The sequence below is a fragment of the Metabacillus niabensis genome, assembly GCF_020524345.1.
Classification (GTDB): domain Bacteria; phylum Bacillota; class Bacilli; order Bacillales; family Bacillaceae; genus Metabacillus; species Metabacillus niabensis_B.
This window is the reverse complement of sequence record NZ_JAIVLH010000014.1, coordinates 115,344-173,014: the sequence shown is the minus strand read 5'-3', so window position 1 is coordinate 173,014 and position 57,671 is coordinate 115,344. Positions and strand designations below refer to the sequence as shown.

The 57,671-nt window shown below is 35.3% G+C and carries 60 protein-coding genes (1 of these 60 only partly in view); 19 read left to right on the top strand and 41 right to left on the bottom strand.

The window, feature by feature from the left end:
* The 4 genes from LC095_RS16540 to LC095_RS16525 form a co-directional block, all read right to left on the bottom strand.
* On the bottom strand, positions 1 to 1,723 hold the 5' portion of the coding sequence (locus LC095_RS16540) for an MMPL family transporter (protein ID WP_226529178.1). 1,400 nt of this gene lie to the left of the window's left edge; only the first 1,723 of its 3,123 coding nucleotides appear in the window; it begins with the start codon at positions 1,721 to 1,723; its stop codon lies beyond the left edge, outside the window.
* Between the two features lie 2 nt (positions 1,724 to 1,725).
* On the bottom strand, positions 1,726 to 2,187 hold the full coding sequence (locus LC095_RS16535; protein ID WP_226529177.1) for a MarR family winged helix-turn-helix transcriptional regulator: 462 nt from the start codon (positions 2,185 to 2,187) through the stop codon (positions 1,726 to 1,728).
* A 167-nt stretch (positions 2,188 to 2,354) separates the two neighbouring features.
* Positions 2,355 to 2,723 (bottom strand): hypothetical protein, encoded by a 369-nt coding sequence (locus LC095_RS16530; RefSeq protein ID WP_226529176.1) that lies wholly within the window; start codon positions 2,721 to 2,723, stop codon positions 2,355 to 2,357.
* Positions 2,720 to 3,025, bottom strand: coding sequence for an antibiotic biosynthesis monooxygenase family protein (locus tag LC095_RS16525; RefSeq protein ID WP_226529175.1), 306 nt, complete (start codon positions 3,023 to 3,025; stop codon positions 2,720 to 2,722). The genes LC095_RS16530 and LC095_RS16525 overlap by 4 nt, the downstream gene beginning before the upstream one ends.
* 163 nt (positions 3,026 to 3,188) lie before the next feature.
* Here LC095_RS16525 and LC095_RS16520 point away from each other — a divergent pair, with 163 nt between their 5' ends.
* Both LC095_RS16520 and LC095_RS16515 read left to right on the top strand, forming a co-directional pair.
* Positions 3,189 to 4,010 carry an MBL fold metallo-hydrolase gene (locus LC095_RS16520; protein WP_226529183.1) on the top strand — a complete coding sequence of 274 codons (822 nt, stop codon included), beginning with the start codon at positions 3,189 to 3,191 and terminating at the stop codon, positions 4,008 to 4,010.
* 97 nt (positions 4,011 to 4,107) lie between these two features.
* On the top strand, positions 4,108 to 4,926 hold the full coding sequence (locus LC095_RS16515; protein ID WP_226529174.1) for a protein-glutamine gamma-glutamyltransferase: 819 nt from the start codon (positions 4,108 to 4,110) through the stop codon (positions 4,924 to 4,926).
* 54 nt (positions 4,927 to 4,980) lie between these two features.
* Here the strand turns inward: LC095_RS16515 and LC095_RS27280 are convergent, their stop codons facing one another.
* From LC095_RS27280 to LC095_RS16470, 9 genes are all read right to left on the bottom strand, one after another.
* Positions 4,981 to 5,220 (bottom strand): DUF2651 family protein, encoded by a 240-nt coding sequence (locus LC095_RS27280; protein WP_078432939.1) that lies wholly within the window; start codon positions 5,218 to 5,220, stop codon positions 4,981 to 4,983.
* A gap of 126 nt (positions 5,221 to 5,346) precedes the next feature.
* On the bottom strand, positions 5,347 to 5,742 hold the full coding sequence (locus LC095_RS16505; protein WP_226529173.1) for a secondary thiamine-phosphate synthase enzyme YjbQ: 396 nt from the start codon (positions 5,740 to 5,742) through the stop codon (positions 5,347 to 5,349).
* Positions 5,743 to 5,837: 95 nt separating this feature from the next.
* Positions 5,838 to 8,735 (bottom strand): ATP-binding protein, encoded by a 2,898-nt coding sequence (locus tag LC095_RS16500; RefSeq protein WP_226529172.1) that lies wholly within the window; start codon positions 8,733 to 8,735, stop codon positions 5,838 to 5,840.
* On the bottom strand, positions 8,722 to 9,087 hold the full coding sequence (locus LC095_RS16495) for a response regulator transcription factor (RefSeq protein ID WP_226529171.1): 366 nt from the start codon (positions 9,085 to 9,087) through the stop codon (positions 8,722 to 8,724). The genes LC095_RS16500 and LC095_RS16495 overlap by 14 nt, the downstream gene beginning before the upstream one ends.
* Before the next feature lie 75 nt (positions 9,088 to 9,162).
* Positions 9,163 to 12,420 carry a hypothetical protein gene (locus tag LC095_RS16490; protein ID WP_226529170.1) on the bottom strand — a complete coding sequence of 1,086 codons (3,258 nt, stop codon included), beginning with the start codon at positions 12,418 to 12,420 and terminating at the stop codon, positions 9,163 to 9,165.
* Positions 12,413 to 13,765, bottom strand: a complete 1,353-nt coding sequence (locus tag LC095_RS16485) for a glycosyltransferase family 2 protein (protein ID WP_413467499.1) — start codon at positions 13,763 to 13,765, stop codon at positions 12,413 to 12,415. The genes LC095_RS16490 and LC095_RS16485 overlap by 8 nt, the downstream gene beginning before the upstream one ends.
* 46 nt (positions 13,766 to 13,811) lie before the next feature.
* Positions 13,812 to 14,861 carry a HEAT repeat domain-containing protein gene (locus LC095_RS16480; protein ID WP_226529168.1) on the bottom strand — a complete coding sequence of 350 codons (1,050 nt, stop codon included), beginning with the start codon at positions 14,859 to 14,861 and terminating at the stop codon, positions 13,812 to 13,814.
* Position 14,862: 1 nt separating this feature from the next.
* Positions 14,863 to 16,476: a diguanylate cyclase gene (locus LC095_RS16475; protein WP_226529167.1), complete on the bottom strand. Its 1,614-nt coding sequence runs from the start codon at positions 16,474 to 16,476 to the stop codon at positions 14,863 to 14,865.
* A 149-nt stretch (positions 16,477 to 16,625) separates the two neighbouring features.
* The gene (locus LC095_RS16470; RefSeq protein WP_226529166.1) at positions 16,626 to 17,309 is read right to left on the bottom strand and encodes a zinc metallopeptidase; all 684 of its coding nucleotides are present in this window, start codon (positions 17,307 to 17,309) and stop codon (positions 16,626 to 16,628) included.
* Between the two features lie 166 nt (positions 17,310 to 17,475).
* On the opposite strand from LC095_RS16470, the gene LC095_RS16465 reads away from it, so the two are divergent.
* Both LC095_RS16465 and LC095_RS16460 read left to right on the top strand, forming a co-directional pair.
* On the top strand, positions 17,476 to 17,727 hold the full coding sequence (locus tag LC095_RS16465; RefSeq protein ID WP_226529165.1) for an atypical membrane-integrating protein (Mistic protein): 252 nt from the start codon (positions 17,476 to 17,478) through the stop codon (positions 17,725 to 17,727).
* A complete protein-coding gene (locus tag LC095_RS16460; protein ID WP_226529164.1) occupies positions 17,727 to 18,722 on the top strand; it encodes a potassium channel family protein in 996 nt (331 codons plus the stop codon). The genes LC095_RS16465 and LC095_RS16460 overlap by 1 nt, the downstream gene beginning before the upstream one ends.
* On the opposite strand, the gene LC095_RS16455 is transcribed toward LC095_RS16460, so the two are convergent.
* From LC095_RS16455 to LC095_RS16445, 3 genes are all read right to left on the bottom strand, one after another.
* Positions 18,719 to 19,123 carry a YugN-like family protein gene (locus tag LC095_RS16455; protein ID WP_226529163.1) on the bottom strand — a complete coding sequence of 135 codons (405 nt, stop codon included), beginning with the start codon at positions 19,121 to 19,123 and terminating at the stop codon, positions 18,719 to 18,721. The genes LC095_RS16460 and LC095_RS16455 overlap by 4 nt on opposite strands.
* A gap of 112 nt (positions 19,124 to 19,235) precedes the next feature.
* Complete coding sequence (locus LC095_RS16450; protein WP_078432928.1) at positions 19,236 to 20,588, bottom strand: glucose-6-phosphate isomerase; 1,353 nt, start codon at positions 20,586 to 20,588, stop codon at positions 19,236 to 19,238.
* A gap of 237 nt (positions 20,589 to 20,825) precedes the next feature.
* The gene (locus LC095_RS16445; RefSeq protein WP_226529162.1) at positions 20,826 to 21,989 is read right to left on the bottom strand and encodes an iron-containing alcohol dehydrogenase; all 1,164 of its coding nucleotides are present in this window, start codon (positions 21,987 to 21,989) and stop codon (positions 20,826 to 20,828) included.
* Between the two features lie 139 nt (positions 21,990 to 22,128).
* Here LC095_RS16445 and LC095_RS16440 point away from each other — a divergent pair, with 139 nt between their 5' ends.
* On the top strand, positions 22,129 to 22,359 hold the full coding sequence (locus LC095_RS16440) for a DUF378 domain-containing protein (protein WP_078432926.1): 231 nt from the start codon (positions 22,129 to 22,131) through the stop codon (positions 22,357 to 22,359).
* 97 nt (positions 22,360 to 22,456) lie between these two features.
* Here LC095_RS16440 and yugI read toward each other — a convergent pair whose 3' ends face one another.
* The 5 genes from yugI to LC095_RS16415 all read right to left on the bottom strand — a co-directional run bounded on the left by yugI (position 22,457) and on the right by LC095_RS16415 (position 27,099).
* Positions 22,457 to 22,855, bottom strand: coding sequence for a S1 domain-containing post-transcriptional regulator GSP13 (yugI, locus tag LC095_RS16435; protein WP_026558972.1), 399 nt, complete (start codon positions 22,853 to 22,855; stop codon positions 22,457 to 22,459).
* 146 nt (positions 22,856 to 23,001) lie between these two features.
* Positions 23,002 to 24,675 carry a hypothetical protein gene (locus LC095_RS16430; RefSeq protein ID WP_226529161.1) on the bottom strand — a complete coding sequence of 558 codons (1,674 nt, stop codon included), beginning with the start codon at positions 24,673 to 24,675 and terminating at the stop codon, positions 23,002 to 23,004.
* Positions 24,668 to 25,228, bottom strand: a complete 561-nt coding sequence (locus LC095_RS16425) for an RNA polymerase sigma factor (protein ID WP_226529160.1) — start codon at positions 25,226 to 25,228, stop codon at positions 24,668 to 24,670. The genes LC095_RS16430 and LC095_RS16425 overlap by 8 nt, the downstream gene beginning before the upstream one ends.
* A 204-nt stretch (positions 25,229 to 25,432) precedes the next feature.
* Entirely contained in the window at positions 25,433 to 26,602 is a 1,170-nt protein-coding gene (locus tag LC095_RS16420) for an aminotransferase (RefSeq protein ID WP_226529159.1), read from the bottom strand.
* Positions 26,599 to 27,099 (bottom strand): Lrp/AsnC family transcriptional regulator, encoded by a 501-nt coding sequence (locus LC095_RS16415; RefSeq protein ID WP_226529158.1) that lies wholly within the window; start codon positions 27,097 to 27,099, stop codon positions 26,599 to 26,601. Before LC095_RS16415 ends, LC095_RS16420 begins: the two co-directional genes overlap by 4 nt.
* A gap of 210 nt (positions 27,100 to 27,309) precedes the next feature.
* Between LC095_RS16415 and LC095_RS16410 the strand changes: the two genes are divergently transcribed.
* The gene (locus LC095_RS16410) at positions 27,310 to 28,137 is read left to right on the top strand and encodes an alpha/beta fold hydrolase (protein ID WP_226529157.1); all 828 of its coding nucleotides are present in this window, start codon (positions 27,310 to 27,312) and stop codon (positions 28,135 to 28,137) included.
* A gap of 43 nt (positions 28,138 to 28,180) precedes the next feature.
* Here LC095_RS16410 and LC095_RS16405 read toward each other — a convergent pair whose 3' ends face one another.
* Positions 28,181 to 28,450 carry a DUF1871 family protein gene (locus LC095_RS16405; protein WP_319005808.1) on the bottom strand — a complete coding sequence of 90 codons (270 nt, stop codon included), beginning with the start codon at positions 28,448 to 28,450 and terminating at the stop codon, positions 28,181 to 28,183.
* 97 nt (positions 28,451 to 28,547) lie between these two features.
* On the opposite strand from LC095_RS16405, the gene LC095_RS16400 reads away from it, so the two are divergent.
* Together LC095_RS16400 and LC095_RS16395 are read left to right on the top strand one after the other, a co-directional pair.
* The gene (locus LC095_RS16400; protein ID WP_226529156.1) at positions 28,548 to 29,720 is read left to right on the top strand and encodes a MalY/PatB family protein; all 1,173 of its coding nucleotides are present in this window, start codon (positions 28,548 to 28,550) and stop codon (positions 29,718 to 29,720) included.
* A 247-nt stretch (positions 29,721 to 29,967) separates the two neighbouring features.
* On the top strand, positions 29,968 to 31,287 hold the full coding sequence (locus LC095_RS16395; protein WP_226529155.1) for a sensor histidine kinase: 1,320 nt from the start codon (positions 29,968 to 29,970) through the stop codon (positions 31,285 to 31,287).
* Positions 31,288 to 31,365: 78 nt separating this feature from the next.
* Here LC095_RS16395 and LC095_RS16390 read toward each other — a convergent pair whose 3' ends face one another.
* The gene (locus LC095_RS16390) at positions 31,366 to 31,935 is read right to left on the bottom strand and encodes a superoxide dismutase family protein (RefSeq protein WP_413467494.1); all 570 of its coding nucleotides are present in this window, start codon (positions 31,933 to 31,935) and stop codon (positions 31,366 to 31,368) included.
* A 110-nt stretch (positions 31,936 to 32,045) separates the two neighbouring features.
* Positions 32,046 to 32,246, bottom strand: a complete 201-nt coding sequence (locus LC095_RS16385) for a hypothetical protein (RefSeq protein ID WP_226529153.1) — start codon at positions 32,244 to 32,246, stop codon at positions 32,046 to 32,048.
* A 179-nt stretch (positions 32,247 to 32,425) separates the two neighbouring features.
* Here LC095_RS16385 and LC095_RS16380 point away from each other — a divergent pair, with 179 nt between their 5' ends.
* Positions 32,426 to 32,809: a kinase-associated lipoprotein B gene (locus tag LC095_RS16380; RefSeq protein ID WP_226529152.1), complete on the top strand. Its 384-nt coding sequence runs from the start codon at positions 32,426 to 32,428 to the stop codon at positions 32,807 to 32,809.
* A 92-nt stretch (positions 32,810 to 32,901) separates the two neighbouring features.
* Here LC095_RS16380 and kapD read toward each other — a convergent pair whose 3' ends face one another.
* Positions 32,902 to 33,480: a 3'-5' exonuclease KapD gene (gene kapD / locus LC095_RS16375; protein ID WP_413467498.1), complete on the bottom strand. Its 579-nt coding sequence runs from the start codon at positions 33,478 to 33,480 to the stop codon at positions 32,902 to 32,904.
* Between the two features lie 336 nt (positions 33,481 to 33,816).
* On the opposite strand from kapD, the gene LC095_RS16370 reads away from it, so the two are divergent.
* A complete protein-coding gene (locus LC095_RS16370) occupies positions 33,817 to 35,667 on the top strand; it encodes a transglycosylase domain-containing protein (protein WP_226529150.1) in 1,851 nt (616 codons plus the stop codon).
* 30 nt (positions 35,668 to 35,697) lie between these two features.
* Positions 35,698 to 36,108 carry a thiol-disulfide oxidoreductase DCC family protein gene (locus LC095_RS16365; protein WP_226529149.1) on the top strand — a complete coding sequence of 137 codons (411 nt, stop codon included), beginning with the start codon at positions 35,698 to 35,700 and terminating at the stop codon, positions 36,106 to 36,108.
* A gap of 38 nt (positions 36,109 to 36,146) precedes the next feature.
* Here the strand turns inward: LC095_RS16365 and LC095_RS16360 are convergent, their stop codons facing one another.
* Positions 36,147 to 36,704 carry a DUF5366 family protein gene (locus LC095_RS16360; RefSeq protein WP_226529148.1) on the bottom strand — a complete coding sequence of 186 codons (558 nt, stop codon included), beginning with the start codon at positions 36,702 to 36,704 and terminating at the stop codon, positions 36,147 to 36,149.
* Between the two features lie 142 nt (positions 36,705 to 36,846).
* The gene (locus tag LC095_RS16355; RefSeq protein WP_226529147.1) at positions 36,847 to 37,008 is read right to left on the bottom strand and encodes a hypothetical protein; all 162 of its coding nucleotides are present in this window, start codon (positions 37,006 to 37,008) and stop codon (positions 36,847 to 36,849) included.
* Between the two features lie 467 nt (positions 37,009 to 37,475).
* Here LC095_RS16355 and LC095_RS16350 point away from each other — a divergent pair, with 467 nt between their 5' ends.
* The 7 genes from LC095_RS16350 to mnhG are packed head-to-tail and all read left to right on the top strand — an operon-like array spanning position 37,476 to position 43,232.
* Positions 37,476 to 39,881, top strand: a complete 2,406-nt coding sequence (locus LC095_RS16350; RefSeq protein WP_226529146.1) for a Na+/H+ antiporter subunit A — start codon at positions 37,476 to 37,478, stop codon at positions 39,879 to 39,881.
* A gap of 8 nt (positions 39,882 to 39,889) precedes the next feature.
* Positions 39,890 to 40,312, top strand: a complete 423-nt coding sequence (locus tag LC095_RS16345; RefSeq protein WP_078433420.1) for a Na(+)/H(+) antiporter subunit B — start codon at positions 39,890 to 39,892, stop codon at positions 40,310 to 40,312.
* Complete coding sequence (locus tag LC095_RS16340) at positions 40,312 to 40,653, top strand: Na(+)/H(+) antiporter subunit C (protein WP_026558990.1); 342 nt, start codon at positions 40,312 to 40,314, stop codon at positions 40,651 to 40,653. The genes LC095_RS16345 and LC095_RS16340 overlap by 1 nt, the downstream gene beginning before the upstream one ends.
* The gene (locus LC095_RS16335) at positions 40,646 to 42,124 is read left to right on the top strand and encodes a Na+/H+ antiporter subunit D (protein WP_226529145.1); all 1,479 of its coding nucleotides are present in this window, start codon (positions 40,646 to 40,648) and stop codon (positions 42,122 to 42,124) included. The genes LC095_RS16340 and LC095_RS16335 overlap by 8 nt, the downstream gene beginning before the upstream one ends.
* Positions 42,125 to 42,129: 5 nt before the next feature.
* On the top strand, positions 42,130 to 42,606 hold the full coding sequence (locus tag LC095_RS16330; RefSeq protein ID WP_226529144.1) for a Na+/H+ antiporter subunit E: 477 nt from the start codon (positions 42,130 to 42,132) through the stop codon (positions 42,604 to 42,606).
* Between the two features lies 1 nt (position 42,607).
* The gene (locus tag LC095_RS16325; RefSeq protein ID WP_026558993.1) at positions 42,608 to 42,892 is read left to right on the top strand and encodes a Na(+)/H(+) antiporter subunit F1; all 285 of its coding nucleotides are present in this window, start codon (positions 42,608 to 42,610) and stop codon (positions 42,890 to 42,892) included.
* Positions 42,876 to 43,232, top strand: coding sequence for a monovalent cation/H(+) antiporter subunit G (gene mnhG, locus LC095_RS16320; RefSeq protein ID WP_216776455.1), 357 nt, complete (start codon positions 42,876 to 42,878; stop codon positions 43,230 to 43,232). The genes LC095_RS16325 and mnhG overlap by 17 nt, the downstream gene beginning before the upstream one ends.
* 48 nt (positions 43,233 to 43,280) lie before the next feature.
* On the opposite strand, the gene LC095_RS16315 is transcribed toward mnhG, so the two are convergent.
* The 8 genes from LC095_RS16315 to LC095_RS16280 all read right to left on the bottom strand — a co-directional run bounded on the left by LC095_RS16315 (position 43,281) and on the right by LC095_RS16280 (position 50,519).
* Positions 43,281 to 43,661: a hotdog fold thioesterase gene (locus LC095_RS16315; protein ID WP_226529143.1), complete on the bottom strand. Its 381-nt coding sequence runs from the start codon at positions 43,659 to 43,661 to the stop codon at positions 43,281 to 43,283.
* Positions 43,662 to 43,982: 321 nt separating this feature from the next.
* Positions 43,983 to 44,624, bottom strand: a complete 642-nt coding sequence (locus LC095_RS16310) for a response regulator transcription factor (RefSeq protein WP_078431262.1) — start codon at positions 44,622 to 44,624, stop codon at positions 43,983 to 43,985.
* A 127-nt stretch (positions 44,625 to 44,751) separates the two neighbouring features.
* Positions 44,752 to 46,998 (bottom strand): histidine kinase, encoded by a 2,247-nt coding sequence (locus LC095_RS16305; protein ID WP_226529142.1) that lies wholly within the window; start codon positions 46,996 to 46,998, stop codon positions 44,752 to 44,754.
* Between the two features lie 69 nt (positions 46,999 to 47,067).
* Positions 47,068 to 47,226, bottom strand: coding sequence for a competence pheromone ComX (gene comX, locus LC095_RS16300; protein WP_084042907.1), 159 nt, complete (start codon positions 47,224 to 47,226; stop codon positions 47,068 to 47,070).
* A gap of 2 nt (positions 47,227 to 47,228) precedes the next feature.
* Positions 47,229 to 48,167 (bottom strand): polyprenyl synthetase family protein, encoded by a 939-nt coding sequence (locus LC095_RS16295; RefSeq protein WP_226529141.1) that lies wholly within the window; start codon positions 48,165 to 48,167, stop codon positions 47,229 to 47,231.
* 136 nt (positions 48,168 to 48,303) lie between these two features.
* On the bottom strand, positions 48,304 to 48,444 hold the full coding sequence (locus LC095_RS16290) for a DegQ family regulator (protein WP_026558999.1): 141 nt from the start codon (positions 48,442 to 48,444) through the stop codon (positions 48,304 to 48,306).
* Between the two features lie 316 nt (positions 48,445 to 48,760).
* Positions 48,761 to 48,985 carry a hypothetical protein gene (locus LC095_RS16285; RefSeq protein WP_078431266.1) on the bottom strand — a complete coding sequence of 75 codons (225 nt, stop codon included), beginning with the start codon at positions 48,983 to 48,985 and terminating at the stop codon, positions 48,761 to 48,763.
* Between the two features lie 313 nt (positions 48,986 to 49,298).
* On the bottom strand, positions 49,299 to 50,519 hold the full coding sequence (locus tag LC095_RS16280) for an EAL and HDOD domain-containing protein (protein ID WP_226529140.1): 1,221 nt from the start codon (positions 50,517 to 50,519) through the stop codon (positions 49,299 to 49,301).
* Between the two features lie 509 nt (positions 50,520 to 51,028).
* Between LC095_RS16280 and hpaB the strand changes: the two genes are divergently transcribed.
* Positions 51,029 to 52,480 carry a 4-hydroxyphenylacetate 3-monooxygenase, oxygenase component gene (gene hpaB, locus LC095_RS16275; protein ID WP_226529139.1) on the top strand — a complete coding sequence of 484 codons (1,452 nt, stop codon included), beginning with the start codon at positions 51,029 to 51,031 and terminating at the stop codon, positions 52,478 to 52,480.
* Positions 52,481 to 52,505: 25 nt separating this feature from the next.
* Here the strand turns inward: hpaB and LC095_RS16270 are convergent, their stop codons facing one another.
* The 6 genes from LC095_RS16270 to LC095_RS16245 form a co-directional block, all read right to left on the bottom strand.
* Positions 52,506 to 52,754 carry a YueH family protein gene (locus tag LC095_RS16270; protein WP_226529138.1) on the bottom strand — a complete coding sequence of 83 codons (249 nt, stop codon included), beginning with the start codon at positions 52,752 to 52,754 and terminating at the stop codon, positions 52,506 to 52,508.
* 135 nt (positions 52,755 to 52,889) lie between these two features.
* Positions 52,890 to 53,111 carry a spore germination protein gene (locus tag LC095_RS16265; protein WP_226529137.1) on the bottom strand — a complete coding sequence of 74 codons (222 nt, stop codon included), beginning with the start codon at positions 53,109 to 53,111 and terminating at the stop codon, positions 52,890 to 52,892.
* Positions 53,112 to 53,191: 80 nt separating this feature from the next.
* Positions 53,192 to 54,307 carry an AI-2E family transporter gene (locus LC095_RS16260; RefSeq protein ID WP_226529136.1) on the bottom strand — a complete coding sequence of 372 codons (1,116 nt, stop codon included), beginning with the start codon at positions 54,305 to 54,307 and terminating at the stop codon, positions 53,192 to 53,194.
* A gap of 287 nt (positions 54,308 to 54,594) precedes the next feature.
* Complete coding sequence (locus LC095_RS16255) at positions 54,595 to 55,125, bottom strand: HD domain-containing protein (RefSeq protein ID WP_026559006.1); 531 nt, start codon at positions 55,123 to 55,125, stop codon at positions 54,595 to 54,597.
* 260 nt (positions 55,126 to 55,385) lie between these two features.
* Complete coding sequence (locus LC095_RS16250) at positions 55,386 to 56,384, bottom strand: sensor histidine kinase (protein WP_226529135.1); 999 nt, start codon at positions 56,382 to 56,384, stop codon at positions 55,386 to 55,388.
* Between the two features lie 379 nt (positions 56,385 to 56,763).
* Positions 56,764 to 57,516 carry a (S)-benzoin forming benzil reductase gene (locus LC095_RS16245; RefSeq protein ID WP_226529134.1) on the bottom strand — a complete coding sequence of 251 codons (753 nt, stop codon included), beginning with the start codon at positions 57,514 to 57,516 and terminating at the stop codon, positions 56,764 to 56,766.
* Positions 57,517 to 57,671: the final 155 nt, after the last annotated feature.

Sequence of the window (57,671 nt, the reverse complement as noted above, 5' to 3'; positions counted from 1 at the left end):
GTTGAGCACTTCCTGCTTGAAGCTCTTCTGCTCCTGCCTTTGCTTCTTCTAACCCTTTTTTAATTTCTGTTGAACCAGCTGATCCTTGACGAATACCATCTTCAATTTTTGCAAGGTTTGTTTGAATTTCAGACATTCCTGAATTGATTTTCGTCGTCCCTGTGATCAGCTCGTTAATTCCGTCTGTTGCATCTTTCAATTGTGGTGAAGAGTTTGACAACTCACTTTCAGCTTCAGCAAGTCCTTCACTTATTTTCCCGATCCCCTCGTTTCCTTCTCCAAGACCTTCTTCAAGTGTTTCTACTTGTTTTGAAACATAGAAATCTTCTATTTTCTCTCCAGTTGGCCTCGTCACAGAACGAACGGAATCAACAAGATCAACCTTTTCCAGCTCAGTGCTAATCGTTTCTGCCAAAGCAATGTATTCAGTTGAATTCATTTCTTCATCATTTTTTAATACAACTTGTGTTGGCATAGATTCACCAGGACCAAAGCTGTCAGAAATTGCGTTAAATGCTTTAATAGAATTCACATCAGAACCGATTTCTTCTAAAGAGTTGTAAGATAATTCTCCATCATAGGTGATTAAAAACGGCACACATACTGCTGCTACGACTAACAAAGCAATGAGTGGTCTTGTTAATGAAAACCTGCCTACAATTTCCCAGAATTTACTATCCTTATGCTCTAATGTGCCTTTTGAAGGCCAGAAAATTTTGTTACCTAATACAGCCATAAAAAACGGTACAACCGTAAACAATGCAATGAGTAAAATAGCTACCCCCACCGCTACAGCTGATGCTGATTGGTAAAGCTTAAATTGTGAAAATCCGATTGCTGCAAAACCAATCATAACGGCTACACCGCTAAAAAACACTGTTCTTCCAGCATTACGATAGGTTTCAATGATTGCGTCTACAGTGCTCTCTCGATGGGAGAGCTCTTCTTTAAACCGACTAAGAAGAAGAATACAATAATCTGTTCCAATTCCAAACAATACGGCTACCAAGAAAATTTGTGTAAAGTTAGAAATTGGAAAATTAACTACATCAACAAGAATCGAAACAATGGATTGTGAAGCCAAATACGTAAGTCCAACTGTAATTAAAGGAATAATAGGTGCTATCACGGATCTAAATACTAATAATAAAACACCAAGAATAAAAACAACTGTTATTCCCTCCGTTTTCTTTAAACCCTCTTGTGAACTAGTCATCACATCCTGATCAATCATCCATCCGCTTGTGTAGTAATGTTCAACATTTACATCTTCAATTATCTCATACAATAATTCTGAGATTTCACTACCTTCACGATCATTTCGGTTTATACTAATCGATGCTAGTATCGTCTTACCATCATCAGAAACAAGCTGTTCCTCCAATGCTTCTTCATTAAAGTGAGTGAGGATATTCTCTACATCTAATTCTTTATTTTCCTCCAGAAGGCGAATGGCTTTCTCTGCCTCTTTCATTTCTTCATTTGTTAGCTTTTCCTTATTATGAAAGACAAGGGCAGCTGTTATTTCATCACCAACACTATCTTGTTCTTGAACTTCATTTAAGATCTCTTCAGCTAAAGATGAAGAGTAGCCTTCGGGAACACTAATTTGTCCCTTTTCACTAACGAGGTCACCCATATTAGGCGCTATTAATAACAGACCAACAACAACTGCAATCCAGCCAATAATAACGAACCATTTTCCTTTAATTATTGCACTCACAGTTATTCCTCCATTTTACAATCTTTTAAATTATCTAATTGCTCATTTAACTTTTCATATGTCTCAATAAACGATTCAATTTCTTTTTCATCAAAGCTTGTGATAAAGGATTCCACAAGCTTATGAATTTTTTCTTCTGTTTTTTCAAATAATACTTTACCTTTATCAGTTAAGGTTAGATAAATAACACGACGATCGCTCTCATCACGTGTTCGCTTAATCAATTCTTTTTCTGTTAAACGATTAACAATAGCGGTAATTGCACTTTTCTTCACATCAAAAACCTCAGCAAGCTCAGTAGATGTACATGTACCGGCTTTATGTATATAACGAAGTGTGTAATGCTGGTCATTCGTAATTGTGTCACCTATGCTCTCTTTAATAAGATTTTCTGCTTTTTTTGTCACTGCAAAACTAACATTGACATACCGATTTATTAAATCTTGTATCAAAATTTCATTCATTGGATATCAATCCTCCAAAAAGTAATTAAACAATTTAACTATTAACGCGTTTAACTATAAAACGACTTAACCTGCTTGTCAATACATAATCATATTCAACGAGAAACAAAAAATTCTCTATCTCTGATTCTGTTTCAGGTCTCTGAGGACACGAAAAAAAGAAGGAGTTATATCTCCTTCTCGGCTTTCACATGTTCAATTGTTTCTATTGCGGATTGCAAATATTGCTTATATTTAATTGCTTCATCTGATTGATGTGTATGTAGTGCCTGTTTTATTCTATTAAAATTATCTATTAGATGATCTTCTTTCATCCCCCGGGATGTTAACACATTATTCAGCCAAAGAGCATAGTCAGTAAAAATCTTTACCTCATTAAGAGAAAAGGCTGTGTCGAGATGGTTAAAATGATGATGATTATCTTCCCTACATTTATTTTTGCCAACTTCTCCATATTTTTCAACTAACATTGGAAAAGCCTCATAAATCCCCTCAACTACTTCATCAATAATAGTTTCTCTAATTTCCTTTTTCATTCCGCCACCACATTAAACCTTTGTACAATTGGCTTAATCGCAGCCAACTCTTGATCAGGATAATTCTTTTCCAATTCATGTACTTTTTTATATGCATCACTTGTTACCCAATTTACATAGTCTTGCTTCGTTTCCCATATAATTTGTACAGTTAATTCACCTGGCTTGACTTCATTTTGTAAGAGTTGAAATGATGTAAAACCATCATATTCATCGACTAATTTAGATCTTGTCTGATAAATCTGAATAACCTCTTCCACCTTCTTTGGCGGAACATGGAATGTTGAATGAACGATGTACATGTGAAAATCTCCCTGTCTTTAAATTATTTTGTCTACTTTTCATTATAGATCAAGATACGATAGGAGAAAACCGATATCCTTTCCTCTTAAACACATCATACTCTGCGAATTTTAAGAAATACTAACACTACTATAGAAAATGGAGGTTATTATAGTGGAAAAAATGCCCTTAACTTCAATAACAAGTGGAATGGGTTTTGAGGTTTTACCAGATGTTTATTGTTTTACTGTTCAAATTGTTAATATCATTTTTATCGGGAACCCTAGAGAATCTAATGAATTTATTTTAATAGACGCAGGTATGCCCGGTTCAGAAGGGGTTATTTTAGCAGAGGCAAAAAAAAGATTCGGTGAAAACTGCCGTCTCTTGGGAATTATCCTGACTCATGGGCATTTCGATCATGTTGGTGCATTGAACGAATTACTGAGAATATGGGATGTTCCTGTATATGCTCACCCTCTCGAACAACCGTACTTAACAGGAAAAAGTGATTATCCACCGCCAAATACAAAAGCAGAAGGTCTTGTTGCAAAAATGTCCCCGTTATTTCCAAGGCATAGCATAGATATAAGCTCTCATTTAAGGTTATTCAATGGTGATGGAAGCATACCATGTTTACCAAACTGGCGTTTTATTCACACTCCTGGTCATACACCTGGGCATGTTTCCTTATTTAGAGACAATGACAAGGTCTTAATTGCCGGAGATGCGATAACTACCGTGGAGCAGGAATCTTTATATGAGGTTATCACACAAAAACAGGAAATGCATGGACCACCGGCATACTTCACCCTTGATTGGGAAGCAGCCGAGCAATCAGTGAAAAAAATTGAGACCCTTCATCCCGAAATCGCTATTACCGGACACGGTCTGCCTATGACCGGAAATGAACTACAAAGCAATTTACGCATTCTAACAGACAACTTTGTACTCACGGAAATTCCTGAAAACATTAAACAATCAGGTGATATTACGTTATTGTAGGAAAAATACATTTAAAAGTAAGAATTCACCATTTTGTTTCTATCTTTGATTGCACCACCATACAATATGATATGACAAATTCCTTAGGAGGGTCATCATGATTGTTATTGGTAACCGTGTGGTGGATGCAAACATATTAAAATCCTCCGGTTTTCCACCCGAAAAAAATGAAATGATCGACAAAATGAGCCGTTATCAAGAAAATTATTCTTTTTTAAATAGTCAGCATTTTGAATTCACCCTGAACCTCCGATACAGCATCATACAAGCCGCTCGTCATTTATTAGCTAGTAAAGCAAAGTTCGCAACCTTTGAAAGAGCTAGATGTAATGAACAGTATTGGCATTTAACAGAGCAAGGTGGATTTAAACTAAGAGCAGGGATAAACCCTTCCGTTGCCATATCAGATATTTTTCACAATGGACGAGAATATGCATTTGAATGTGCGACTAGTATTATCATTATCTTTTATAAGGCTGTACTCGACTCGATTGACGTTTCCCAATTTAATCGTATTTATCAAGGCATATATCTGCGTGACTGGCAAACTGATAATGACTTGCCGATTTTTACCCGACGCGGAAATGATTATATTCCGGGGGATTGTTTATACTTTGATAATCCACAATTTAATCCCCAAACCCCCCAATGGCAAGGTGAAAATGTTATCGATTTGGGAAACGATCTTTACTTTGGTCACGGTATTGGAATAAAAACTTCTGATGGAATTATTGAATCCTTAAATAAACGTCGAAAGCCATACCCGACAGAATCTGCTTTTCTTCTATCACAAGTTACAAGACTCGATGATCAATATCTCTACCGTTTTTCACTTTCAAGGGAAAATCTGATTACTCAATTTATTGATACAAGAACAATTGTTGGAAGGATTGGTTCGCAAAAGTATTATATCTAGAGTTACGCTAAAAAGCACCAGTTTTAACACCGGTGCTTTTCGTCATTGATGTTGCTATTTTTCTTTTCTGCTTTTAAATAATAAAAACATGATGAATGTTATGAAAAGGGAGAAACAGGTATATATGATGACCCATATAAAAAATGTTTCATTAAAATAGAGTAACATCAAAAAGGAGAAGAGGACAAAGATAAGCGCTGGTGGTACATATATTTTCCTAGTAATGATATACCCAACAATGGAAGTTATGAAGACAACCCCAGCGAAAATAAAAAGGAGAGTATACAATTCCATATGTCACCTCATAAGCGTACTGCTCTTACATTCCTCTCATTTTACCATAAAAAAAGTATTGCACCCATTCATCTAAGCCAATTCACCTATTTGTCATAAACTTTACTTATTTAGACCAGCAGCTCTTTAACATCCTTTGAGATAGAAATTTCGTTGTCTCGGTCCATCAAATTCACAGAAATAAATACCTTGCCATGTTCCTAGCAAAAGATTCCCTCCTGAAACGATAACCGATTGGGATGCTCCAACCGTACTTGCCTTCATATGAGCTGCTGTATTTCCTTCCGCGTGAAGATCCTTCACAACTTTCCACGGGAACATTTCATCAAATCGTCTTATCATATCCGTCTTAACATCCGGATCCGCATTTTCATTAATTGTTATTCCTGCAGTCGTATGCGGACAATATACAAGTACTTGGCCATCTTTCATTTGCTGCTCATTAACAAAAGCTTGGACTATATGAGTTATTTCGATCATTTGGTCGCGTTGATGAGTCTCAATCGTATACTTCTTTAACATCTAGACCACACCTCTCATTGGAAATCTATCCCTAGTATATACCATTAAAATTGGGATTTAAAACATATTCCGTAATTGGCTTAAGTCATTTTATGTTACTTGTTATCATCACTTTCTTCTTCACTTGGAATGAGGATTTGTCCACTCCAATCCTTTTTCAATAATGTTTGAAGAATGAGTTTCGAGAGCTTACTTGGCTGATAAGGTTTAATTAAATACTCATTCGCGCCTAAGGCTAAACCTTTCTCCTTTTCATCCAGTGCAGTAGATATAAAAATCGGGATCGATTTTACTTCTTCAATACCTTTTAACTGTTTAATCATTTCCCAGCCATCAATCCCTTTTTCTTCCAATAGGATATCAAGAACAATCGCATCAGGCCGCTCTATTTTTATTGCTTCTAAAGCAGACTCTCCATTACTATAGGCTTTAACATGTAAATGACTTTCTTCAAGTTCTGTTTGTAGTAAACTAGACAGGCTGCTGTCATCTTCAACAATAATGACATTCACCTTTCCTTTCTTCGATGGAACATCTTGGTTATTTTTTGAATGCTCTCTATTTCCCATAACTAACGGAAAACTGACTGTAAAGGTACTTCCCTTTTTAAGTGCAGATTGAACAAATACATCCCCATCATGGGCCTTCATGATTTCTTTAACAATTGCAAGACCTAAGCCTGTTCCACCAATCCTTCTCCGATCAGAATTATCCACTCTAAAAAACTTGGTGAATAATTTATCAATCGCTTCTTCTGGTATGCCCAACCCTTCGTCTTTTATCGATATGTTTAAATTTGCACCTTCTTCATAAACTGTAATCAGTATGTTTCCTCCATTTGGAGAATACTTAATTGCATTACTTATTAAATTCGTAAAAACTTGGAAAATTTTATCTTTATCACCTAAAACACAAGTATTAGAAGTTTGTACATCGTACTGGATTGAATGACTTGGATGATTCACTTGATGTGTTTCAACGATATGGGAAATAAGAGGAACAATATCATCAAACTTTTTATCATAGGTTTGTTTACCGGCTTCCATTCGTTGAACGTCTAAGAAGTCATTAATAAGTACAGTCAAGCGTTTTGCTTCTTGGTAAATTGTTGTTAAATATTTCTTTTGCCGATCAGGTTTTAACTCTCTATTCAACATTAATTCTGTAAAACCAAGAACACTTGCTAATGGTGTTCGTAATTCATGGCTAACTGTACTTACAAACTCAGATTTCATAACATCGACTTCATATTCTTTTGTAATATCACGATGGACAACGACCGTTCCGAATTTCTCCCCGTCTCGTGCAAGTGGTTCACAGTATAGCTGAATGACTCGATTAGTTGGGCTATGTTGATGGTAAACAAACGATTGACGCTCTATTTTACCTTGAATCAAGATTTGGTCAAAAAACTGTTTTAGTTCATGGTGATTTTCCACTTTTTCCAATATCATGTTCAACCAATTTTTATAGGAGCTCTGAATCATCATTTCTCTTTGGCAATCAATCATGTTACACATCTTTGTATTAACCTGTAGGACAGTACCATTTACATCAATTAACTGAATACCCTCATTAATTGTATCCAGAATATCCTGAGTCAATTGACGTTCCCCTTCAGATACTTCAAAAATTTGAATTTTATCTAATGAAATCGCAATTTGTTTACTTAAGCCATTCAATTCTCCTAATTCATCATCAGTGAAATCTTGATCTAATCTCGAATACACCATAACAGCTTCCATGAGTCCAGAAGAGGATAAAACAGGCATATAAATGTCATAGCAATAAGATGCTTGAGTATGAAACCCTTTTTCTTCCTTTTCACATTTTCGTTTAATGATAAAAGGCTCTCTTTTCTCCTCTAGCCTGATCATTAAGCCTGAATCCAGGTGTGTAATAAATTGTTTTACCCCTTCTTCTGATACTCCAAAGCTTGAATGTGGCAGACCACGGCTCAACAGGACTATTAAGCCTTTATCTGCCCCAATTACTTCACACATTGTTTCAACTATACTCTTTAATACTTTCTCTTTATCAAGTGAGTTTGCTAGTCCATTAACTAAATCATTACGGCGTTTAAGGTCAAGCTCTCGTTTTTGAGTTGTCTCTAAAGCTTCTTCTAGCTCAGTTTGTTGTGCTTGTAACTCATCCTGCTGAGCATGCAACTCCTCATTTTGTGCGCTTAAATCCTGTTCTTTGTCCTGAATGCTTTTTGTCATTTTTTCAAAGGCTATAGAAAGCAGACCAAGTTCATCTTGACGGTTTGTGGTGTCAGTGAAAATTATTGGGTTACCTTCCGTAATTTCACCAGCAGCGACCGTTAATTTTTCAAGTGGATCTCTTATACTTACAAGCATTCTTCTCGTGAAAGTAGCCATACTAAAGATTAATAAAAAAAGCAAAATTCCAAATACGACCTGGCTTATGAATATTTTATTATTGTGAGTATCATGAAGACTCGAAAGCTGCTTCTCTAGACTCTCAGTGTAATCCTTGAAGTTTGCTTGATATAACCTAATTGTATCTGAAGCATTTTGATCTATTGCTATTTTATAAACTTCTTCATATTGTTTATTATCATAGAGCTCTTTTGATTTTGGCATAACGTCTTTAAAATAATACTCAAGAAACCCGTTAGTTTGTTGCAAAAACAGTTCGTCTTCTTCATTTTCAATTACATCTTTTAACTGTGATATACTTTCCTCTACTTTTGTTTGTTGTTCAAGGACCTTATTGTAATATGTTTCCTTACCATTGTATGCAAAATAACCCCGCATTTCGGATATGGCTAGGTTGAACGAATAATCCAACTCTGATGCAATATAATCCTTTTGTTCCAAGCTATCATTTACATTTTCAAAGTTTTCATTAATGGCTGCTTGGTAGATCATTAATCCTGTCATCAATAAAGTAAAAGCTAAAATAATCGAAATCGTCAACAAACTAAATTGCCTTGCTAAACTTGTTTGTAAATATTTATTCAGCTTCACCTAAAATCTCCTCGATTCTTTCAACAAGCTGAATGGGGCTAAATGGTTTTGACATAAAAAAGTCAGCACCAGCTTCCAACACCTTTTGTTGATCTGCTGTTTGACTTTTTGCACTTAGCATCATAATTTTTGTTTGGATTTGATCTTTTCGAATCATTTCGATTAATTCCAAGCCTGTGTATACAGGCATCATATAGTCAAGAAGAATAAGATCATAGTCATTTTGTCTGATCAGCTCGTAAGCCTCTTCCCCATCACAAGCTTCATCAATGAGATACCCTTCATCTTCAAGTGTATCTACTACAAGCATGCGTAGCACTTCTTCATCCTCTGCAAGTAATATCCTTTGCATCTTAAGTCTCTCCTTTGTTAAAAATCTCAGACTCGAGTATTGCTCATATCGAGTCTGAGATTTTCTGCATTACTGTCATTTTATCCTTCCAAATGCTTCTTGTAGGTAATCATAGGATTTTTTTAGTCGTTCGTGGTAGATTGGTTGGTCCCAATTATCCCATGTATACTCAATCCAGTCACCTTTTGCAGATGGAATTTGCTGTACAGCTTCATTGTTTTTGCTTGAAACCACTATTTTGGCAAAAATAGAGTCAATTGTTTCCGAGTTCTCTTCTAAGGGTTTCCCCGACCACAAATCACCTGTAATTTCTTTCTGACTAGGGTCTTTTACATTCAACATTAGCCATGGCAAGCGGAGTTCAAGTGTTCCATCTTTAATATAGAAATCCGCTAAAGAATTAGAATTTTCCATTTCCGGATTGCCAATACCATATGTTAGTTTCCCCGTTTCATAGTCTGAAAAAGGAATAGTAAGTTGTCCCTCTTCTTTCTTTATCGTCAATTGCTTATTAAGTGTTAAGCGAATTGGGTGATACACACCATTATTTTTTTTGTTTGCATAATCCTTCATCGGGATCATTTCGAGTAAATTTCCATAGTGATAATAAAACGTGTCGTAATAGCTATCAATTAATACTCTTGAAGTTTTTTCACCCTTAAGCTCTACGACAAAATCAATTCCATCTTCCTTTACATCTTCTGCACTTGGAATAGTCGACTGACCTTGTTCGTTTATTGTGTCTAACAGGATAGACGTATTAAATGTCTCAGCGTCCCACTCGTTTTCATCATAGTCAATACGGATAAACAATCCTTGTTCATCACCAGACATAAATACATTTTTAATGAGATCCTGCTCTTTAACCTCTAAAACCGGTTGTTCATTTCGTTTCTCCCAATCTGAGGTTTTTCCATCAATAAGAAGTTGCTTTTCTTCTGTATCAGGGTCAAAACTCAACAAACCAAAATGTTGTTCATTCGTTTGAATATTGTCCCAGAATGGTCTGCGGTTTGGATTATCATAATCCATTGTGTTCCACGTTCGTTTGAACCACTCATCCTGCCATGCAAACACAAGTCCTCCGGCCATTCCTTCTTCAACAATATCTTCATATAAAGAAACGAGATATTGACCCTGCTCTTGTTCTGAATGATGACCCTGGTCATATCCATAAACATTTTCATGTGTTAACCCTCTGGATGCCGGCATGCCATACTCAGCTACTACTACCGGCATTTCGTGATGTTTTTTCATATCATGCAGATACCCTGCATAGTTGTTCTTATCACCGCGATGATCAACATAGTTCACGTACTTTTCTTCATAATTTAAGAAATCCGGGTAGTACGGATAAATATGATAAGACGCAAACATACCTGGATAGAAGGTTTCCTTCGCCTTAATATGGTTTGGATTTACCGATACCATATCTTCCTCTTCACTAGGTTCAGCAGGATGCTCTAATAAGTCTGTTGTTACCCAGTTTGTAAAACTCATCGGATGCTGCCAGTTATAGGTGTCCGCCTCATATGTTGCCGTATAATCCATCATTTCAGCTAGCCATACTTCAAAAGGTGATGAGTCTGAGGTTGTAAAGTACTTTCCATCATAGCTTGTTTTATCTGGATATTTTTCATTAGTCCTCACAACAGCTTTAGGATCCCACTCAACCCCAATAACCCAGCCTAATAAATACGGAGACACGTCATGTACATATTTCCCGCTTGCATGCCCAGCTCTTTCTTTGATATCAGCATTTCCGTGAATGATATCAATTGTTCGTTGTATCTCTGCTTTAAAGTCATCCATTACTTCTGAATCATATGCTGTCCTCTGCTTTTTCTCATCAAAAAAGACATCTTCATTAACCCATACTCCATGAAATAAATAGATTGGATCTTCCCGACTCCTGTTATGTTCATACAAAGCTTGATAAAATGCAGGTGGATGAATCGTGTATACACGAAGCGCATTGGCATTCATTTCACTTATTTGGTCAAACCATCTTGCATATTCTTCCTTTGTTATCCCCGTTTCTCCCGGGAAAGTGCCTGGTTTAGCAATTCCCATATTCACTCCTTTTATTAGCATATCTTCCCATTTTCCATCTCTATATAGTTGAAGATATTCATCACTCGCAGCACCAGTCAGTTTTATACCATCTTTTGTAAGAATTTCAGGTTCAACGAGTATATCTTTCTGGGTAGTGGCAGAACCCTTCTCATTCGTTAAAATTTCCGTCATTAACGGTACATAAGCTTTCCAAAAGAAAGTGTCTGTTCTCCCGTCTTGTTCAAACGAAAATAATTTTTGCCACCATGACAGCCCATTCATTTGATAAATACTTGGAACCTTCTCTTGATCAACAAAATCACCTGCAAAGTAGTAGGTATCATAAAATTGATTTTGATGATGAATAACGGCAGGGAATTGAGTTGGAATCTCATAATCTTCTAACTTTTGCTTTCCACTATCTGTTAAAGGTAAATCAAACGTTGCTTGGACCTCTTCCTCATTTCTGGCATTCACAATATCAAACCAATAATTATACTGAACAGCCTTTTTTATATGAAATTGTTTTTGTCCATTGTCTGTTAATTGAAACAAAGCATGGTTTTCTGCCATATCTTTATCAGTTAACACAACAACCTGATCTTCTTCATTAACAAAAACAAAGCCATTACCTTCATAGTCAAAAGGTTCATTATATTGTGTTTCATAGTTTTGTTTTACCCAGACAGGCACTTCTCCATTAGTTAAATCATGAAAATACCTTCCCATCCAGCCAGTCCATTCCAAATTCAATAATTGATAAAACTCCGCTCTGACATTCTCCTCAGTCGGAGAACCAAATGTATTAAACTCTGCAATTAAAGTTTGATTATTTTCAATTAATGAGTCATTTAATGATTGAATCTCCTCTTGTGTTATACCTCCATATAGAAGCTCTGAACGCTTCCCTTCCTTGTTACCGCTCATATATTCATCCTCATAAACGCCATACCCATCTGCAAGATATAAAATATCATAAGAGGATAAATCTTTTGGTAGCTCTCGGGTAAGGAACTCCGGAGGATTGTCAGTTGGGACAAAACCTACATAATCCTCTTCTTGATCATAATTGTCTGTTCCATCCTTCTTTAACTTTAAATGGTTAAGAATCCAGGTCAATCCTTTATGTTCACGGTAAGATTGATCTGGTACCGTTTTATCAATTATAAGTACGTTTAGATTTTGACTTGCTTTTAATTGCCATATCCAAAAAGGAGATGAGAATATAATAAGCAGCAGTAGAACTCCCACTGTTAGGAATACATTTTTTTTAGTCATTTGACACACCTTTTCTTACCATTTCTCCCCAACCTTTTTTCCCAATTATCATCTCTATCATTCCTTCGACCCTCCATATAACTGTAAGAGGACGGTACCAGAGTGTTTCTGTCATTGAAACTAGAAAAAGAATAACAAAATGCTTTACTTTTGGATATCTTTCCATACTCCACTCTTCAAGTAAAACAGATGCCATGGAATAAATAGATCCATAAATAAGGGAGAGAAGGAAAAAGATAATGGCGAACTCTAAATATATACTGCCTGTAAATATAGAAATAATTAATATGAAATAACCGATTAACTCGATTAATGGTCCTAAAAACTCAACAAAAAAGAAATAAGGCATTGAAAACATTCCTATTGACCCGTACTTTGGATTAAACATTAGTTTTCGATGTTTCCATAGACTATCAAATAACCCCTTGTGCCATCTTTTTCGTTGTCGCCGTAAAAATTTAATAGACTCTGGAGCTTCAGTCCAACAAACTGGATCTGGTACATATATAATTTTCTTATTCGCCTTTTTTTCTTTAATTAATCGATGAAGACGAACAACTAACTCCATATCCTCCCCAACAGTATGAGCATAGCCTCCTGCTTCAATCACCCATTTCTTTGAAAAAACACCAAAAGCACCTGACACAATGAGCAGCAAATTGTTCTCACTTAATCCGACTCTACCTGTTAAAAATGCCCTGAGATACTCGATAATTTGCATAATAACTAGTGGTTTTCTCGAAAGCTCTACGTTAACGAGTTCACCGTTTTGGATGTCACATCCATTGGCAATTCTTACACTACCTCCCGATGCAATCACTTCATCATCAGATTCAATTATCGGTTTTAGAACTTTCAGGAATGCATTACGCTCGATAATTGAATCTCCATCAAGAGAGCAAAAGTACGGATATCTTGATAGATTAATTCCAGCGTTTAACGCATCTGCCTTCCCTCCATTTTCTTTGTCAATAACGATTAAACTCGGGTAGATTTTGGATTGATAAATTCCTTTTACTTTCTTCGTTTCCAATTGCTTTCGTATAACACGATTTATTTTCACCATTTGGAAACGATCGATTAGCTTTTCTAAGGTATCATCTTTTGAACCATCATTAATGATGATGATTTCATATTCAGGGTATTCAATACTGATCAATGAACGTATACTCCCATAAATTCCGGCTGATTCATTATAAGCAGGAACAAGAATGGATACCGGTTTGGTAAACTCTGATTGCAATAATTCTTCATAAGGCTCAATCTCGTCAAGTTCATATGTTTTTCGAATATGGAAAAGAGAAATGATTAACATCCCACCATAAACTGCAATAATCAAAACCATATAAATGACAATAACCCAACTGCCGACAACTAAGAAATTAGACCAATTAATCATCATCACCGCTCTCTTTACTAATCCATTCCTGGGCCATATCCCTGGCAAATTCATCTGTTGTTTCGTCTACTACTCTCTTTAATCTACTAATTCCACCTTTGAATTGCAGAATAGCTTTAGCAGCCTCGGCTCGAACAACATACTCTTGATCTGATAGTAAGGTAATAAGTTGAGATTCAAAAATACTTAACCTCCTTACTCCAGCTACTTTTGCAGCCATCATGCGTACCTGCCAACTTAATGATGAAAAAAAGGCACCTAACATCGTTTCATTGATCGGTGCACCTGTATAGGCGTAGGCTTTTAATGTTCGTATTTTGATTTCTTCATCATTACGTTGAAGCAATTTTTCAAGGAGAATATGGTGATGCAAATATTGTTCTTTTCCAATCGTTTCAATAATCATATATTGTGTTTGCTTAGGTAATGTATCAAAGTCATTGACTAACTTATTAAAGGATTCCTCTTCCAAGAGAGAAAGAATAGATAACAAAGCAAAATCAGAAATAGTTGCATCTATTTCTTTCAAATAATCAACTATTTTTTGATCATTAAATTTAGCAAATAACCTTAGTATTTGAATTTTCTCAGGGACTGTTATGTTTTCTTTTCTATACAAATCGTGCAATATGTCAATCAAATGATCCATGTAAAAATCTTCAATCGAATATAGAGCATTCATTCTTAAGCTCCATCGCTTTTTCTTTAATTTATCCACGATGTATTTTGTTAAATACCTTTTAGCAAAATCACTTATTCTTTGCTTAATATCTTCACTATCCAATACATCCGAATACTCATTAAGTAACTCTATTAGCGCAACAAATTTTTCCTGACTTCCACCTGGATTTAAAGGACCCTCATTGCCTGATTGTAAAAAATGAAACATATCTAAACGATATGTTTCTTTAAACCCCTCAATTTTTTTTCTCGATTCATTACGAATTTTCTTTTGAATAACCAAGTATAAGAATAGACTTAACAGAAGGAAAAACAACCCAAGAAAAAAGATAAAAAGAAAACTGAGACTTACTTCAATCATATTATTTCATCCTCTTAATTAAATGACCTAAACGTGTTTCAAGCTCTAAAAGCTTAAATGGCTTTGTAATATAGTCATCCGCCCCTAATTGCAAAGCCCTCGTGATGTCATGTTCGCTCTTACGTGAAGTTAACATCATTACGGTAAATCGCTCTTGATACGAAAGCCCCCTTAGCTTCTGTAACACTTCTAATCCGTCCATTCTAGGCATCATACCATCTAAAATAATTAAATATTGCTCCTGATTATTCAGATGCCAATCTGCTTCAATAAATTCCATTCCATCTTTAAATGTCTTAATATCAACGGTGAATCCGTCCGTAAATTTGCTTTTACTAATTAAATCCTCCAGCATAGTTCGAATGATTGGATCATCATCCACGATCCCAACATGAATTGTTTTCTTCTTCACTTCTTTATAATCAATAGCTGATACCTTAATTTGATTTCTCCCGGCCTGTTTTGCTTCATAAAGGGCACCATCAGCAATTTCAATATTTCTTGTTATATCCGTTTCATTTAATTGGACTTCATGTATCCCTGACGAAAATGAACAATAAAACTCTTCCTCATTTGCTTCAAAAGGTATGTTAGAAAAATCCCTTAAAATTCTTTCTAGTACCATCCTCGCTTCATTGGCTTTTGTCTCTGGAAGAAGGATTATAAATTCTTCTCCGCCATATCGGATAATAATGTCATTAATCCGCAACCCTTTTCTTACCGTATCAGCAAACGTCGCTAAAACCTCGTCTCCTACAATATGTCCGTATGTGTCATTTACTTGTTTAAAGTGATCAAGATCCAATAAAGCGATACAAAATGATACTCTCCTTCTTTTCAAGCTACTTACAAAACGGTCATACGTTTGCGGTAAAAACTTACGATTGTATACTCTTGTTAATTCGTCAATCAACATGACATTATCAATTGCTTGTTTTCTCTCTAATTGACGATTTATTCGGACAATAAACTCTTCAATGTCAATTGGTTTTTGAATAAAATCATCTGTACCTAATTTATAGCTTTTCATTCTTGTCTCTTTTGAATGATCATTGCTGATCATAATTGTTGGTATAAACTGCTGCTTCATCTTTTCTTTAAGTTGTACCAGCACGTCCAACCCATTTTTATCTTTCATGTGAATATCGATAATGACACAATCCGGATTTAAATCATAATAAGAGTTGATCGCACGTTCAGGATCAGCTACAGCTATGACGATCCAACCATGTTTTTCCAAATGATCCTTTACGTACATTAACATCGCTGTGTCATCATCTATAAGTAAAATTAGTTTTTTATCTTCAAATTCACTTTTTCTCTCAATAATTTCATCAATATTGGAATATTCCTCATAATAAATAATGGAAATAAGAGGTAGTAGAAAAGCTTGTAACTCTTCTTTTTTCCACACTCTTTCTTCATCAAAACTTATTTGATCCATAAGCTTTCTTGCCATATCACCAGCTACTGTAAATCCAATCGTAGAAGCTGTTCCTACAATTGAATGCAAAAATCGATATACTTCTTTATGTTGAATAATTTCCTTTTCATTAAGCCATGATTCAAGTTGCTTCCTTACGTTTTTTACCAATAATTGAAAATATTTATTCATTGGCCTCTCCCATTTAATCACTATTTTTTTCTAAAATCTTACTTTTCAATGATGAGAATGTATCATATAATGGACAATTTTACTAGAAAAAACTTTCTATTTTGACAAGTTTCGACTTTTGTCCTACTCATTCAAGATGTTGGGTCTCATTATTCTCGATTTCCTTGGGAAAAAATCGCTATAAACTTAACTAGTTGGAGCAATGATAAAAGTGCAGCAGCTACATATGTTAAAGCAGCAGCATTTAAAACTTTACTTACACCCCGTTCCTCTGCATTTGTTATATAACCCTCAGAAATCATTAACTGCTTTGCTCTCGAACTTGCATTAAATTCCACTGGAAGTGTAACAAGCTGAAACGCAACCACAGCCGAAAAAAAGATAATGCCTAATCCAATTAAATTAAAACTTCCTAATAAAAATCCGCCTAGCAATAAAAATGGAGCAATACCGGATGTGAAATTAACAATAGGAAACATTTTATGACGAAGTACGAGTGCTCCATATGCCTCACTATGCTGGATTGCGTGACCAACTTCATGAGCAGCAACAGATACAGCGGCTATTGATTGGCTGCCATAGACTGAATCCGATAGCCTGACGGTTTTTCTCATTGGATCATAATGATCTGTTAATGATCCTCTTATATGTTCTACCGGTACATCATATAACCTATTTTGGTCTAATAAATGTCTGGCGATTTCAGCACCTGTCAATCCTGAGGATGCATAGACTCCAGCATATTTCTCAAAACTCCCTTTCACCCTGAATTGAGCCCATAATGAAAGACCAAAAGCAATGATAATTAAGAAATCCAATGGATGAAAAAACATCGTAATTACCCCTCCTATAAATCGTAATCATTAATTATAGTTTGGGCAAAAGCCATATTTCTACCATAGAAATTTAATTTCCATAAATTTCGCAAGCTAAATCTAAATGTGTACATACTAAACTTAATTGTGTAGGATGATCGTCTTTTAAAGGAAGTGAAACAGCTTGAAATTAAATGAAGAAGAAAAAAAACTTTTAAGCGAAGCGATAGATAAAATGAACGAAGGATTAGATACGTTTATCGGATTTTATAATGACTCTGAAGAAGATAAGGGAATAATAGAATTTACCGAAGACACGATTGAAACGATTGAGAAGGCCATAAGTTTCTATGGAAAAGAGGAAGTAACAGCCAAAATCAATACCATTGTAAAAGAAGTATTGTCCTTTATACCGAATCAGAAAGGAGATTCGTAATGGCAAGAACAAATAGAACGATTGTTCAGTGGCTACGGTGGCCAATTCATTACCGAATTACCATTGTTGTTCTCCTTATTGTGCTTATATTTGGGGAAATCATTTCACTTGTTGAGCCAGATGAATTTCCCACAATTTTTGATGGAATTTGGTGGGCTGTTGTCACTGTTTCAACTGTAGGATTTGGAGATTATGTACCGCAAACCTATGTTGGCAGAGGGATTGCTATGCTCATGATATTAGCCGGAGCAAGCTTTGTAACCGCCTATTTTGCGAGTGTGTCTACGGCAGCAATAAAAAGGCAGCACTCTTATTTGGAAGGAAGAGTACGGTTCACTGGGAAAAATCATGTTGTATTAATTGGATGGAATGAGAAGGCAAAAGAAATGGTTGAATCTCTTCAAACGGTTAAACCTTTTAAACAAATTGTCCTTATAGATGAATCATTAAAAGAGTCGCCTTTAATTGAGAATGTACATTTCATCAAAGGAAATCCGATACACGATGATACCTTATTAAAAGCAAAGGTGCTGGAAGCTGATGCTGCGATCATAACCGCAGATCAACACAAAAATGAACAAGATGCTGATATGTGTTCTATTCTCGTCTTATTAGCTGTAAAAGGGATTAATCCCCAACTTTATTGTGTTATTGAGATTTTAACAGAACAGCAAACGAATAATGCAACTAGAGCAGGAGCAGATGAAATCATTAAAACCTACAAACTAACAAGTCATTTGATGATGAGCAGCTACCTGGCGAAAAGCGGGTTATCATCTTTTCACTCAGAATTTAACCCGGCCAACGGGAATTCATTCAAAGTCATACCAGCTGATCAATGGCTAATAGGAAAAACCTTCAAAGAAGTAAGTTATGAATTATTGAAAAATGAATCAATTTTAATTGGAATAAAAAGAGGAGATGAAGCAAAAGTAAATCCGCCTCTCTCCTTTACGATTCAACAGGATGATTACTTAATAGTCTTTACCCACTAATCCAATAATTCAGCCTCAAGCTCTTTCACAAGTGCCTTCCCTAAATCAATATATCTTTTAGGGAAGGTTGCATCCTTATCAACCGGCTCCTGAAATTGATCAAAGGAAGCACTAAAGTTTCCAATATGAACATGGTCATCCAAACCAACCTGATATTTATGTGATAAAAGAAAAGGTGTTCCAAGCTTAACTGTTGTATTACGGGAGTCAAGCTGCCCATCTACTGATGTAAAAGGAACCCTTAAAAATTGATAGCCAACTTCTGAATCAATTTTATAATCGAAAGACCCGTGGTCATAATCCCAATTTCCCCCAATATCGTATCCCAAAGGCTTAAGTGTTTGTTCTAAATCGTATAATTGAAATGTTTGTCCTTCTAATCTTGAACGAACCTCAATCATGGCAAACCCTCCTTTTTCTTTAGATTTGCCCAATTATGAAAAAACATGCTTTCGTGCAGCACACAAATTAAAAAGGCCGACAATTACACTTGTCAGCCTTTCGTTATACAAATTATTTTTCTAAACGTTTTTCAAGCTCAGCTTTCTTCTCTTCAAAACCAGGTTTACCAAGCAATGCAAACATATTTACTTTATATGCTTCAACACCCGGTTGATCAAATGGGTTCACTCCTAATAAGTAACCACTCATCGCACATGCTTTTTCGAAGAAATACACTAAGTAACCAAATGTGTACTCGTCCATTTGTGGAATAGATACAACTAAGTTTGGTACACCGCCGTCTGTGTGAGCAAGCATTGTACCTTGGAATGCCTTTTTGTTAACAAAATCAACTGATTTTCCAGCAAGGTAATTTAATCCGTCTAAATCACTCTCTTCAGCTTCAACAATTAGCTCATGGCGAGGAGTTTCAACATTAATAACTGTTTCAAAAATGTCGCGACGTCCTTCTTGAACATATTGACCTAGTGAATGAAGATCTGTTGAGAAGTTTGCGGAAGAAGGATAAATTCCTTTTTGGTCTTTCCCTTCACTTTCACCAAATAATTGTTTCCACCATTCAGCAAAGTATTGAAGGCCTGGCTCATAGTTAATAAGCATTTCGATTGTTTTTCCTTTATTATAAAGAACATTACGTACAGCCGCATATTGGTAGGCAGGGTTTTCTTCAAGCTCTGACTTACCAAAGTCATCACTAGCTGCTGCTGCCCCCTTCATCATTGCTTCAATATCCACTCCGGTAACAGCAATTGGGAGTAACCCTACAGCTGTTAAGACAGAATAGCGTCCACCAACATCATCAGGAATTATGAATGATTCATAACCTTCTTCTGTTGCAAGCGTTTTAAGAGCCCCACGTGCTTTATCTGTTGTTGCATATATACGTTGTTTCGCTTCAGATTTTCCATATTTTTCTTCAAGAAGCTTTCTGAAGATACGGAACGCTAATGCAGGTTCAGTTGTCGTTCCTGATTTAGAAATAACATTGATGGAGAAATCTTTACCTTCTAATAAATCATGAAGATCCTTCATATATGTAGAACTGATGTTATTACCAACAAAGATCACCTGAGGAGTTTTTCTTTGTTCTTTTGATAAAGAATTGTAGAAAGAATGGTTCAGCATTTCAATTGCTGCGCGAGCTCCTAAGTATGAGCCGCCAATTCCAACAACAAGAAGAACGTCAGAATCATTTTTAATTTTTTCAGCACTTTTTTGAATACGTGCAAATTCTTCTTTGTCATAGTTTTTCGGCAGATCTACCCAACCTAAGAAGTCACTACCAGCGCCAGTTTGTTCATGAATAGAATGGTGTGCTACCTTTACAAAGTCACGTAGGTATGTAATTTCATGTTCGTTAAAAAAGGATAGAGCATTAGAGTAATCAAAGCTTACATGCGTCATAACAGTTTTTTCCTCCATTATTCTTCTTATAATATAGCTTAATATCACTTTATCTAAACTAATAAGTTAAATCAAGCAAAGAACTCAAATGTAAGCGTTGTCAGCTTGTTTTATTTTTTAAAAACTTCTTTGTTCTTGATGGTTAGTTTGAGTTTCAGTAAAATGAACCTATTGATAAGTAATTCATTATAAGTATCTTTTGAAAAAGAAAACACGGAGAACCTCCGTGTTTTTTATTTATAACGAAGCTGTTAAAATAGCAACAACATCTTCTTTATTAAGTTTATTAAAGTTTCCAAATTCACCGTTAACCATGGCTTTGTCTGCCATTAAATCCATATTTTCGTCGTTGATATTATAATCCTTTAAACGACTAGGAGCACCGATGCTACTCCAGAATTCACGTAATCGTTCTATTCCTTCTAGAGCAACCGTCCGGTCATCTTTACCAGCTTGATCGACGTCAAACACGTTAACTGCAAGCTGAACAAAGCGAGAGACATTTACATCAAGATTATGCTTCATCCAGTTTGGAAAAAGTATCGCCAATCCACCTGCATGTGGTATATCATATACAGCTGATACCGCGTGCTCAATATTGTGACTTGCCCAATCACCTCGATATCCCATTTGCAGCTGTCCATTTAACGCAATAGTACCAGAATAAAGAATGGTTTCACGCAGCTCATAATTCTCTAAATCCTCAATTAATTTTGGTGCTGCTTCAATAACTGTCTTTAGTGTTGATTCGCAAAAGCGGTCTTGTAATGGAGTATTTTTTGTATGATGAAAATATTGTTCAAAAATATGTGACATCATATCAACAATTCCATAGACCGTATGATCCTTGGGTACCGAAAATGTATTAACAGGATCTAAAATTGAAAATTTAGGAAAAGTGAGCGGACTTCCCCAACCGTACTTCTCTTTTGTTTCCCAATTAGTAATAACAGATCCTGAATTCATTTCTGAACCAGTTGCAGCTATTGTTAAAACTGTACCAAATGGTAAAGCTTCTGTAGGAATATGTTTCTTTGTGACAATATCCCAAGCATCGCCTTCATATTTTGCCCCGGCAGCAATCGCTTTTGTACAGTCAATAACACTGCCTCCACCCACAGCTAATATAAAATCTATGTTTTTCTTTTTACAAATTTCAACTCCGCGATGAACCGTTGACAATCTTGGATTTGGTTCAACTCCGGCTAATTCAAACAATTGAAGATTGGATTTATTTAGTATCTCAACAACTTGGTCATATAGACCGTTACGCTTAATGCTCCCTCCACCGTAAACAAGGAGTACATTCCTTCCGTACTTAGGAACCTCTGCTTCTAATTGCTCGACTTGTCCCTTACCAAAAATAAGTTTTGTGGGATTATAATATGTAAAGTTTTCCATTCATTATCGCCTCCATAATTAGATTATGTAATTTTCAAATTTTCTTGTAAAGAAATGTGCATGAGAAGAAAAAATTCTTGAATAGAAATGATTATTTTTCACAACATAATAATGTAGTTCACAACTAAGGAGGTTGCACATGAGCGCAATTCAACGTATAGCACTTGTACTTACAATAATCGGAGCCATTAACTGGGGGTTAATCGGATTCTTTCAATTCGATTTAGTAGCCGCTATTTTTGGTGGACAAACGTCAGCACTATCAAGAATTATTTACGGATTAGTTGGTATCGCTGGCTTAATCAACCTAGGGCTATTATTTAAGCCTTCTGAAGAAGTGTCAAGAGAACCACGTCCAGAAGCAAGATAAACCAGGTAGAAAAGACTAACACTACGTTAGTCTTTTCTATTTAGGTAAACAAAGGATGTCCCCAATGTATTGGGGACATCCTTTTTACCGTTCATTCTTATTTTTTTACTTCTTCGCGTTTTGATTGCTCAATCCACTCTTCTAGTTTATCCTTTAATGTATTGAAGCCTTGAGGAGTTTCAGTCTCAGCCTTAACAGTTGCTTGACGTTTCTTTGGTTTTTTAGGAGCTTCTTTTTTCTCTTCAACAGGTGCTTCTTGAGTTGCACGGATTGATAAACTAATTTTCCCTGATTTCTCGTCAATTGAAAGAACTTTCACTTGCACTTCATCATTTACATTTAAGTGCTCGTTTACATCCTTAACAAAACCATGTGTAATTTCAGAGATGTGTACTAATCCTTGTGTTTCTTCATCAAGTGCAACGAATGCTCCGTATGGTTGAATTCCTGTTACTTTTCCTGTATGAACACTACCTATTTCAAACTTAGTTGTCATATTTAACACTCCTATTTTTCTTATATTTATATGTCCCAATATACGCAATTAAAAATTATACCACAGCTTAATGCATTTGACAAAAGATTTTGAACTGCTCTCACATTGTAGTATACCCTAAAAAAAGCAACGATGAACCCGTTGCTTTAAAATAGTGACCGATATTCTACTTTTGGAACCCCATCTTCAAGTCGAAGCTTGAGCTGAGCTGTTTCTCCATTGTGTTTAATATAAGTATGCTCTACTCTTTCTCCATCGTGGGTATAAGTCCAATTAACCATTTTCACTTCGTTTGATAAATGTTGAATATCCAAGCCCGCATTATTTATCTCAGATGTAAATTGCTCAAGCGTTGGTACACCAGCATCTGGACCTTTATAAATTAAAGCATATGCCATCTCGTAGTCCTCTGTTTCAAGAGCATGCATATACATTCTCGCTACAACCAAATCAATCGTATTGTTACCAGCAAAAGGACCATCTAATAGCTGATTATTTTCTGATTGTTTATATGCTTCATACGTTTCCATCATTTGGTCTGTCAACGGTAAAAGATTCACACTTAATCCATTTGGAACAACTTTTAAGTTGGATGGAATAAGGGTTTCTACCTCTTGTTTTAAATCATCTGTTAATTGATTGTCTTGATCTCTGAGTTTATTCAAAAAGCTTTGTACAATCTTAGATGTCTCACTGTTAGGATTTGCTGAAATAAAGCGATCAAACTCGTTTAGTGTTTCATCCTCAATATATCCTTGTTCATTTTCAATTGGAGTATTGTTTAACCCGGTCAAATAATACTGAACCCATAGTTGGTATAATGACCTTACTTCATTAAGGTCTTCAAAATTTGGATTTTTTAAGATAATTCCTTCTAAAAGAATGATCCTCTCCTCAAGCTCTTTCCTAGTAATAATTAAAGCACCATCAGATGCGATTTTAGCTCCTTGCAGAATGTCAAGATAACCCTCTACTTCTTTTGACATTTGACCATTAAAAGCTTCTGAGATTTTTGTATAGTCAATCTTAAAATAAATGAATCCTTCACCATCATCTATAAAGATATATCCGATACGTTTCATTTCTTCAACCAAATCAACATATTCTTTAGAGCTGCTGCTAAAATCAGGTGAATTTAACTTCTTCACATATTCTGATATGTTTGTTACTTCTGCTTGATTCTCTTCATAAACTTTTTGCCATTTATCTGTATATCTTTCTTTCAGATATTCAAGTTTTTCAATATATTTGATAATTTCCTCGTCACTCACTTGATTGTCTTCAGTCATGGTACGAAGTAATTCAAATTCTTCGTTAGGGAGAGATACACGTAAATCAATGATTTGCTTTACATTGTCCGAGTAATTTTTCAGCTCAGTTTGCGTTTTGTACGATGTTCGCTCTTCAAATTTTTGAACAGCTTCTTTGGCTTCCTGTACAAATGCATATTGTTCCACATCTTGAAAACCAAGCTTTTCTTCAAGCTCATCCACTTTTCTTTCATAATAACCTCTTATTTCATTGTTGGCAGTATCGACTTCATTCGCTGTTACTGGATTGTTTCCTGGTGTATGTTGAGTTGGTGAATCAACAATTGGATTTTCAGGCTGAGTTAATAGCTGTGTTGCTAGTAGGCCTGCAATAAACAAAACTCCAACAAACGAAGCGACATAAGGTAATGTAATTTTAACTTTACGCTTATATGGTTTTTCTACTTTTTTTACTTCCCCGACAATTTTTTCAACAGAAGAGATCGTTGACATTTGGTCATATGAGTTCTTCAGATTCTTCATTTGTTCTTCAAACAATTTGTCATCCATAAATGTCACCTTCCTTCTTCTTGAACTCTTCTATTACTTTCTTTAGCATTGTTTTCCCTCTGAGAATCCTTGTTTTAACAGTTGATAACGAAATGGCCATTATATCAGCGATTTCTTCATATTTTTTTTCATGAAAGTAAAATAGCACAATTGGAACTCGGTATTTTTCATCCAGCCTTTGAATAGCTAAATGCAGCATCCGGTCTTCTTCATTTCGGATCACTTCTGCTTCTGTTTCAGGATAGTCATCATTTCTAAAATCCTGTTGTATTTTAAATACCTTACGAAGGTTGGACTGTCGTTTCCGAGCAAAGTCTCTTGTGACATTTAAGGTGATTTTATATAACCACGTGGAAAATTTGGCTTTCGTAAATTGATCAAGAAACCGATATACGCGAATAAATACTTCCTGCGTAATATCTTCAATTTCATCCTGTCTATTTCCTAATTGATAGGCAAATTTCTCAACAACGGGATAATGTATCTCTACCAGTTGCTGAAATGCATTCATATTGCCTTGTTTTGCTTTTTTGATTAAGTCATCTTCATTCATGGTTCACTGCCCTCCTCTTTCACTCATTAAACGAATGGATACAGAAATTTGTTGCAAGTTTGAATGGAACTATATTGGAGAAATAAAATGAGGAAAAAACATAAAAATGTGTTTAATACATACAAAAAAAGGGGAATACTATAACCATAAGGCTTTCTAGTATTTCCCCCCCTTTTTTTCTCTATATATGCTGACCTAATTGGGTCAGCATTTTTTTTGCACAAAACGTTGCATTCTTCGCAAAGCTTCTTGGAGTTGCTCTAGGGAAGATGCATATGAGCAACGGATATATCCCTCTCCACTTTCACCAAAGACACTTCCGGGTACAACAGCTACCTTCTCTTCCATTAACAATTCTTCTGCAAATTCTTCTGAAGATAGATTTGTTTTTTGAATGGATGGAAATGCATAAAAAGCTCCTCCAGGCACATGACACGAAAGCCCCATTTCATTTAACGCACTAACAAATAGGTTTCTCCGTTGTCTGTAGCTTTTTTTCATATGCATTACATCTTCTTTTCCATTTTTGATCGCTTCAACTGCAGCATATTGAGCCATTGTTGGAGCACACATCATGGCATATTGATGAATTTTCAGCATAGCACTTAAAAACTCCTGATGTGCTGCCACATATCCTAGACGCCAGCCTGTCATCGCAAAACCTTTTGAAAAACCTGAGACAAGAATTGTACGTTCAGCCATACCCTCGATTGAAACAAAGCTTGTATAAGCTTCATCGTATGTCAGCTCTGCATAAATTTCATCTGAGATGACCAATAAATCATGTTTTTCAATAATACTAGCTATTTTTTCAAGGTCCTCTTTATTGAGAACTGTTCCAGTTGGATTGCTCGGGGAACACAAAATGATCGCTTTTGTTTTTTCTGTAATAGCTTTTTCCAGATCTGATGGCTGTAATTTAAATTCCATTTCTCCACTTGTTTGAACAGAGACAGGAACTCCTCCAGCTAATGATACCAGAGACGAGTATGCAACAAAGCTTGGTTCGATTACAATTACTTCATCACCTGGATTTACGATTGCTCTTAATGCAATATCAAGTGCCTGGCTTGCACCTACTGTAACAAGAATCTCTTCTTTTGCACTGTAAGTGATATCTGTTTTTTCTTTTAGGTAATAGCTAATTTCGTTTCTCAACTCAAGCAATCCGGCATTAGCCGTATATGATGTATACCCCTGCTCAAGTGAAAGAATACTTGCTTCTCTTACGTTCCATGGAGTAACAAAATCTGGCTCACCTACACCTAAGGAGATTACTCCTTCCATGCTTGAAGCCAAGTCAAAAAACTTTCGAATTCCTGATGGTTTTAAGCTTTTGACTGTACTTGACAGATAATGAGACGGTTCAATCATGGTGATACCACAATTCTTTTGTCCTCATCATCTTGTTCGAATATAGTACCATCATGTTTATATTTCTTTAAGATAAAATGAGTTGTTGTTGATAATACTGAATCTAATGTTGATAGCTTCTCGGATACAAACTGTGCAATTGCCGACATAGATTTCCCCTCAATAATGACGGAAAGATCATATGCTCCTGACATAAGGTAGACAGATTTCACTTCATTGAAACGGTAAATACGCTTCGCGATATCGTCAAAGCCCACGCCTCGCTTCGGTTGGACTTTCACATCAATCATTGCCTTAACACCTTCATGTCCTTCCACTTTGGCCCAGTTCACCTGTGCTGTATAGTCAACGATAATCCGCTGCTCTTCAAGTTTTTTTATCATGTTATTTGTTTCTTCCACCGATAGATCAATCATTTTGGCGATTTGTTCTGCAGTCAAGCGGCAATCGTCTTGTAATATTTCTAGCAGCTCCACTTCTTTTTCACTAAACTTCATTTAAATACCACTCCTACTTTTCAAATCTTCAGACAATTATACCACCATATTACTTGTTTTTCATATGTTTCACAAAAAGAAATAGGGGTAGATTTTTACATGAGTGTTTTTTATTTTTCCGTATAACCTAAAAAATACAACATGTTAAATCAATCTAATATTTTACCATACAATCGACAATAATTTATAGGAAAATTGGAGTGAATGCTTATGGATTATTATTGCAGTGCCATGAAAATACTTGGCATTAACGTTCACTATGAGGTTTATAAACATAATCCTCATAATCCAACCATTGTCTTAATTCATGGATTTCTTTCCTCCAGCTTTTGCTATCGTAAGATTATTCCAATCTTACAGGAGGATTTTACACTTGTGACAATTGATTTACCTCCTTTTGGCAAAACAGAAAAATCAACAAATTTCGTCCATTCCTACTCAAACATGGCAAAGGTCGTTATTCAGTTAGTAGAAGGGTTAAATATAAAGAAAGCATACCTTGTGGGACATTCAATGGGTGGACAAGTTTCTCTAAATGCCGCGAAGCAAAGACCTGATTTATTTGAAAAAGTGGCATTACTATGCAGCTCAGGTTATATGAAAGGTGTCCACCCTAGTTTAAAGCTCGGTTCTTATTTTCCTTATTTCTATTTAGGAATAAAACATTGGCTGGCAAGACAAGGTGTTTTAAAGAATTTATACAATGTTGTTCATGATCGGACTCTTATTGACCAGGAAATGATGGATGGATATATGGAGCCGTTCCTTGATGATAAGATTTTTAGAGCCTTAAACCGGATGATTCGTGATCATGAAGGTGACCTCTCATCAGAAGAATTAAAGTTAATTGAACAACCAAGCTTACTTCTTTGGGGGAATGAAGACAAAGTCGTGCCCGTTCATATCGGGGAAAGATTAAAAAGGGATTTACCAAATTCAACGTTTTTTTCCTTTAAACAAACAGGACACCTTGTCCCTGAGGAAAGACCTGAACACGTATCTGAAAAAATTGCTTCATTTTTTTACCAAGCAACGTAAAAGAAAGCCCTTATGGACAAAAGGGCTTCCTCAATTCAAGTTATTATATCTCACAGCTTGAGTTGTTTTTTATGATTAAAAGTTTTTTTGCCATCCTTTCACAATCAGAAAGTGGGATAATTTCTTCAAAGGAAAATTCAAAAATGGCTTGTATTTTTCTTGCAAGTTTTAATTCTTCTTCAAAAAGATGCACAGCTTGCAATACATCAACTACCTCTGTTTCATAATGACCTGCCCCATAACCTAAAGGATCCCATTGCAACAATACATCCATAATTTTCAAATTCATTTGTTGTGCTTCCAATTTTTTCACCTTTGATAATCTTATTTTTTGCACTGCCATTGTAACATACTTATAGTAAGAGTATAAATTAAAATCTAACCTATAAAAAGATGAGGTGTGATAATCAATGAGTCGATTTGATAAAGTGATTAATCGAAAACAAACAGATTCAGTAAAGTGGGACTATACTAAGAAAATATTCGGTGTGGAAAATGTCTTGCCAATGTGGGTAGCTGATATGGATTTTTCTGTACCTGAAGAAGTAACGGCTGCATTACACTCCCGTGTCGATCATGGAATTTTTGGTTATACAATGCCGGGGACAAATATGGAAAAAGCTGTGCAGAGCTGGTTAAAAAAACGGCATAGTTGGGAGATTGATCCTAAAACCATTACATATAGCCCCGGGATTGTAACGGCAATTAGTTTAGCTATTCATGCTTTTACATCTCTTGACGAAAAAATCGTCGTTCAACCACCTGTTTATTATCCGTTCTTCGAAATTGCTCAAAAGCATGAAAGAGAAGTATTATTCAATAAATTAATTCTTAATGAAGACTTCCGCTATGAGATTGATTATGATGACCTCGAAGCAAAACTTTCTGATGAAAAAACTAAGCTGTTCATCCTTTGTAATCCTCACAATCCTAGTGGACGTGTTTGGTCGCGGGAAGAATTGACTAAAATCGGTGATCTTTGTGTTAAGCATAATGTCATCATCATTTCAGATGACATTCATTCGGATCTTTTATTATTCGGTAGTAGTTATACACCAATCGCATCAATTAGAGAGGATATCGCTAAGCAGACAGTCACATGTATCGCACCAAGTAAAACATTTAATTTAGCAGGACTCCAGGCTTCTCTCGTGCTTATTCCTAATGATTCTCTTAAACGAAAATATCACGATGTTCAACAACTTTTCGGGCTTTTGAGCATCAATACATTAGGCGCGGATGCGATGGAAGCCGCCTACTCTTATGGTGAAAAATGGCTTGATGAACTTCTCCCATACCTGGAGGAAAATGTTGTCTTGATCGAAGATTATTTAAAAAAGCATTTGCCCCAAGTGAAAGTCATGAGACCTGAAGCCACATATCTTGTATGGCTTGATGCAAGAAGTTTAAATAAAACAGATAAAGAATTACAAGAACTTCTACTTAAAAAGGGGAAAGTGGCATTACATATCGGATCTAAATTTGGAGAAAATGGTGAGGGATTTTTAAGAATGAATATTGCCTGTCCAAAATCAACTATTATTGAAGGAATGGAAAGGCTTGTCACAGCTTTAAAAGCTTAAACGATATATCCATAACTCTTTAGATATTCAATTCAGTTGAAATCTGAAGAGTTTTTGGTATAAAAAAGCCCATTCATTTTGGAAAACATCCTTACTGCCAAGAATGGGGGGAGTCGATGTTTATTCTTATACTTTGATCCTTTCATATAGCTTAACTTTCTTAAAGTATTAAAAATTTAAACAAATCCCCTTCAAGTGATGGTATAATTAGACAGAAAATACTTTTACTAACTAAAGGTGACTAATAATGGATCTCGTAAAAGATATCATCCTACAAACTACATTTGTTATTTTACCAATTTTTATCTTTCATCTGTTTTGGTTAAGCAGGAATGATCTTAATGCATTGAAAACGAATATACCTTTGATCACAATTGGGTGTATGATTTCATCCATACTTTGCATTATTGCTCCAATTGAAATGATTGATGGTTTATATTTCAATTTGCATACAATCCCATTATTTATTAGTTTTGTATACGGCGGCTATATTTCCGGCTTTATCACTCTTCTATCAACAATAACTTATTTTGTATATCCATATGAATACGGTCTGTTTTACCTGGGTATTAGCATACTTGTCTATGGTATCATTTCACTATCCATTCGGAACCGTTGGCTTACATATACCTTAAAGAAAAAATTCATATACACACTGCTTTATGGCGCAAGTATTTTTAGTTTCTCCTTAGCAGTATTTTTGTTTGTAAGCGTTTCAAAGCCTGAACCGATTCATTTTCATCAAATTTTCCTTGTCGGAATATCCATTTTTATTTTAACCTTAATGTTAGCCTTATCCGTTTACCTAATTGAATATATGAGAGCAACAGCTGTTTTACGATTAGAGTTAGTGAAAGCAGAAAAGCTATCCATAGTGAGTGAGCTTGCCGCAAGTGTTGCCCATGAAGTCAGAAATCCACTGACTGTTGTTCGAGGCTTCGTCCAGCTAATCGGAAACTCAACCGATAGTACAGATAGTCAGCGAAAGGAATATATGAATCTCGTTCTTGCCGAATTAGACCGAGCTCAATCCATTATTACAGACTATCTTGGAATGGCTGGTCAACACAAGGTTCAAAAGGAGAAAATTAACCTAACTGATACTCTAAATGAAATTACGGTTTTAATGACTTCGTATGCTAATTTCAAAACGGTTCGATTCAACTGTGACGTCGAAAAGAACTTGTATGTCTTTGGTGACCGTTCAAAATTAAAACAAGTATTTATAAATATTATTAAAAATTCTATTGAAGCTGTTCCAAGCATCAACGGTATTGTATCTATTAAAGCTGAAGTGAAGGAAGAACTTATTTATATTAAGATTTCGGATAATGGGGTTGGAATGACAAAAGAACAAATCGAACGGTTAGGAGAGCCTTATTATTCTCTTAAAGAAAATGGGACTGGTCTCGGATTAACTGTTACCTACAGCATCATAAACAGTCATGGAGGATCTGTTAAGTATTCAAGTGAACTAGACAAAGGAACAATTGCCGTTGTTCGATTGCCCTTCTATGTCAACAAAAGCACCACACATCCATTTGAGGTACACCAAAATTTAGGGTAGAAAAATAAAAAATATTTTTTTTGTTATAATACATACTTTATACACAAAAAAGGATGATGATTAATCATCCTTTTTTATTTATTCCTCTTCCTCTTCAGGCTTAACTTCCTTCTTATCGCTACGTTCTGCCTCTTTTTCAGTAATTTCACCACATGCGATTCTCTGTCCGGAATTACCTGCTGGTTGTGACATCCCGTCGTCTTTACCATCTGTTATGACAATAGACGTCCCTTCTTGACGGAGCAGGAAGTTTTTTTTGTCAGCCTTTAACGTTAGCTGAGGTGCCATTAATGTTGCTTCAGCTTTCCCATTTTCCGAAATGATGTTTGGCAGATCCCCTGCGTGTGCTCCTTCGGGATGAAGTAATCCGTGTTGCTTTTCATCAGGGTTAAAATGATTTCCAGCAGATTTAAACTCGGGAGCTTCACATGTCCCTTTTTCATGTATGTGAATTCCTAGCTCTCCATCCGGCAATCCCTCCAGCATAACGTCCAGTTCGACACCCTTTGACTGCTCTGATACTTTAATTGTTCCTAAAGAATCACCGCTAGTATTAAACATTTCAACATCCATTTTCGTGATTTCCTTTTCCATACAACCGGTTAATACAGAAAGAAACACAATAGCAAAAAAAGTTATATGCTTCATCATACCCTCCAACAAAAGTATTGGCTAAAGGGTATTTTTCGCTTTACAGTCTGTTTTTATACTATTCATGAACACAAAACTGAGAGCGATTGCAAAAACAGATTAGATACTCACTTTTCTTTTGACTGTTTGCCTTCCTTCATTAAGTTATCCACTTTGTCTTCTTCTTTTTTTGAAACTTTTAATATAAAACGGAAAGCAAAAAACGCTGCAATTGTAAAGATGACCATTGTAATAGCTGCTGGAATATATTCCGTTTTATCCTCCGGGAAATATAAGAACAATCCTATTATAGGGTTTAGATAATTCAATTTATTCACTCCCTCTCTTTGTCCTACTATAGCAAGATTTTTTGATTTTCACTAGTTTGCAAAAGCAGATAAAACAAAACGTTCACAATTGCGTCGGAATACCGACTTACCGAAATAAATGGTAGTATAGACAGAGAATAGATCTTTTATATGAAGTATAGTTTAAGGGGGTAAACATGGTGGAAGAAAAGAAAATTGGAGATGTTGTAACAGGGATTTATAAAACCGGAAAATATATCGGAGTCGTTACGGACATTCGCCAAATGCATTACTTAGTCCAAGTAAAAGCAGTTATTAAGCATCCTCAACAAGGAGATTTACATAATCCGAAACAGGTGGATGTCCAAATGTTTCATGAACGACGAGCTTTAGCTTTTAATGAACAAACAAATGTACCAAAGCAGATGGTTAAATCTTTTGATGGAAATGTGCCTGATTATCATCAGTCTTTACAGAAAGCTGTGATAGCCATGAAACAGGAATTAGAAGAAATGAACACTGAGTGGGCAAAACAGTCGTTAAACAGACTACTTGTATTGGAAAAAGAATACTTCCCAAAATAATCGTAAATGCTTTACTCAATAACAATATTACTCCACACTTCATCCAATATTGTTATTGAGCTTTTTTTCTTTGTTTACTTCCATTGATAAAGTTATGTTGCATATTTATTTAAAACCTCTGATAAATCGATTCGATCTCCGATTGTAGGTGGAGTCGGTTTTTGTAAATAACGCTTATCATCCTCAACTAACTTGAATAAGTTATAGGTAGTTAGAGCATCATCCAGTGCACGATGATGTTTTCCAGTAGCTTTCTTTCCGTATTCTTCAACCGCCTTCCATAAACCGGTTTGATTACGATCTCCAAAGAACTTTTTATATTCCATTGATAGATCTCTAAATTTACCCGTGAACGGGAATTCTATTTTATTCATTTCACAATTATGTCTTAATACTTTCATATCCATATTCCCCCACGTAATAACGGTTGTAGGGGCTTTTTGATTATAATTAGATAAAATACTTAATAGTTCAGTAAACGTCATACCCTGGTCTATTTTTTTCTGTGAAATTTGCAGAAAGGTTTTACATCGTTCACTCAAAATGGGGAATTGGTTTGGTTTTACGTATGAGGAGAATTGCTCTTCAATCTTTTGGTTTTTTACAGAAACAATACCCACTTCAATAATTTCAGGATAGAACCCCTTTGGGTTGGATTTTCCTTCTGGCATTGTAAATTCAAAATCAATAAATAGTAATTGCTCTTGTCCCTCCAATCTGTTTCACTCCTCCTTTACTAAGAAATAGTTTGTTAGTTTCATTATATCACCGAAGCGCGAGAAAGAACTTCAATTTTCCGAAAAATAATGAAATATCCCTTGACTATTTTTTTATAGTAAGTATTTAAGGTGGACGATTCATTTTAAATATATTCAACTGGTAGGATTGTTAGGTATAATTTTTTTAGAACATACACAATCAATACGCTTATTTTTAAGGAAATCATGTACAATAGAACTAATGACCTTAAAAAGCCTTGTCTACTAATATAGAAAGAAAGTGAATGTATGCGGAGATTATTTGGCTGGATTTGTATCTTTATCATGGTTCCCATTTTCCTCCTTTGCGGATTTATAGCAGGAAAAGAATCTCAGGCAGTTAAGGGATTGGGAACGGTATTAGATGAAAAAATCCCTATCGACTCTGTCCAACTCGTTGAAAACAGCTATATCTTTGATCATGAGGGTCGCCTAATATCAGAGATTGTTACCGATCAACAAAACCGAACATATCTTTCATATGAAGATATACCTGATGTTGTCAAAACAGTATACATCGAATCAGAAGATAAGCGTTTTTTCGAACATATCGGATTCGATGCAGCAGGTATGCTTAGGGCAGTTTTAATTAATTCCCAGTCTCAATCGGTTGAGCAGGGTGGGAGTACCATTACCCAACAATTAGCGCGGAATGTTTATTTATCACACGAACAATCTTATAACCGTAAATTAAGTGAGCTTTTATATTCCTATCAACTGGAAAAAAACTTCACAAAAGAACAGATCTTAGAAGCCTACTTAAATGCCATATACTTCGGAAATGGAACATATGGAATCGGGTCCGCTTCCAGTTATTATTTTAATAAACAAATTCAAGAATTAAGTTTGGCTGAGCTTGTCTTTATTAGTGCTATACCAAATAACCCGACAATGTACGACCCGGTAAAAAACTTTCATGCAACGAAAGAGCGGCAGGAAAGATTGCTTCAGATTCTATATGAACATGGTTCTATTTCAAGTGATGAACTGCAGGATGCTATGAAAGATTCTATCAACCTTTCCATAAAAACCCGGACAGATACTAATGCCGACTATGTGACATATGTTCATCACGAGTTAAAACAATTAATCGCTGAAAAAGAAGGCTTTGCTCAACAAGCAGAATCATCGAAAAATAACGATACACTTGAAAAGCAACTAAATGAAAAAGTGAATCAAGTTCTAAGCAAAGGTGTTATTATCCATACAGCATTGGAAACTGAGCGTCAAAATACATTAGTACGTGCAATAGAACAGTATATTCCATCAAATAATATACAAGGATCAGCTGCAGTCATTAATCATAAAACACACAAAATTGTTGCGTTATCCGGTGGTAAAAATTATGAAAAATATTCTTTTAACAGGGCATATCAAGCTTACAGACAACCTGGTTCAGCAATAAAACCCTTATTGGATTATGCTCCCTACATTGATATTACCGGTGCAACAGCTACCTCAAAAGTTGATGCAGGTGAATTTTGTAAAGATGACTGGTGCCCGGAAAATTATAGTGGTAAAAATTATGGAAAGGTCACATTGGAGACAGCACTTAAATACTCCTATAATACGGCAGCTGTTCGGATGCTCGATCAAATAGGAATTGAAAAAGGATTTTCTTACTTGGATCCTTTTCAGTTTGCCAACATCTCAAATAGCGACCATCAGCTTCCAGCTGCAATTGGTGGTGTAAGCATTGGTGTATCACCACTAGAATTGACAAATGCTTACACAACCTTTGGTAATAAAGGGTTCTTTTATCAAAACCATGCGATTACCAAAGTAACTGATTTAAATGGGCAAACCCTCTATGAGTGGAAGGAAGAGCCTACACGTGTATGGAAGGAATCAACCAATACACAAATGCTTTCATTACTGTCAGCTGTTGTAAAAAGTGGCACAGGGCAAAAGGCATACTTCCCAAGTGATTATATCGGAGGAAAAACAGGTACTTCTAACAATTATTATGATCTTTGGTTTGCCGGTCTGACAGAAACCTATACAGGGGCAGTTTGGGTTGGAAAAGATCAGCCTGCTAATATTGAAAGAATGTATACCCAATCACCTCAACAACTTATATGGAAAGAGATGATGAAATAACTCATTCTACTAAAAGGAGGGTTTAAGTTAGTGAATAACCATAATACCTCTATATTGCTTTTTGATGGAGTATGTCATTTTTGTGATCGATCTGTTCAATTTTTAATTCGCCATGATCATAAAGGAATCATAAAATTCGCTGCTCTGCAGTCGAACAAAGGGCAAGAATTGTTACGTGAACATCAACTTTCAACAACTGATTTAAACAGTTTGGTCTTTATACACGGTCAACATTCCTTTACAAAATCAACGGCCGTGAGAGAAATATGCCGTCAGTTAGGCGGTAAATGGAAACTTTTAGCGATTATGCTAAAACTGACACCAAGACCACTACGTGATACCATGTATGATCTTGTTGCAAAAAATCGCTATAAATGGTTCGGTCAAAAAGAGCAATGTATGATCCCGAGTAAAGAAGTTAGAAATCGATTTTTACAATAAAAAAGATAGCCTTTGACATTAGTCAAAGGCCATCTTTTTTATACAGGTAGGCTAGCCATAATACTATTATAAAGCCTAAAACAAATGTATAAGGTTCCTAATATAAAGATAAACCAAAAAAGAACATGAAATAAGACCAACCCTACTAATGAAAAAGATGTCAGAGTCTGACTTATCTTATAAACGATATAGATGAAATAACCAATTGTTGAAAGCAGAAAAATCGCAATAATAAAGATTGGATACTGCACGGCAATTAAAGATAAAGTGCCACCTACTAAATAAATAGCTGATCCACCTCTAATTTTCGTTAAGTTCTCCCCTGCTACATCTTTCGAAAAAAACAACAGTGAAAGCTCTGTTACAGTGTTCGCTATAAGTTTTAATGCCGAAAAAACCATAAAATACAAAAGAGCAAAAAGAATAAACAAAGCCAGTTTTATTCCATTATTTGAGAAAAACTCAAGCATTCCATCATAAATGCCAAATGTCTGTAAATAATCAATGACAATCATGACTGTCGAAATGGAAAGAGAAGCACTAAAAAGTAAAATCGTTATAAGTGGGAAATAACTTGTAAAGTATGTGTTTTTCATGGTCAAATTCCTTACTCTATAAAATGATCAGATCTACTTAATTATGAAGTAGAGGAAAGGTTTTGACAAGGCTATGATGGACTTCATCACAAATCTAGTGACACACATACGAAAACAGGATGTATTTACCTCAAACATCCTGTTAACGAATTACCACACGAACATATTCCCGTGGTCGAAACTTTTCAAAGACATTCGCTTCCTCTGTTAATTTTTCAATAGGTGTTTCTGTATTCGTTAACCGAATGGCGGAATCGTCAAATGAAACAGTTTCTACATATTCTCTTTTTACTTTTTCGTTCACGTACCAAGCACCACTGAACAAGGATGAAAATAAGCACCCTGCGACAAAAATCTTTATTTTGTGCATGGAATCACCTCAAGTTTAGGATGCTCTTTGGACTTTTATAATATACAAGTCAGCAGAAATTTGTTATCATTTTTATGTTCATATGAACCTGAAATGAGCAAATTTTGCTATCATTTCATAGTTGTCCACAATCTGGAACATAATAAATCAGTAGATGTTAAGTACGATTTTTTCTTTTTAACTGATAAGAATGTATAAAATTTTGTACTTAATGTAGGTGTCTAGATCTAGCGTCTGGCCTTAGATCGCACAGGAGGTGCAAGTGCAGATACAGCGACAAGACGTCGCGTAAGTAACTGCCTCTAGGGTCTAGTCAATTTGCCCAAGGCTGATCAGGGCGCTTGCGCTTTTCTTAACTGAAAAACCAGATGAAATAATGAATACTGTAAGGAGGTTAAAAAATGACGTTATTACATGTGGCCATCTTATCGCCCTTTTTGCTCGCCATCTTGATTCCGTTCCTGTATAAGTTTTTCCGTCAAATACATACAGGCTGGTTTGTGCTGGTTTTACCAGTCATACTCTTCACATACTTTATACAATTTATTGAAGATACTATGCACGGACACACCATTCGCCAAACGATGGAATGGATCCCTTCTCTCGGTATTAACTTTACAGCATACATAGATGGTCTGGGACTATTATTTGCCTTATTAATTTCGGGTATAGGTGCGTTAGTTGTTCTTTATTCAATTTACTACCTTTCAAAAGATAAAGAACAATTAAACACCTTCTATGTGTATTTGTTATTGTTCATGGGAGCAATGCTTGGGGTTGTCTTATCTGATAACTTAATTGTACTTTACACGTTCTGGGAGATAACTTCTCTTTCTTCTTTCCTACTCATTGGGTATTGGTACAATCGAGAAAAATCACGTTACGGTGCACAAAAATCGATGATCATCACCATTTTTGGCGGACTACTCATGCTTGGTGGTTTCATCATGCTTTACATCATGACAAATACCTTCAGCATTAGAGACATAATTAGTCAGGTACCACAAATAACAGATCATACATTATTTGTACCTGCACTCATTCTTGTACTTTTCGGGGCATTTACAAAGTCAGCTCAGTTCCCGTTCTATATTTGGTTACCAGATGCGATGGAGGCACCAACGCCAGTCAGTGCCTACCTCCACTCAGCAACAATGGTAAAAGCAGGGATTTATCTAGTCGCCCGTTTTAGCCCTGTATTCGCTGGTACACCTGAATGGTTTTGGATTGTGTCATCCTTTGGAATTTTCACGATGTTCTGGGGATCCTTTAATGCGGTAAAACAAACCGACCTTAAAGGAATATTAGCTTTTTCAACTGTTAGTCAATTAGGTATGATCATGTCCATGTTTGGAATTGGATCTGCTGCACTTGTACTTGATTCTATCGATAACAGCTACTATACAGTAGCCACGTTAGCTGCAATCTTCCATTTAATCAATCATGCTACCTTTAAAGGAAGTTTGTTTATGGTTGTCGGCATTATTGATCATGAAACAGGTACACGTGATATTCGAAAACTTGGTGGTTTAATGAGTCTAATGCCGATAACTTTTACCATTTCGATTATCGGAGCTTTTTCAATGGCCGGTTTACCTCCATTTAACGGATTTTTGAGTAAAGAAATGTTCTTCACAAGTATGATACGAGTACTTGAAATGGATGTATTTAATATTGAAACCATTGGTCTTCTTTTCCCGATTATCGCTTGGGTTGGAAGTGTCTTTACCTTTATTTACAGCATGGTATTAGTTTTCAAAACATTTACAGGGAAATATCAACCGGAAAAACTAGAGAAGAAACCACATGAAGCACCAATTGGTATGCTTATTTCGCCAATCATCTTAGCTTCACTAGTGATCATTTTCTTCTTCTTCCCTAATATCTTAGCTTATACCATTATTGAACCTGCGATGGCTTCTGTTATACCTGCATTATTAGGAGAAGAAGGACATTTTCATGTTCATATTTATCCTTGGCACGGGTTTACGGTTGAGCTGTTTATGACAATTGGTGTCATTGTTTTAGGAGTTATTGGCTATTTATCTCTTACAAAATGGAGATCCGTATATGGCCTGTTCCCAAAAAAGCTTACACTTAACAAAGGATATGACGCAGCACTGGTTCAGCTGGATAAATCCTCTTTCCGTCTAACAAGATTTTACATGACAGGATTTATCAGAGATTATCTGGCTTATATATTTACGTTCTTTATTTTAATATTAGGAACTTCCCTTGCTCTAACCGGTGGGTTTTCCTTTTCATTAGCCAATACAGCACCAGTTGGAATATATGAAGCTGTGCTTGCCATCGTCATGATAATTGGTACAGTTACTGTTTTATTCTCTAAGTCACGATTAACAGCAATCATTGCGTTAGGATCTGTCGGATATTCATTATCCCTGTTCTTTGTATTATTTAGAGCACCTGACCTTGCATTAACACAACTTTGCGTAGAAACAGTTTCTGTAGCTTTATTCTTGCTTTGCTTTTATCATTTACCGGAATTTAAGAAAAAAGAAAAGAAACTGAATTTCAAACTAACAAATCTTATTATTTCATTAGGTGTTGGATCAATTGTTACACTTCTTGCATTAGCTGCAAACAGTCAACGTGTAACTGAAACTATTTCAACTTACTTTGTTGAAAATAGCTACAAGCTTGCAGGCGGAAAAAATATGGTTAACGTGATTCTTGTAGATTTTAGAGGCTTTGATACATTATTTGAAATAACCGTATTAGGAATTGCTGCTCTAGGCATTTTTGGAATGATTCGCTTAAAAGTCAGAAAGGGGGAAGAAGGATGAAGAAAAACATTAAAACAAATGATGTGATCTTTCAAACAGCTACAAAGGTTATTGTGTTTATCATCATCCTCTACTCCTTACACCTCTTCTTTTCCGGACACTATACACCTGGTGGAGGTTTTATTGGTGGATTAATGACAGCAGGAGCTTTAGTTCTTTTACTATTGGCATTTGATATCAAGACCGTTGTAAATACGTTACAGCTTGATTATATAAAGCTGACTGCTACGGGGCTGCTCATAGCTGTTCTCACTGGGATTGGGTCATTCTTCTTTAAGGTACCATTTCTAACTCATACATTCAGCTATGTTGAATTACCATTTTTGGGAGAAACAGCATTAGCCACAGCTGTTTTATTCGATCTAGGTGTATATCTTGTTGTTATTGGTGTAACGATGACCATTATTCAAACGATAGGAGAGACGGAATAATGGAAATATTAATGTCTATTGTTGTCGGTATTTTATTTTCTGCTGCTGTTTATTTAATGTTATCAAAAAGCTTATTACGAATTATTATCGGTACAGGTTTACTTAGTCATGGAGCCCATTTACTCATCTTAACAATGGGCGGTTTGAAAAAGGGAGCTGCACCGCTGCTCGGAGAACATGCAGAAGTCTATGTTGATCCACTTCCACAAGCGTTGATTTTAACTGCAATCGTTATTAGCTTTGGGGTAACTTCATTTTTCCTTGTTCTTGCATATCGCTCATATCAGGAATTAGGAACAGATGATATGGATCAACTAAGGGGAAATGATCAATATGAATAACTTAATTATTTTACCTATTGTCATCCCATTACTGATGGGGATTATTCTAATCTTTTTCAATAAAAACATTAAAATTCAAAAATGGCTAAGCACTATTGCATCCTTAGCTAGTGTGATCGTTGCGGCTATTATCGTTCAAACTGTTCATACAAACGGCATTCAAACATTAGAGATTGGAAACTGGGTACCACCTTATGGGATTGTTCTAGTTGCTGATATGTATGCTAGCCTATTAGTTTTAACTACTGCAATCATTGGCTTCACTTCCCTGTTATTTGCTTTCTCCTCAACAACTGCTGAGAGAGAAAAATTTTACTTTTATCCTGGTGTACAGTTCCTTCTACTAGGTGTCACGGGAGCATTTTTAACAGGTGATATATTTAATCTGTTTGTTTTCTTTGAAGTCATGCTGATGTCATCCTATATGTTGATCGTCTTAGGAAGTTCAAAGAATCAACTTAGAGAATCAATAAAATATATTCTTGTGAATGTCATCTCTTCTGCCCTTTTCGTCATTGCTGTAGCTTATCTTTATGCCTTAACAGGAACATTAAATATGGCTGATTTAAGTGTAAGAATTGCTGAAATGGGTCAATCAGGGTTATTAACGGTCATTGCCATTCTTTTCTTAGTTATTTTCGGGCTAAAGGGCGCAATTTTCCCGTTATATTTCTGGCTTCCAGGTTCCTATCAGGCACCACCTGCTGTCGTAACTGCACTTTTTGGAGCATTACTAACCAAGGTCGGAGTTTATTCCATCACACGTGTTTACACGCTTATTTTCTATCATGAACCGACCTTTACTCATGAGATTCTTGCATGGTTATCCGCATTAACGATTATTTTTGGAGTGATCGGGGCGATTGCCTATTGGGATATAAAGAAAATCGTGATCTATAATATCATCACTGCCGTGGGAGTCATTCTCTTTGGTGTTGCGGCAAATACACCAAATGCTATTGAAGGATCTGTTTACTATCTTGTTCATGATATGATTATTAAAGGAGCCTTATTCTTCCTGGTCGGAGCGATTGTAGCCATTACAGGCACGAGTAATTTACGAAAGTTTAGTGGTTTAATTGCAAGCCATCCTTTATTGGGCTGGATGTTCTTTATCGCTGCTTTAGCCCTAGCCGGAATACCACCGTTAAGCGGATTTGTAGGAAAACTTAAAATTGTTCAAGGCGGGTTCGAAGCTGGTGAATATACGATTGCATTTGTTGTTTTACTTTCAAGTTTATTAGTTCTCTATTCTGTCATGAAGATTTTCATACATGGATTCTGGGGAGAACCAAATAAAGAGGCAATTGCACAACCATCACCAAAAGGGTTACTCTTCCCAATTGCAATTCTTTTAGCATTATCAATTGCGTATGGTTTCGGTGTAGAATTTTTATCACCTTATATTTCACAGGCTGCCGATACTCTACTTGATCCATCAATCTATATTCAAGCCGTATTGAAGGAGTAGTGCATATGGCATTTCAAATTTTACTTAACGTTTTTCTTGCGTTTATATGGATGTTTCTATCAAATGATTATTCTTCCCTGGCATTTTGTAAGGGATACTTTTTCGGGTTTATCATTATCTTTGCTCTAAGACGTTTCTTTGATCACCGCTTTTATTTTTTAAATATTATAGCGGTCATCAGACTTCTTGGTATCTTTCTGATCGAGCTTATTAAATCCAACATCTCGGTGTTAAAAGTTATTCTATCCCCAAAACTAGAATTACGTCCGGGTATTTTTGCTTTAGAGACAGAATTGAAAAAGGATTGGGAAATTACGATTTTATCCAATCTGATTACTTTAACACCTGGTACGCTTGTTCTCGAAGTTTCTGAGGATAATAAGACGTTATATATTCATGCAATGGATATTGACGATGTTGAGCAAGCAAAGCTTGATATTAAAAATACGTTCGAAAAGGCGATTAAGGAGGTGAGCCGTTAATATGTTTAAGATTATCATGACCATTTCACTAATTATCGTGGCATTCTCAACACTGTTATATGTTTATCGGTTAGTGAAAGGTCCTTCAACTCCTGATCGCGTTATTGCTTTAGATGCAATCGGAATTAACTTAATTGGTATTACGGCTATTATCTCCATTGTCCTTGACACAAGTGCGTTCGTAGAGGTTATCCTTTTATTGGGAATACTGGCATTTATCGGAACAGTTGCCTTTTCTAAATACTTGGAGAAAGGAGAGATTATCGAGAATGATCGAAATCAGTAAATTCATTGTAGGTTATCTTATTCTTCAAGGAGCCATTTTGAGTTTAATAGCAGCAATTGGCGTTATTAGACTTCCTGATGTATATACGCGTAATCACGCAGCATCTAAAAGTGCAACATTAGGAGTTATCAGTATTCTGTTAGGCTTATTTCTCCATTACATTCTCATTGATCATCATGCGAATTCAAGAGTATTACTAGGGATTATTTTTGTCTTCGTCACTGCACCTGTTGCAGGACATTTAATTAGTAGAGCGGCTTACAATACAGGAGTCCCTTTATGGAACAAAAGTGTTCAAGATGATTTAGCCAAAGTCCGTTCCAAACAAAAAAGTAGATGAGCCATGTGCTCGTCTACTTTTTTTGTTTAACTATGGAAAGGTTATAAATTATTTATTCCTCTTTAAAATGGCTATTGTACATCTTGAAAGACATATCAGTTCGTTTTCTTCATCAACGATCTTCACTTCCCACACCATCGTTGTTTTACCACGATGTACAGGTTTGCCATAAGCAGTAACAATACCTGATTTCTTTCCACGTATATGATTGGCATTAATTTCAAGGCCAACACAAGCCTCTGCTTCCTGATCTATTAAATGAAAAGCACCAAAACTTGCCACAGTTTCAGCTAAGGCGACAGAAGCCCCTCCGTGTAACAAACCGAATGGTTGATGTGTACGATGATCAACAGGCATCGTTGCTATAACCTCATTGTCTGTCACTGAAATCAACTCAATTCCCAGTGCTTCCATTAATGTATTCTTCATATTCAATTCCATTGGAATCCCTGCCTCGCATTTAATTTATTTCCTTAGCACATACACCACAAAAGTAAAATATCCACAAATTAAAAGTAATACCGGCCACACTGCCATAATATCCATCATAACCTCCTCTACTCGTAAAGGTATAAGTAAGATCATAAAGGATAAACATCACGGCAATGTTGAGTCTATGTTTAGGTTTTGTAAAATTTTAGAAAAGCTTAAGACGCCGAGCATAAGGCGAACTGAAATGAGGAGATCTTTGTCTTCAATTCCAATTCCCATAAGATTTTATACTTTTTGATAGGATAAAGTATGTAATAATTAATCGATTACCCCATTGGATTTCGCAATCAATACTGCTTCTGTCCGACTACTAACATTCAATTTGTTGAAAATAGACGTTAAACTGTATTCTATTGATCTTTTACTTAAATGGAGGTTATCGGCAATTTCTTGATTTGTAAGTCCTTTTTCTACTTCTTGCAGAATGGCTTTCTCCCTCTCATTAAACACTTCTTCTATTGCTTCAGAGTGCTCAGCATGAACCTGATTTTGTGAGAGCAGCTTTTGAAAAAATTGATAGGGTACAACAATATCCCCCTCTATTGCAAGTCGAATATATGTAAGTAGCTTTTGCTTGGATTCTGTTTTACTAATTGCACCATGTATACCTAGTCGAAGTGCCTCTTCAAAATAATCATCTACATCATAACCCGTGTAAAGGATGACTTTACACGTTTGTTTCATTTCTAATATCGTTTTAGAAAGCTCCATTCCATTAACTTCACCTAAGTTTAAATCCATTAAAATAACATCAAACGGTGAAAAATCCAGCTTTTCGAAAGCTTCCTCAGTGTAAGGCGGATTTAGACAGTCCACTTTTACACCTTCCTCGGCTTCCAAAATTGCTTTCGTACCTTCTCTAACCGCTGGATGATCATCCACAACTAATATGTGTATCATAAGAACTCCTTTCAGAAAACCTATTTGCTACATTAAGGCAATTTGGAATAGAAGGTTTTCCCTTCCATTCCAAATTGCCTTATATTCAAGCCTTTTAAAAAGGGACTTGGTAGTTAACCAAGTCCTATTATATTTCAATATCTAATTTTAGACCATTGCCCAGTGAGGTTTCAACAGAAAAAGAGCCCTTAAGCGCCTTAACCCGTTCACTTATACCTGAAAGCCCCATACTCTCTGCTTTATCTTCCAATTCACTAGGCTCAAAGCCGACTCCATTATCCTCGTAATGAAAAACGATTTTGTCTTTTATACAAACTAAAATAATGAGAACATTGGTTGCCTGTGAATGCTTATGTGCATTTGTGAGTAACTCCTGGACAATTCGATAAATATTCAACTGTGCATCAATATCTAATGTTTTTGTGAAGTTTCCTGTATTTAACCGAATATCAAAGTTTACAATTTCTTGATATTGAGCTACTAATTTAGTTAATGCTTTTACAAGACCTAAATCATAAAGCAACTGAGGACGTAATTCCTGGCAGGTTTCTCTTGTTGTTTTTATAATCCGTGTCATACTACTATTCATGTTTTGTAACTGACTTTTTAATCCTTCGTCATTTGCCTCAGCAAGCGCTAATTCACACTGCCTTTTTAATGAGACTAAGTCTTGTAAGACAGAGTCATGCAAATCCTTCGCTAAGTTAGAACGCTGTTTTTCCTCAATTGAAAATAAAAGTTTCGTTAACCAGCCTGGATTTTCCCCTTCTGTTTCAACCTTTTGTAAATGCTGCATTAACTCATCAATTTTCAAGAAATTTTCCAATGAAACATTCGTATAAAAGGATAGTGTCTTTAACCATGATATTTCATCGCGAGTTAAAATCGGTGTATTTAATATAGACAAACACACTAACACATAGCTTCGATCATCTGTTACACCTATATTAATAATAAACCCCTTATCCACTTCAATAATCTTACCAATTTCATTAGAAACTTCTTGGATTTCAGAAACATATGCCCCATAATCTGCTTCCTTAGCCTGTGGATCTATTGATCTAATATTCTTAAGCTTATCAACTTCAATAAAATAAGCCTTACTGACAAGCAACACATCAACAATAACCTGCTTCAGCTCAGAAATAACCTGATCTAAATTACTCGCCTTTCGGATGCTTTGAGTATATTTGAAAATACTATCCTGATAATTGTATTTCTCAGAAAATCGCTTAAGCCTAAAACGGAAGTCGAAGATTTCTTTGATGTAGAAGACTAGGATCAGACAGAAGAAGATAGCTACTGAGAGCTGAATTTGATAAAAATCTGGATTTTTTTCTTTTAGAGTAAGCATAATTCCCACCATTACAAAGGTCGGGATTACCGCTAACAATGAATAATATCTAATTCGTCCAAGTAAGAATTCAATATCATATATTTTTGTTGCCAAAAATTGATACACAAGTGAAAATGGTATAAGTAATAAAAATGTTGCTAATAGGGTCGGTGGGAACACATAATTTTGAAAAATAATATAAGGGATTACATAAAATAATAAAAATGGTGAAAATGCTAATACATTTGTAACAATTAGCACTTTTACTATATATGCCTGCTCAGAGTATTTAATTTTTTTTAAACCAGTAAATTTGAGTACAAAAGTCAAAACTAACATTATAAAGAACGTGGTTAAATTAATAAACTTATTAACTTGGAAATTAAAGTGAATTATATCCTGTGCTATCTCTAAGCCAAGATTAATACCAACTATGCTATATCCGAGCTTAATATAATTTATACTAAATAATTTTTTACCAAGCTCAAGAAAATATTGATATAAAAAATGAAGATAGCTTACTGGAACTAATAAAAATAAGCAAAGATTAACATACCTACTAATTATATCTCCCTTTGAAGAACCTGTGGCACTTATATATGCTACTGCAATAATTAATAAAAATAAATTTAATAAATTTGCAGATTTAAGATTTGACCTTTTATTTGATTTATAAATATAAAAACTACAAAAAAGGCATAAAGTTAGAACAGTAAAGGGAATAATTATGATAAGTAAGCTTTGCGTACTAAAAATAGTTTCATTTTTTATTGAATATTCTTTGATTACTCCATTCCTATCAAGTGAAAATGACTCAACTTGTTCGATGACATTGAATTCAGTAATTGGTTTATGTTTAATAGGATCTTCACCATTAACTTCAACAACTACATCTCCACTTTGGATACCTGCCTTTTCAGCCCATGATTTCGGTTCAATGAAAGTAATAGTTATCTCTTTATTTTCATTTATTTTTACATTCGCTCCAACATATGGATGGTTAATATTCAGTGTTGTTAAGTAAATTGAAAAGATCATACTTAAAATAACAAAGAATATGAATGTCTTGTTGAAGTTATTTCGCATTACAAACACCCTTCACAAACATTATATCCAGAAAGTACTAAACATCTTCCCTGCTTCCTTAATCCCCTCAATCAATCCTAAAACATCGTCCAAATCTACACCTAGTAAACTAGCTTCTCCATTTACTACTTTTTCTAATACATCAGGGTTTTCAACTAGAAAGTTTACGATTTCTTGCATAGTTATCTCTCCTTGTTTTCGGGATTTAATTTTATGATCAAATGAGCAATTAAACGCTCACTTTGATTATGATCAATTGGTAATTGCATAATCATCCGGGTTGCTTTGCTGATCGCAATTTGTTTCATTACATTTAAGTATTGAGCGACTCCGGCATCTATCAGCTTTTGTTTTAGTTTTAACGGGCTGCCAAAGTATTCGTTGATTGGCATGCCACTAGTGAAGCCTTCTAAAATTTCTATAGCGTGATCATTGTATTTTTTTTGAAGATATAGATATGCCAGTGATTTCTTTTGTGAAGATACATCATTTTTGAGTGGATTAAATAGATCTCTAAAATCATTATCGATTTGTGCTGCAATACCTAATTGATAAGAATATTCTTCTACAGCTGGAGAATTTGTGCCGGCAAGCAGCATGCCACTTACTGAGGCAAGGGCTATTAATGAACCGGACTTGTTTTTCATGACTTCCAAACAGTCTTCCTCAGTTAATATGGAGTTTTTTAAATCTACATGTTGTCCTTCCATTGCTTGAATAGAAAATTTGATGAATGCTTCTACTATCTGATACTTAAGCGAAGATTGAAGGGATAAAACAGCGAGCTTGCTCAATGTATACAACGTTGTTGCAGCATTAAGGGCTATTGGATGTTCAATTTTCATCCAAGGCTCGTCCACATTATCTAAATCTTCAAGATCATCAAGCATATCAAAAGATAAAACAAGGAGTTCTACCGCAGCTGCTACTTGTGTAATTTCCTCATCTTTTCCACCAAAAGATTGATAATGGATCAGCGTTAACTGTGCAAATGGAAGATCCTCTTTATTCGTTAAGAAAGAGAGTAAAAGATTCTTTAATTCAGTATTATTCACACAAGAGGTAATGGTATTAATCATTTGTTGTTTCACTACCTTAGATGATATTTCTATTCCAATCACCTCCATATGCTTATATTACTATATACCTGTTATTTTTAGTAGAAAAAGAATCTATTATACCTATTATCTAATACATTTTTACCCCAATGACCAAAATATGTCAATAAAAAAAAAACCTGGCTATCAGCCAAGTTTCTTAAGATACATTTAAAAATGCATATTTATCATATTTGTCAATACTTTTATTAAGTAGTTCAAGGGACTGTTTCGATTCTTTTAACTCTTTTTCAATTCGAAGTAATAACTCAGTCATTTCGTCGATTTTCTTCTGATTCACAGTTTCACACTCCTCATAGATTGGTAACAAAACCAAACCAGTTTAACGTGTTTTCATATATTAATTTTAATTCAAATACGATCTGTACGCACCGAAAATAATTCGTAAGACATAATGCGTGATACCGCAACTGAAACGCAATAGTCCAAATTATACATTTTCGACACTACCTTTATTGTTCTTTTCACCTGTTTTATGTCATTTATGGATAACCAACATACTATTCGGCATTGTATGCCTACTATAAGGGGGTAGATGGTACGATTCAAAAAAAAGATCCACACGTTTATAACATGCAGATCTCTACAGATTATTTTTATACCGTTAATATGTTCGTTTCAAAAATATGATGCGCCTCTTCAATTGCTAAATTCATCAATTCAGCTTTCTTTTCATTAGGTCCATGATACTCTAAGGTGTAATCTTCTATACCTGTCTTTGAAAACAAGCATTCCATTGTTACTTTACAATTGTCCTTTTCCACCGAAAACACCGCAACCATCTTATCGTCCAGTACAAAAAATGTTGGCTGCCTACGCATAGAGTGTTCAAGACCTCCTTTTAAGTATCAAATTGTTGAGGACATTCAATTTTTGCCATTCTACCAGTACAATTCTACATAAGTGGTCTAATTCCTTCCTTTTCTTATTCTATAATGAACAAAAGCGAAAGCGCCTTGATCTGCTCGGGCAAATAAAACGCAAATGAATAGAAGACGTTCTTTTCTTTGTCTTCCATTCATTTGTGGCTAGACCCTAGAGGGGCTAGGCGCTGGAGCTGGATGTCAAAGCGCTTATCCAAAGTTCAAGAATTTTATAATTTTGCTAAGCAACAAAAAATGAGTGCCCGTTAGACTAACTGGCACTCATCTTCATTAATTTTGAAGCCCATTCAATCGCTTTCAAATAAAAATGATTGATTACTTCTTGAGAAATCGGTAAGTCTTTGATATCCCAATCCGCTTTTTCGATTTGGATAGACCAAACTAATACCTTATGTAAATCGTTTTCCTTTCCAAGAAGGGCATCTTGTATATCATCTGATAGTGGCAAATCTTTTAATACCTCTGAAATACTTCTGTGCATCAATGTATCAATTAAAGAAAACATGCCTGTTAACATATAAGGAGCTGAATGTGAGTTCCCAAGATAATGAGCAATTTGTTCGCACAATTTCCCCCGAACCAAAGATAATTTAATAACCTCCTGCATGTCATGATCATCAGGTTCTTTCATACTCTTAAGTGATAATACATATATCCACTTTTTTAATTCATTTAACCCCAATAAAACGATCGCCTGCTTAATTGACTCAATTTTATTTACAGGACGAAATGCGGGAGAATTAATTAGTTTTAGCAATTTGTAAGAAATGGAAATATCTTGTTCAATGGAATTTGCGATCACATCTATATCAGGCTCTGTTTTTGATAGTTCAGCTAATATGTGATAATACGTTTTTAGATAAACAGGTACATCATGACTGGAAATAATATTAGGACGACTAAAAAAATAGCCTTGAAAATACGAGTAACCTGCCTGTTTTGCAAATAAAAAGTCATCTCTCGTTTCGACCTTTTCAGCCAGGAGCGTAATATTGTGCGGCTGATATTTTCTTACCATTTCTCTTTGAAACTGTTTCGTTGTTTGAAGAAAATCAACTTTAATAATATCAATATACTGTATCAGTTTTGGAAAGCAGTCAGATTGCTCTTGTATTAAAAAATCATCTAAAGCAATTGTATAGCCTAATTCCTTTAATTCTTTACAGGTGGAAATTAAGTCCTCATCTATTGCAACATTTTCCAATATTTCAACCACAATTGAACCTGGATTAAAAAAAGTCGGTACTTTGGATTTTAATAAACTTTCGGTAAAGTTAACAAAACATCTCTTTCCCTCTGACAGATCATGTAACCCTATATTCAAGAAACTATTGATAATTACTTCTGTAGTCGCTTGATCACCATCTATCTCCGGAAAGACATTTTCATTACTCCCTCTATATAGAAGCTCGTAGGCGATAGCTTCCTCTTTTAAGTTAAAAATTGGCTGTCTTGCGACAAAAACTTCCATCATTGATCCCCCATACAACATAACCAATAATTTCTAATTAACTCTATTCTACTACAGATTTTTAAATAGTGAATCATTTATTTATGAATATTTTCTTATATATACTACTATTATCCTATATCTCTAAAATGTTCAATCTCGTATTTTTTATAAAAAACGAAGAAATGTTAGCGTCAATTTCAACCATCCAAAGAAAGATAGCCACAGTGGAATACTGAGTAGCGTAGCCCAAAGCATTCCTTTAATAAAGTTTTCTTCATGCATACCTCTCACACCCTTGTAAAGAGATTATTAGCTATATTTTTTCCATAGAGCTTCAATCTAAAACATTTAGAAAACGCTTACATTTTGTTATTTGTTATTATTAGTAACAATATTCAACTATTGCCTTTTCAATTCCTTTAATAACTCTTCATCAATTTCCAACATTGTTTTTAACCTTCTGTATGCTCACCCCTCAAAATTTACTGGCATATAGTAGTTACATATACTGTAAGGAGTGAAAATTAATGCCTGCTATTGATGGAGAACAATACTTAAACCGTATGAATGAACTGAAGCCAAATATATGGATAAAAGGTGAAAAGATACATGGCATATTATCTCAACATCCTGCTTATAAGGGAGCTATGCAAGCAAAAGCATCACTTTATGATTTGCAGCTTTCTCCTGAGCTGGTTTCAAAAATGACATATCCATCACCTGCTACCTCACAAAGAGTGGGATTGTCTTTCTTACAACCAAAGTCAAAAGAAGATCTAGAGTCCAGAAGATTTATGATAAAGACATGGGCAAAGAAAACAGCTGGACTAATGGGAAGAACACCCGATTACTTAAATACGGTTATGATGACCTTCGCCTCTTCTGCCTCATTACTTAAAGAGCAAGATGAAGAGTTCTCCAAAAATTTGTTGAAGATGTATGAAACAGCTCGCGAAAATGATCTTTCCTTTACCCATAGCTTTATTAACCCGCAAGTAAACCGCTCACAGAGCTATGAAGAACACTTGACTCACCCCATTGCTACTAAGATTATGAATAAGACTGCAGATGGCCTAATTGTTCAGGGAGCAAGAATGTTGGCTACACAGGGCGGCATGACCGATGAAATCTTAATTTTACCGACTGGACAAAGTGATGAATATGCCTTTTGCTTCAGTATTCCAACCGATACTAAGGGAGTAAAATTTATTTGCCGTGATTCTTTTATTCAAGATGAATCGACCTTTAATCATCCACTTTCTTCTCGTTTTCATGAAATGGATACAATGATTGTGTTCGATAAAGTATTAGTTCCTTGGAATCGTGTCTTTTTTTATCATCGGCAAGACTTGGCTCTTAAGCTCTTTTCAAGAAGCAGCTTCACTCCACATACTCTTCATCAAGTTATTATTAGACAAATAGTAAAAACCGAATTTATCCTTGGTTTAGCACAGAAATTGGTTATGACATTAAATATTACAGAATACCACCATATACAAGATAAAATCAGTGAGATGATTATTGGGTTGGAAACAATGAAGGCTTTACTGGATCGTTCTGAGCTCGAGGCGAAAATGGATGAATGGGGAACAATGGTACCAAATAGTCATTCTTTATTTGTTGCATCTAATTTATTTCCTAAACTGTATCCGCGTATGATGGAGATTATACAGTTGATAGGGGCAGGTGGTTTGGTAGCCATTCCATCTGAAGAGGATTTTGCATCTGACATATCCACAGACATTAACCGTTATTGTCAGGGATCTGCTTGTGATGCCAAGACAAAATCGAAATTATTTAGACTTGCCTGGGACCTAACAATGAGCAGCTTTGGCACACGTCAAACTCAATATGAACGTTATTTTTTTGGAGATCCTGTTCGATTATCTTCGACACTTTATAATGGATATCCTCGGGAAGAATATATTCGTGAAGTAGAGAAATTTTTAGAGCTAGGAATAGATAAAGAGGCCTTTTGATTTAAGCCTCTTTTTTGTTATGCTATTACATTTCACTAACCCACTGTTGTACTTTTCTGGCTAGTTCATCTGCTGTCTCTTGTTCCGTACTTTTTGCTAATGATGTAATTAAACGACTGTACAGCTCGTCCCTTTTTTCTTCATAGGAAATTGTCGTAGACCATTCAATTGCAGGTATTGCGATTAAGCTGTATTCCTCTTTTTTATTTTCATAAATATACACATTTGTAATAGTAATATTGTCGTTCTTCACATTTGCTTTTCTAATTTTCATTCGAGCCATCCTTTCCACTTTCTATGAAAATATTATAATCGATGTCCAAACGAATTTCAGCTGTCAGGAATTTGTTAGTAAGAAATAAGAACTGCTTATCAAGCATCATTCACTAGATAAGCAGTTCTTTGTGATTTAAAAATTAAAAATGTTAGTTTGGTCTATTACATCACTATCTTCAAAATTTGTAATATTAAAAACATTTTCTGTATTGGTGAAATCTCCAGTATTAGCTACACCAGATCCTAAAGAGGACTTATCTGAGGATTTAGGAGATAAGCTAAACGTATCTCCAACCTTAAAAACTGCAGAACTATCGATACTATTTAATTCAATGGGACCAACAAAAGCCGGCATTACCTTTTCCCCTTCCGTTATCAAATGAATAATGATTTCAATACATCATCGTATGTGTTTGGTAAAAGAAGGGTTCTTGCCTATTCGTTTATATGACTGCTAATGATATCTTCCCTGGACTTTGCTCTTAATTTAATCAAGCGTACCACATTCAATGTAACGGCTTTTAAGACAGCATAAGTAGGTACTGCTAGTATCATCCCGATAATTCCGCCAAAACTGCCTGCTCCTATTAACAATAATATTATGGTTAATGGATGAGTGTTTAGGCGTTTTCCAATAATAAGAGGAGATAAAAGATTCCCATCAAGCTGTTGTACGACGGTCACAACCAGAGCTGCAAGCAATGCTTTCGTAGGAGAGTCCAGCAGCGCAATCACAACCGCTGGTGTAGCACCAATAAACGGTCCTACATATGGAATAATATTGGTAACCGCCACTACGATTCCAAGAACTAAGGCGTAATCTAAACCAATGATCATATAACCAATATAACATCCAAGTCCAACTGCTAAAGACACAATCAGCTGTCCTTGAATATACGTTGCAAGTGTTTCGTATAAGTCTTTTAAGATTTTCAGACCCTCTCCACGGTATGTGGATGGAAATAGTTTTACTGCTTCACCAGGAAATTTATGACCATCCTTTAACATATAAAATAGAATAAAAGGAACAGTAATAATGGTTAACGTGATATTTGTTACGACACCTAATAATTTGGAAAAGCTTGAAGTAATATTTTCTGGTAAGCTTGTTGCATAACCAGTTAAAGTCTGTTCGATTTGATTTAATGACACATACTCCTGCTCCATTAACCAAGTGAACCAGTGTGATTGAGACATACTTAAAATAAAATCCGTGATTTCTTTAGCATATGTAGGAAAATTACTGATTAAGTCTGATACCTGTTGTGTAACAATAGGTCCAATGAAAGAAATAATACCCGTTACAACCCCAACAAACACAATATACGGTATTAAAATGGCCAATGTTCTAGGTACCTTGTTTCTTTCGAGTAATTTTACAAGGGGATTAAAAATAAAAAATAAGATCCCGGCAATCAATATAGGAAAGAATAAGGTCGAAGTAAATACAATAATTGGCTCAAATAAGAAAGAGACCTTTGTACCCACATAGACAATTAGAAGCAATAATAAAATTTGTAATGTCCAAAAATGAACCTTTGATTTTAACACACATTCTCCTCCAGTTTTTATTCTGCCTTTCGTCAACATTATAGGCATGAAAAACCAATATTAACCAAGGCATGATCAAGTATATAAATGTATACGTACCAAAATAAAAATTGTTTCAACTTTTTGTTATTTCATCCTATTAATCTACATACATTCCTATACTTTGCTTATTTTGCTATCTTCATCTTATCTTCTGTTATTCTTTCAGTCAAACATTCAACAGCATATCCTCGGAACACTTGGATACTGAAAAACAGACCTCTGTTGGGTCTGTTTCATTGGCTGGACTAAACAGATTGGCGATATTCAGACATAATCTGCTCAATCTTATAATCCAAACGTTCTATTTGTTTAAAAGCATCCTCATACTTCATCTTGCGGTAATGATGTTTACCAAATGGTTCCTCATCCATTTCATCTGCCAGTCGAACAATTTGTTGTAATGTGTTTTTCTTCATAGAATTTTCCGGTAGATATGAATCCGTATGCAGGAGAATCGCAAGAGCAATTTCCTTGGCATATTTCCGGTCCTCTCCAAGCCTGATTAAGAGCTTATGAGCACGCTCAGCACCTTTAATCGCATGGATATCATTTTTGACATAAGCATCATAATCCCATTCTCCATTGGTATACCATTCATAATGTCCAATATCATGAAGCAATCCCGCCTTAGCGGCTAGGTCAGGATTTACATCATACTTATTAGCGAGCTGAACAGCATATTGGGCAACTGTAATTGCATGTGAAACACCTGAACGGGTTAAATATTTTTGTGCAATAGGATGTGTAAATATATCGATTAAGCTTACTCGTCGCATGGTAACCCTCCTATTTTTTTCATGTTGGTCAATCTTACTATATACATATAACGCTATACGTTTGATATTCAGAATAATCTAACACATTTATAAAACTTCTTCAAGGAATTTGTTATTTTATCTAACGTTTTTCCCTGTTAATAAAGGATGCTTTTATTATTTATATGATACGAATTAAATTTTGTAACTTTCCCTTCTAAAAAAGGGTCTTACTTTGATTACGGAATAAAAAAAGAAACTACATTTGCAGTTTCTTCAAGCTAAGGTTTATATGGTATTTTCACTTCGAATAATGTTGAATATTTGTTTGATTCCACATTAATTGTACCGCCATATTTGAGTACAACTTGTTTCACAATACTAAGTCCGTCTCCCCTAGGAACTCCTTTCTTTTCCGCTTTGGTCGAATAGCCCGCCTGAAAAATTTTGTTAAGGTTTTCCTTTGAAATGGTCGGCCCAATATTCTCTACTCTAAAGATATATTTATTTTGAGTAACACGAGCTTCAATATTGATGAATCTCTCAGATTCAAGTCCTAAAAGTGTGGCATCAAAGGCATTATCTATTAAATTCGATAATATTTTAATTAAATCAATCGTATGTATATGCTTAAACAAATGATCATCAACATGGAGGTGCATATCAACCTTTTCATTTTGTGCTCTTGCCCACTTGGACTGGAGCAATATGAAGAGTGCCGGATTTTTGATGACAACAGGTAATTCCATTGTTTCTACTTCTGTTGTTAATGAGTTCACATATTCATATGCCCGATCTTCCCGGCCAATCTTCATTAATCCCTGAATAACTTGAATATGATTAAGAAAATCATGACGGATCGATCGCATTGTATGGAGCATTGACTGAAACTCACCCTGGTAGGTCTCCTCTGCATCTCCGACCTGGGAGTTCACTTTTTTTCGGTACCAAATTTGAAAAGCTATAAAAATACTAAAAGACAGCAGAACTAACACACCACTCATAATGAATGAGGGAATACTTTTTTGCATAACATCCCGTTTTACCTTCTCAACTGATTCATGTGTTAACTCCACATCTAGGGACCCATCAAATCCCTCTTCACTCTTTTTTCTTTCTTGAATTTTTAATAATTCCTCTAAACTAGCAGTATCCCAAAATTCTAATTCCTGGTTTGAAGATGGCATCGCTAAATGCCCAATTGTCAGATCGATCGTTTTTATCGTATTTAGATAAGTAGCATACAAATTAAATGCTGAAAACACCATGATAAGAAACATGGTTACAGAGATAATGACGGCATACTTTTTCTTTTTACTTTGTCTAATTTTCAGCCACCTCTGTCCCTCGAACTTATCCCTAATGAAAAACTCTATCAAATCAATATCTATAGTTAATATACAACAGTTGACATTTTATAGGGTAATTTTTTCTTTATTTTCTAATTTTTTATACGATCACAAATATATATGAATTTTATGGATGATAGTATAAGAAAAACTAAGGCTTTCGCCATTAGAACTTGGCGACAAGCCAAGTTTTTCTAATCATAAAGGAAAATGGGATATTAAGGAAGGCTATATCCCTAAAACTCTTTCTAAATGATCATTATACAGCAAAAATAATCCTTTTGTCATATCTAAAAATAGAACTTTAAACCTACAAGAATTCTTTTATATCATATACTCTTCCATTTTCTAATGGACCAGATAAAAGATTCATTAATGTCTTTGCCACAAAACTCGGTGAACGAAGCAGCCCTTTTTCATGATATTCCTCGAATTGATCGAGTGATGAGAATTCACTCTTTGTTGCTTTTCTAATTGTTCCTTGCATGTCTGTATCCATAATACCCGGAGAAAATGCAATTGATGTAATATTTGTTCGGTTCTCTTCTTGTTCAACCCCAACCGTTTTAGTATACATATTTAGTCCGGCTTTGGTGCTACAATAAGCACTCCATCCTGGTACCGGTCGATTCGCTGCTCCCGATGTGATATTTACAATCACAACATTCGCAGAGGTCCCTTTTGTTTCGCGAATCAAAGCCTCACTTATTAATATCGGTGTTAATAGATTCAGATGAACATGCAGGATTAACTCCTCTTGCTTAGCATTACCTGCTCCTTTAATCGGATTTACCGTGCCGGCGTTATTAATCAGTGTAATTTTGGGTGCATGATCGATATCCATCATGGAGAGTAGTTGGTCTATTATCTCAGAAAGCTGTTGTATATCTGACAAATCACATTCAATAAATGATAACGGTATTTGTTTTTCTGCTGCGATTTTTTCAAGCTTTGTGTTGATGGTTCTTGATAAACAAATGATCTTGCAATCTTGATCATTTATTTCCTTTACAATCGCTTCACCTAACCCTCGAGAGGCGCCAGTTACAATATAATAATTCATATATGTCAGCTTCCTTTCATTTGGATTGTCCTTCCAATTCCTTCTTCTTTTTAGCACATGCTACCAAGGAATGCAAGAAGTTTCATTCCTCACATTTGCCTTTGACAAACTAGAGCCTTAATACTAAGCTAAAATCAACATATACATATATAAAT

Coding starts and splice junctions, on each gene's coding strand:
- LC095_RS16535 (WP_226529177.1), bottom strand. CDS start 2,187: ATGAATGAAATTTTGATACAAGATTTAATAAATCGGTATGTCAATGTT.
- LC095_RS16530 (WP_226529176.1), bottom strand. CDS start 2,723: ATGAAAAAGGAAATTAGAGAAACTATTATTGATGAAGTAGTTGAGGGG.
- LC095_RS16525 (WP_226529175.1), bottom strand. CDS start 3,025: ATGTACATCGTTCATTCAACATTCCATGTTCCGCCAAAGAAGGTGGAA.
- LC095_RS16520 (WP_226529183.1), top strand. CDS start 3,189: ATGCCCTTAACTTCAATAACAAGTGGAATGGGTTTTGAGGTTTTACCA.
- LC095_RS16515 (WP_226529174.1), top strand. CDS start 4,108: ATGATTGTTATTGGTAACCGTGTGGTGGATGCAAACATATTAAAATCC.
- LC095_RS27280 (WP_078432939.1), bottom strand. CDS start 5,220: ATGGAATTGTATACTCTCCTTTTTATTTTCGCTGGGGTTGTCTTCATA.
- LC095_RS16505 (WP_226529173.1), bottom strand. CDS start 5,742: ATGTTAAAGAAGTATACGATTGAGACTCATCAACGCGACCAAATGATC.
- LC095_RS16495 (WP_226529171.1), bottom strand. CDS start 9,087: ATGCAAAGGATATTACTTGCAGAGGATGAAGAAGTGCTACGCATGCTT.
- LC095_RS16490 (WP_226529170.1), bottom strand. CDS start 12,420: ATGACTAAAAAAAATGTATTCCTAACAGTGGGAGTTCTACTGCTGCTT.
- LC095_RS16485 (WP_413467499.1), bottom strand. CDS start 13,765: ATGGTTTTGATTATTGCAGTTTATGGTGGGATGTTAATCATTTCTCTT.
- LC095_RS16480 (WP_226529168.1), bottom strand. CDS start 14,861: ATGATTGAAGTAAGTCTCAGTTTTCTTTTTATCTTTTTTCTTGGGTTG.
- LC095_RS16475 (WP_226529167.1), bottom strand. CDS start 16,476: ATGAATAAATATTTTCAATTATTGGTAAAAAACGTAAGGAAGCAACTT.
- LC095_RS16470 (WP_226529166.1), bottom strand. CDS start 17,309: ATGTTTTTTCATCCATTGGATTTCTTAATTATCATTGCTTTTGGTCTT.
- LC095_RS16460 (WP_226529164.1), top strand. CDS start 17,727: ATGGCAAGAACAAATAGAACGATTGTTCAGTGGCTACGGTGGCCAATT.
- LC095_RS16455 (WP_226529163.1), bottom strand. CDS start 19,123: ATGATTGAGGTTCGTTCAAGATTAGAAGGACAAACATTTCAATTATAC.
- LC095_RS16450 (WP_078432928.1), bottom strand. CDS start 20,588: ATGACGCATGTAAGCTTTGATTACTCTAATGCTCTATCCTTTTTTAAC.
- LC095_RS16445 (WP_226529162.1), bottom strand. CDS start 21,989: ATGGAAAACTTTACATATTATAATCCCACAAAACTTATTTTTGGTAAG.
- LC095_RS16440 (WP_078432926.1), top strand. CDS start 22,129: ATGAGCGCAATTCAACGTATAGCACTTGTACTTACAATAATCGGAGCC.
- yugI (WP_026558972.1), bottom strand. CDS start 22,855: ATGACAACTAAGTTTGAAATAGGTAGTGTTCATACAGGAAAAGTAACA.
- LC095_RS16430 (WP_226529161.1), bottom strand. CDS start 24,675: ATGGATGACAAATTGTTTGAAGAACAAATGAAGAATCTGAAGAACTCA.
- LC095_RS16425 (WP_226529160.1), bottom strand. CDS start 25,228: ATGAATGAAGATGACTTAATCAAAAAAGCAAAACAAGGCAATATGAAT.
- LC095_RS16420 (WP_226529159.1), bottom strand. CDS start 26,602: ATGATTGAACCGTCTCATTATCTGTCAAGTACAGTCAAAAGCTTAAAA.
- LC095_RS16415 (WP_226529158.1), bottom strand. CDS start 27,099: ATGAAGTTTAGTGAAAAAGAAGTGGAGCTGCTAGAAATATTACAAGAC.
- LC095_RS16410 (WP_226529157.1), top strand. CDS start 27,310: ATGGATTATTATTGCAGTGCCATGAAAATACTTGGCATTAACGTTCAC.
- LC095_RS16400 (WP_226529156.1), top strand. CDS start 28,548: ATGAGTCGATTTGATAAAGTGATTAATCGAAAACAAACAGATTCAGTA.
- LC095_RS16395 (WP_226529155.1), top strand. CDS start 29,968: ATGGATCTCGTAAAAGATATCATCCTACAAACTACATTTGTTATTTTA.
- LC095_RS16390 (WP_413467494.1), bottom strand. CDS start 31,935: ATGAAGCATATAACTTTTTTTGCTATTGTGTTTCTTTCTGTATTAACC.
- kapD (WP_413467498.1), bottom strand. CDS start 33,480: ATGCCAGAAGGAAAATCCAACCCAAAGGGGTTCTATCCTGAAATTATT.
- LC095_RS16370 (WP_226529150.1), top strand. CDS start 33,817: ATGCGGAGATTATTTGGCTGGATTTGTATCTTTATCATGGTTCCCATT.
- LC095_RS16360 (WP_226529148.1), bottom strand. CDS start 36,704: ATGAAAAACACATACTTTACAAGTTATTTCCCACTTATAACGATTTTA.
- LC095_RS16350 (WP_226529146.1), top strand. CDS start 37,476: ATGACGTTATTACATGTGGCCATCTTATCGCCCTTTTTGCTCGCCATC.
- LC095_RS16340 (WP_026558990.1), top strand. CDS start 40,312: ATGGAAATATTAATGTCTATTGTTGTCGGTATTTTATTTTCTGCTGCT.
- LC095_RS16335 (WP_226529145.1), top strand. CDS start 40,646: ATGAATAACTTAATTATTTTACCTATTGTCATCCCATTACTGATGGGG.
- LC095_RS16330 (WP_226529144.1), top strand. CDS start 42,130: ATGGCATTTCAAATTTTACTTAACGTTTTTCTTGCGTTTATATGGATG.
- LC095_RS16325 (WP_026558993.1), top strand. CDS start 42,608: ATGTTTAAGATTATCATGACCATTTCACTAATTATCGTGGCATTCTCA.
- mnhG (WP_216776455.1), top strand. CDS start 42,876: ATGATCGAAATCAGTAAATTCATTGTAGGTTATCTTATTCTTCAAGGA.
- LC095_RS16315 (WP_226529143.1), bottom strand. CDS start 43,661: ATGAAGAATACATTAATGGAAGCACTGGGAATTGAGTTGATTTCAGTG.
- LC095_RS16310 (WP_078431262.1), bottom strand. CDS start 44,624: ATGATACACATATTAGTTGTGGATGATCATCCAGCGGTTAGAGAAGGT.
- LC095_RS16305 (WP_226529142.1), bottom strand. CDS start 46,998: ATGATCTTTTCAATTTACTTAACAACACTGAATATTAACCATCCATAT.
- comX (WP_084042907.1), bottom strand. CDS start 47,226: ATGCAAGAAATCGTAAACTTTCTAGTTGAAAACCCTGATGTATTAGAA.
- LC095_RS16285 (WP_078431266.1), bottom strand. CDS start 48,985: ATGCGTAGGCAGCCAACATTTTTTGTACTGGACGATAAGATGGTTGCG.
- LC095_RS16280 (WP_226529140.1), bottom strand. CDS start 50,519: ATGGAAGTTTTTGTCGCAAGACAGCCAATTTTTAACTTAAAAGAGGAA.
- hpaB (WP_226529139.1), top strand. CDS start 51,029: ATGCCTGCTATTGATGGAGAACAATACTTAAACCGTATGAATGAACTG.
- LC095_RS16270 (WP_226529138.1), bottom strand. CDS start 52,754: ATGAAAATTAGAAAAGCAAATGTGAAGAACGACAATATTACTATTACA.
- LC095_RS16265 (WP_226529137.1), bottom strand. CDS start 53,111: ATGCCGGCTTTTGTTGGTCCCATTGAATTAAATAGTATCGATAGTTCT.
- LC095_RS16255 (WP_026559006.1), bottom strand. CDS start 55,125: ATGCGACGAGTAAGCTTAATCGATATATTTACACATCCTATTGCACAA.
- LC095_RS16250 (WP_226529135.1), bottom strand. CDS start 56,384: ATGTTTCTTATCATGGTGTTTTCAGCATTTAATTTGTATGCTACTTAT.
- LC095_RS16245 (WP_226529134.1), bottom strand. CDS start 57,516: ATGAATTATTATATTGTAACTGGCGCCTCTCGAGGGTTAGGTGAAGCG.